Below are 42,337 nucleotides of genomic sequence, written 5' to 3'. Positions count from 1 at the left end.
GCATTTTTCCAAAATATTGCCCAGAGCCAGAAAAAAGTTGTTACCCTTGGGGTTAACTAGTTTTTAAAAAGCTCTGGTACAATGGATCTTGTATTTGAAGACAAGCAATTTGAAAAAGAGTGCAATAACCAGAGGCTTCTAGAAAGAAACCACGGGCAAAAAAGAGCTAAATACATTCGGCGACGGCTTGACGCTCTCCGTGCTGCCGAAGTGCTTGAGGATATAAGAGGTGTTTCCGGGCGATGTCATGAATTGCTTTATGACCGTTGGGGACAGTTTTCCCTGGATTTGGATCAACCATATAGGTTGATATTCGAGCCAGCAAATCAACCAATTCCTACTAAACCAGATGGTGGCATCGACTGGAATAAAGTAACCGCCGTTAGGATTCTCGGCGTGGAGGATACCCATGAGTGATGAAATTCAAAATCAATACACGCCAGACTATGTTTCTCCTCCTGGTGAGACGCTTGAGGAGATCCTGGAGGAGCGTGAGATGTCCCAGGCAGAACTGGCTCTGCGGATGGGGCGACCCAGGAAGACAATTAGCGAAATCATCAATGGTCATGCTGCAATTACCCCAGAAACAGCATTGCAGCTAGAGCGGGTCTTAGGTATCCCCGCCAGATTTTGGAACAATCTCGAACGAAACTACCGGGAAGCTTTAGCGCATCAAGAAGAGCAAGAACGCTTGTACAAACAAGTAGCGTGGCTTGACCAAATACCTGTGAAGGACATGATCCGCAAAAAATGGATTCGGTTCTGTCAGGACAAGGTTGAGCAACTGCGGGAAGTGCTAAATTTTTTTGGCGTAGCCTCTCCTGAGCGATGGCAAACAGTTTGGGGTAGCGCCCAAGTGTACTTTCGGAAGTCGCTGGCATTCCAAAGCGATCCTGGTGCTGTTGCTGCTTGGCTGTGTCGGGGGGAAATTGAAGCAGCCCAGATTAATTGTGCTGCTTATAATCCAAGCAAGTTTAGGGAGGTACTGCAACAAGTTCGCGCCTTGACCATCGAACCACAAGAGGTTTTTCAGTTTGAAATGGTGCGGTTGTGCGCCTCCGCTGGTGTAGCTGTAGTCTTTGTGCCTGAACTACCTAAGACACGGACTAGTGGAGCCACTCGCTGGTTGAAACCTGATAAGGCGCTGATTCAACTTAGCCTACGCTACAAGACTGACGACCACTTTTGGTTTTGCTTCTTTCACGAGGCAGGTCATATTCTGCGGCATGGTAAGCGAAGCGTATTCCTAGAGTTTCAGGAGAATCAGGAAGACGAGGAAGAAAAAGAGGCAAACAAATTCGCAGCTGACCTACTTATCCCACCAGCTGAATGGGAGCGATTTCTGGCATCGAGTCAAAAACGGACTAAAGCGGGTATTCAGCAGTTTGCTTCCGAAATCGGCATTGCACCTGGAATTGTAGTCGGTAGACTTCAGTATGAGAAGGAATTACCACGCAGTCACTGCAATGACCTGAAACGCCGACTTGAATGGGCATCTGATGAGTAAATCTGACTGAAAATCAATTTGTGAAATTTACTCATATAGTTGGGCATCCTCAATGTAGTAGCTACGTACACTGCGTAAACCTAAAAAACTCTGAACAGGGATTTTCTACTAAGAGAGTTGGAGATGAATCTTCCAGACATTTGGTCTTTAGTTACTGGAGCAGCAAGTATTGTGTCACTCCTGCTTAGTCTTCCAGAAAAGTACTCCAACTGGAGAAAGTATACCCTTCCTACTGCCTATTTTCTAGCAGGTTGGACTATTCATAGTTTATCTTCTGAATTTTCTCAATCAGTCCATGAAGCTTTTCAAGACCCATATCTAGCTATAATTTTCCTTGTTGTTTTTGCCTTCCTCGGTCTATCAGTTTACGTTTTTTCAGTTTTGGTTAGGACAGGATACGTATTTCATGGTTACCTAATAATTTCAATTATTGTTTCATCAGGAATTACACCTATTTTTAATATTTACTCTCAAATCAATCCAGCTATTCCAACACAGGATTATTTAGAGTTTGCCATGCTTAAAGAGCAAAAAGATGACTTGACTAGTGCGATCCAATATTATCAAAAATATATACAGAGAGTAGATGATAAAGATTCCAAAAAACTAGCGCAACAAAAGATTTCTACATTGAGAGCCAGACAGTTCAATCAGGTAAACCAAAGGTAGAGTTCCTTCTGCTCATTTGAGCATTATTCCGATTTTGTTGCAAAAACATCAATGGATGGTAAGTTAAGAGAGCTTCATCTCTCAGGTGATTTTTGGCGCTTACTAACTTTCCAAGCCACCTCTCCCCGCTTTCTGATTCCAGCCCTGGTGAAGACAAACCCTGCATCTGAAAACTGCTCGCTATAAGGGGTAATGGTAGCCAAGCTGCGCCAAAGTGCCAAGCAACGGCTGTAACTTCTACATAACAAGACTGTCAAAAATAAAATTAGCTCGCTTCAAGATGCATTTTAGACATCTGAAAATTTTTCTGGAATCCTAACGCTATAAGCTTCTCAAGGATTAGATAGCACTTCGTTGAAGTCTCGCTATCTTTAGCCCTACTAGTGGTTTCGCTTGATTTCGCTTCAGTACCAGGCTTGCTATCTTGTATTATTAACTACAATTCTAGACGGAGATGCGAGCTTCTCCAAGCAGATGCATGGCAAGACAGTATAAAGAGACTATTTATATTAATAGAGATCCAAACAATCCATACAAAGGATGGGGTTGGATAGATGTAGAGACAGAAGTAGTCAGACGTTACGGATTTTCGACTAGAATGCCACAACCTATAACCCTGTCTGGGGAAGAGTTGGAAGAAATTAGTTATTGGTTGCGCCGACATCTGCATCGGGACGTGGAAAGACGTAATTTTGACGAGCCAGCTGCGGCATTACTTGCCAAATTTTTAGATCGAATTGCTAAAACCGAGTCCTTACTCTTGCCTCAGAAAAAACAACGGGCGCTTCAGGAAATGAGACTGGTTTTACCAGAATATGAAAAATTGGCAATTCGCAACCACGACAGAGAACGAGAGGCGTTAGTTCGCGAGTTGCGCCAACTTGTAGAATTTTCTGCTTCTTCACAAGTTTCTGACTTAAAAGAAACTGTTGCTGTAGATTTAAATGCTGTAGCTGAACGGTGGCTCGATGTCATTCGTCCGGTGTGGTACAAACATTTGACTCACCGCCGACGCAACAGACCTTTACGACTGAGAGATATTCGCACTGACTTGATTCAAAATCCAATTGCGACTGAAAAGCTGGATGAAGCATTCAATGCTAATTTTGGCATACCACCAGTAGATGAGCGCATTGTCGCTGCTATTATTGGCGTACCTTGAAGTGATTCACGCATCTAGTGAGTGGGTGAATGGCATTATTAGGAATGCCCTCATCCCTTAAAGACTTAACCTAAGTCTGCTATTTTCTCGAAATTGTTTTAGTGGACTTCATATGGCAGGTTAGATAAGTAGTCTAATAATTCTTTCTCTGCTTTGAACCACTCCCCAGTTATTCTTAAGTGGGTAAATCTTCGGTGAAGTTTAGACTCCATTTCTGCCGCTTCTTTTTCGCCTGTTACTTGTATTGCCTTCAACAACTGTAATGTTGCTGGACTAGATGTTTGAAGAGATTTGAGACGCTTATCTAAGTCTCTTGCCTTTCCAATCTTGATAGCATTGCTGTCAGTATTCAGCACAAAGTAGACAAAGGCACAACTGTTAGATGTAGCGAACTGCAAACATAAATCGTCAAAACTGCAAACAAGCCTATTTTCAAACCACATTCTTTGCAAATAAGAGGGGTCTCAAAACCACAATAACTGCAAATGAAACCACATTCACTGCAAATAAACTGCAAACATCATGCGCGAAACCACATTCACTGCAAATAGGCTGTAATCCTTAGCTAGCGATACTTTTAGCTTAGTGGAGACTTAGGGATGAAATTGTCCAAATTAAAGAATATTACTTTCACCCCAGCTAGAAATTTAATCTTCTTTACCAGGAGGGAGAAACAAGTTGGTGAGACTTACTTCCAAAAACTAGATTCATAATTAAATTGGACGGATGTAGTTCAGATTAAACCACAATATTCGGGCATAAGTGTTTGACTAATTAGTTCCTATTTTTTGGACGACTCGGAGCGATTTTTCTCGCATCTGCCGACTTGTAGGGCTTATAGCTTATTTGCAGCTAATGTGGTTTGTATGAGCGCGATTGTGGTTTCATTTGCAGAGAATGTGGTTTTGAGACACCCCTTATTTGCAGAGAATGTGGTTTCAAAATCGCCTTGTTTGCAGTTTCGTCTCCCGATGTTTGCAGTTCGCTACAGTTAGACAGCGGCTCCCCTGCCAGGGAAATAGTCCTCTTTCCAGGCGTAATGATTTTGGCATCGGAATTAGCCCAGGTCTTAACCCAGGCGCACACTGCTTCTATAGTCAGAGATTTCTGGACTGAAAGATTAATAAATTCGTTGTTGGTATTAACAACAAACTTTTTTCCTCCCGTTCTTCCTCTGCCTGGGGGATTAATGGAATACCAACCACTTCCGCCTTTTACTCCTAATTTTTCTTCCAAGTCAGTTATTGGCGTAGATTTTGGCGTATCAAAATAAACCCATCGAGGTGCGCCCCACTTACCGCCAGCTAGACAAAAGAAGCTCCAAGCGTATTTGGCTTCAACCACGCTCACGGATGAAACTACTCTGGCTTTGCTCCCTAAAATTTCTTCATATACTGCTTGTGAGATTAAAGCTTGTGCTCCAGAAACCAAGTTTCTCACTGGAGTAAACGCATCTTGAAGTCCATCCCACTGCTCGTTGGCAGCGGCAGCTGACTCTATTTCTTGAATAATTTCCTCTGGCGTGACAATCGCTTCTTGCCGCATAGATGCGGGAATTATGTCTTCGGGCAAGAGCATATTAGCTCCAATTAACTCCGAGACAAAAAAGTGGCGCTCAAAAAACCGCTCGTCTGTAGAGGGCGCAAATTCTGGACTGTCTTTAGACCAAAAAATTTCGACGGTTGGGTGTGGGCTGTCCATCCGGTCTACTCGACCAATGCGTTGCTCTGCTACCCGCACGACAGTCGGCATATCCAAATGAACTACGGCGGAAGCCTGCTGTAGGTTCAACCCTTCCGACATGGCATCCGAGCAGAGAATAATCGCTCTGGAGGCATTAGAACCCAGTTGGCAAAGTTTATTGGCACGATTTCGCTCTGTTTCATTACTCCCAGTCGCAACAACTACTTCACAGTCTCCGTGTTGAGTAAGACGACGATGAAAATCGCTCAGCGTAATCAAGTGGCTGTCGAAGGCAATAACTATATTGTGGCTTGACAACAAGTCGAACAAAAGTTGAGTTTTAGCTTGCGATCGCGCATCTGAAATTTCCCTAGCTAATTGGGCAATCCGCTCGTAAGCCTGAATTTCTTCCGCACAGGCTTGAGCGTGTTGTTCTGGGTCGCGTAACCAATCCGGTAGTTCGATATTTAAATGATTTTTTGGCGGTTTGCCAGCTGCTTGCCGTAAAGATTGGAGAATATTCCCTGTTGACTTAGCTTTGATTTCGTTTTTGATGTTGAAATGCTCGCAGACAAATTCCGTACCGTATATATGTTCGAGTAATGCGGCGATCGAGGAACGGAGATTGGACATGACATGATAAAAAGCCAAGCCTGCGGCACTTCTAAGGCGAGATTTCAAGTATTGTTCGTCGGTAATCCCGTCGAGCTTTCGGGCTTCTAAAACTTGTAGTGTCGAACGCAGATTAATTAATCCCCGCAAATGCAGTGCTTGGGAGCGAATTGCTCGTGCTAGATCGCGATCGCCCTGTGTCTCATTGCAATGATAAATTCGAGGTTGGTGTTCGGGGTAGCGACAGGGTTTCCCATTTCGATCCCGATACCGCGACGGGTCTTTATCTACCATGTTGTTAAGCATGGTCTTCGTGCGTCGGACGATAAATCGCTGTAGTTCTCTTTGTAATACTCGCTGTTCGGCACTAGATATTTTTTCGTTCCAAGAGCCGCGCCGCCTGCGAAAAATCTGGTCGAGGATACCTAAAACTTTGTCGTCGAAGTTATCGGCTCCCAACAAATCGATAATAGCAAGTAAGTCGCGGCAGCCTCGATTGATTGGGGTGGCTGTAAACAGGATGACATGATCTGCCATGTTGTTAAATAAAGCTTTTGTGCGGAGAGTACCCCGATTGAGAAAGTTGTGGGCTTCATCAACCGCTAAAACTTGAGTACGGCGGATAGCAAGTGTTATGTCATTTTGAGAGTCGGTATCCTGATAGCGCAAACGCCCGTGGGAGTAGATTTTCGGATTCTGCCCGCCGCAAAGCGTAAATTCTCGTTCCCATGAGTCTATGACATTAGGAGGGCATATGAGTACGGGAATATTCTGCCGCATTCGTCCGATGCCCCAAATTCGATTCATCACCCCCTGCAACAGGTGAGCGCCCATACGAGTTTTGCCCGACCCTGTGGCATCGGCAACCAATACGCTACCGACATTTGCAATTACCCAGAGGGCTTGAGCAATTCCTTGTTCTTGGGACAGCCAGAGTGGAAGATCGTCATCGAAGTGACTGAATTTGACATACCGTTTCGCCCACTCTCCCTCCAGTAATTCGGCACAAGCTCTTGCTAACGCTTCTTGCCAGGAAACTTCGCGTAACAGCTGCTTGAGTAAATCGATCAATTCACTCTTGTAGTCTTTGCCCAAGTTCCAGATATTCTCTGCCAGAAGGCTTGCTTCCTGAAATCGCGTAGCTTCCTGTTGCGTGAATCGCGTATTGCCTTCGATTTGGTGTCGGAGTCCCGAATAACTAAAATTACTGGAGCCAAGGGTAATACCGCGATCGCCTTTGTAGATTTTGGCATGGATTAACCGCCTGCTATGACCGGAAATTCTCACTGATGCTGTTTCCGTTTTCAGTAATTCAATCGCGGCAATGATTTTGCCACACAAGCGGATAGAAATTCCTCGTTCCAGCCAGTAGTCCTTAATTTGTTGAGAAAAACTGTGATGTTTAAGGCGAAACTCTTGCTGTTGCGTAAAGGTAGGTTCGTTACCCAGCAGAATGCGAATGCGCTCGAATGTATCGAGATGCTCGTAGCAGTCAGCTAGAAAATCGACTAGCTTTGCTACAGACGTGTAGCCAGTGATTATCAGCGGGTTGCATGAAGAAGACAGATCGGGAACAACCACTGATTCCACATTGGATTCGCCGTAGTTGTAGGGGAAGCGATCGGCATCAGACCATTGTGTATCTACTTCCCACGGATCTGCTCCATCGCCAAAACTCCAAAGATTTAACTGCTCGTGCATTGATGTAACGTGCTGGGTATGTACCAGAAAACCATCACATTCTTGACTGCAAGACCTTGTTCTTACTCAAGCAGCTTGCTCTGTGTAGTTTTCTAGTTTTTTTGCTGGCTTGATTAAATAACTATTATTTCTTACTGATTTACATATATCTATAGTTCCCCGACTTTTTCGTTCATTTCGTATGTTCCGCTCATTTCGTATAATTAGGAGTAGAGGTAGCTCGCCCTTTTCACGCTCCGACCTCTAGTTCACGATGGGTCGGACACAAGGAGAGCGTTCTTTCAATTCCAACACCATTGGAAACATGACACTATCGGCTCCCCGTTCCTTCGACATCATTGCACCGACAGCAGAAGATTCTGCAATCGCCCAAGCCAGCAGCCAAATTTTGGCATCAATTGTGGACTCGGACGCATCTCACTGCACAATTAGGGTGATGCTAGATGACACACAAGGTGAAGCGGTTACTATCCCAACATCTGCGTTGCGTCTTTTCGTTGACATTTTGACCCAGATGGCTAAAGGCAATGCTGTCAGCATCGTTCCCATCAAAAAGGAACTCACTACGTCTGAGGCAGCTGACATTCTAAATGTCTCCCGTCCCTATTTAGTAGACTTACTGGAGTCGGGAAAAATTCCTTTCCGCAAAGTTGGAACCCGTCGCCGGATTCTCTATCAAGATTTGATGACATACAAACACCAGATTGACGAAAGGCGGCGGCAAGCCCTGGCTGAGTTGGCAGCCCAAGCCCAAGAACTAAACATGGGTTACGAATAGCTAAGTGGCTTTTTTCACTGCGGTCTACGATGCCTCTGTTTTATATCCAGCACCGCTGCGGGATTTTTTGATGTGGCTGGCGCTCACTGACCTATTTAAGGCTCGTTGGACGGATGAGATTCATGACGAATGGATAAGAAACGTTCTTTTGAACCGTCCTGACCTAACACTAGCTCAGCTGACCCGCACGAAAAATCTGATGAATGCCAATGTCCGAGATTGTCTAGTCACAGATTATGAATCGCTCATCCCAGCTCTTGAACTACCAGATCCAGACGATCTCCACGTTCTAGCTGCGGCAATTCGTTCTGGTGCTAGTTTTATCGTCACCTTTAACCTCAAGGATTTTCCGATGGTAGCTCTTGCACCCTATGGCGTTGAAGCAATTCACCCAGATGAGTTTATCCTGCAACTGATTGACCTGAATGCGGTAGAGGTCTTGAATGCCGCTAATCGGCAACTAAGCACGCTCAAAAATCCACCACGAACGCAGGATGAATACCTAGACACGCTTATAAAGCAAGGACTGCCGCAGTCAGCGGCATCGCTGCGCGAGTTGTTTGATGAAATGCCTGAAATTTTAGGCAACTAATTCTGAAACTGATAAAGTTTTTGCAACCACTGTACGATCTCTTCCCACTATTGGCAGCTTAGGTTATCCTAATGTTTGTATTTCTGTAAATCTGTAAACACGATTTATTACAATTACGGAAATAATTATTTCAGTACAAAATCAAATAGGGTGTTCTTATTCTGTATTTCTGTAAATGTGTATTTCTGTAAATGTGTAAATACAGTTTTCTGCAATTCCAGAAGAGATGATTGCGGGTTTTGGTGTTGTAGGTTAGAGTTTAGGCGCAACAATTTATCTGTATTTCTGTAAATCTGTAAAACCGCTTTGCTGTAATTACGGAAATGATGATTTCAGTGCAAAATCAAAAAGGCGGCGTTGGCAAAACGACGCTGGCTATCCATATCAGTCATGCGTTGGTACTCAAGGGCTTCAAGGTTCTACTGGTAGATGCCGATCCGCAAGGTTCTGCCCGCGATTGGGCGGCGGCGAGGGATGCCTTGCCACCGTTTCCCGTAGTGGGGTTAGACCGCCCGACGATTCACCGCGACCTACCAGCATTAATGAAAGACTTCGACCATGCGGTGATTGACGGTCCGCCGCGAGTTTCCGATCTAGCCCGCAGCGCGATTATCGCCGCAGATTTGGTTGTAGTCCCCATTCAGCCCTCGCCCTACGATGTTTGGGCAGCGGATGAAATTATCAAGTTGATTCAAGAAGCTTCTGTATTTAAAGAAAAACTGAAATCTGTATTTGTAATTAATCGTAAAATTGTAAAAACAGCTATTGGCAGGGATGTAGTGGAAGCGCTCGAACAATACCCCATACCCGTGCTGAATACCACTATCAGCCAGCGGGTAGCATTTGCTGAGTCTGCTGCTACTGGTAGCACGGTTTTAGAAACTGACAGTAAAGGATCTGCTGCTAAAGAAGTGATGGCACTGGTCAACGAACTAATGAGTCTAGGAGTGTAGGGATGCCAGCGAAGAAAGTCAGTTTTGGGAAAAAGCCAGCGCCAGAAGAACCGCAAGGCGATCGCCTTAACGAATGGGTGGCTCACCGAGAACGCCAGGAGTCGGCAGAACAGCCACATCTAGACCAACCGGAAAAAATGAAGCGGCTGACGTTGGATATTCCAGAACCACTGCATCGGGCGATCAAGCGCAAGGCAGTGGATGAAGGGGTAACGATGGTTGAGTTGCTGCGATCGCTGCTAGAACAGCATTTTGATGCTAGTAGTTAAAGCGTAATTACGTATTTACAGAAATACAGAATTACAGAAATAGTTTGGAGCTAACCTAAGTGTGGGGTGTTTTCTAGGCTTAGGTTAACCCTATAAGCAACCCGACGAGGTTCGGTTGGCATTGAGTTCAGGACACAACCTGATTTTCACCATCCCTGCCTGTAGGCATTCAGCGCACCAGTGTAGAACCCGTAGGCACGCTGAAAAGGAGCGTTTTTAGCTAGTTCCACTCCAAGCCTGTCAAAATTAGCAAGCAGTTGTTCTGTGTTGGGAAAAAGTTCAGCTAGACAATCCCGCGAACCAGCCACATAGGTTTGCAGTACTGTTCTAGCACTAGGGATGTAAGGGTATAGTGCTGGTAGTAAATAGGATTGATTCTTCTGCAAAAAAGCAAGCCCTAGAAGAAACTCTCCTTTCCAGAAAGCTTCCTCTTCACTAGTCAAATATTCCCTCAACCAGGGAAGTACAGCTTCCTTAACCATTTCAGCAAATGGAGCAAAAGAATTCTCCTTAACCAATTGGAAAAATTGAATCTGGTTGTATTCATAGACCATCAGTTTCAACGCTTCGATGAGAGTTAGTTTTTCCAAATGAGGAGCGCGCTGCGAACGAAAGGGCTGGTGTGCAACTTGATGCAGAAGCCGCAATGCTCTGCGCTCCGCACCCAAGATAAAGAGAGTATATGTGGCAAGCGCAAGTGGGTACAGTCGTATTTCGGGTATCCCTGGCGTGTAACTCGTTGCTAGCCGTGCTGTGTCTTGGGCAAGAATGCCCACTGCCCTAGCTACAGACTCCACAAATATTTCATCACGGTCACGCCGAACAATCTCTGCCACCAAGCGCGTGAAGCGTTCACTACAGTTCTTCAGATACTCTAGGTATCCAATACAGAAACTCTGATTGAGTCCATTTACAACAATGGGGTACTCTGGGGTAGGATTAGCCATGACAATAGACAGGCTTCGGGCTTCCTCAAACAGCAAGTCCTCGATGTCGCTGTAGTACTTTGCTGGCTCCCGCAGTGCTGCTCGCAACTGCCGCAGCAATCCTTCAGTCGTTGTTTCTGTGAAGACAGCCTCGGTCACAAGTTGCCCGCAGATGTTCTTCACAACTTCGGGGGAGTGGATATGGCGGGAGACGATCTGCATATGCCCCGCAAGCCGCTGGCGCAGAATGTGTCCAGACCAAGCCTCGAAGTGGATGCCGTGGGCTTGGAACTTCCGTTGCTGCCGCAGAATTTCTTCCTGCTGTTGGGTTGTACTCAAATCGCTTGCTACAAACAGCACAAAACGGCAGATCCCATGACTCTTCCAATAGTCGAGGTGGGCGAAGAACTCGTCTGAAGCCTTAACAATTTGCGCTGAGGGGAAGGTTGCATAGCACTTACACTGACCGACTACATAGGGAGCGCCATCAAAACCTTTAGCAAGTAAATCAATTCCCCGCTGGCTCTGACCTGAAACGCCGTAGATTTCGCAGGTAGCAATCCCTGGTTCTTCAGCCAGCAACTCGCTACACATCGGTTGAAAAGCTTTGAGCGGGTCCATCTCCCAGAAAGCGGGCGGCAGACTTGGATTCAGTCTAGGTTGCATTCCTTTCCACCCACCTGCTTCTTGCTTTGACAACTATTGACCAAATGCATTCTGTAGAAACTGGTTCTCCTGGTAAAGTCAATACATTTGTAACACACACCGCTACAGTGGCTTGGGCTATTGCTACTCTTACCGCAGGTACAGGCTTGCCCCTGATGTAACATTGGATAGCCGCCGAGATACCTGCAAAATGGGACACGCTGTAAAGTTATATTAAGCAAAATTACAGAACTCTTTCTCTGAGTCGGTTTCAGCCACAAGCTGAGTGTGTTGCCGCCAAATGAAACATTCCCTAAAACGCTCATTAATGGGCAAGTGTAAGGGACGAAAAGTGATGAAAGCTTGGTTTTCCCGTGCAAAATTTTGATTTGTCCAATGTCATTTTTGGGTAAGTTAGTAAATCAATAAAGCGGACTCTGCAATATTTATTTATAACGTGTCCCATTTTGCACATATCTCGGCGGACACCCACATTCGTTAGCTCTACTCCCAGTTGAAGCGTATTTACTTTTTTACAGAAATACAGAATTACTGAATTACAGAAAACTTGTGATAGCAGTGAGATATTGTTGACTGGAGGCTATGCAAGCGCGGCTAACGCCGGAGAGGAGTAATGATGGTGAGGGTGAGTTGAGGTGCTGTCATTCCTGGGGAACTTCGCGGATAATCTCACGGGTTCCGTCTTCTAGGTGTCGATATTCAAAGCAGCAACCATCGGCAAGTTCCATGATGGGTACACCTTGTTTTGAATAAAAAATGGGACGACCAGCAGCTTTATGTTGGGCAATTTCTTGTTTCACGCCTGCTTGTGCTAGCTGTTCTAGTTGTTTAGTCCATCGAGAGAATTCACTGTTAGTATCAGTAGGGGGTTTGGTATTCGCTTCTGTTATCTTGTTCCGCTCCATTACTTCTCATCCTGCTCGTCAAAAAGGGCATCTAAATCGCGGTAGTCACTAACCAAGCGTACAACTTCAATTCCCTATTCAGTTTAGCGATGCCTTTAGATGCTGCGCTGATACCAATTGCTCAGAATTCATGATTTTGCTCCAAAGTAGTTGGGATTTATCTGTGTTTTTGCTATTTTTACCCCATCTTGCTTCATCCGAGCATTTGCTCAAGCTTGAGTTTGCGTTCTTCCCAGTCGGGCATGATTGAGCTGAGAAGATCGTAAAAAGCGCGGTTGTGATTTGGGTGCTTCAGGTGACAGAGTTCGTGGGTGATGACGTAATCGATGCCCCTGGAGTCAGCACGAATCAAATCACGGTTGAGGACAATAGTGCCGCTAGCAGTTAGGCTACCCCACCGCTTGGCAAGACGGCGAATTTGGAGGTGAGGGCAATCGCACCCAAGACGCTGAAAAGGGACAAAACAGAAGGCTAGTCGCTCGCTGAATTTAGTCTTGGCGCGGTCTAGATACCAGTTCTCGACAATTTTTTGAGTAATTTCAGTACGATCGGGCTGAGGAGTCTGGATGTGAATGTAGCGTCCTACAAGCTTGACTGACGGTTGTGAATGCTGCTCTACTTTCAAACGGTATTGCCGCCCCAGATAGAGATAGGTTTCCCCGCTAATGTATTGGCGGGATGGCGTGCGCGGGTCAAACTGGCTGAAATACTGCTGTTGTTTGAGAATCCAGCGGGCGCGCTTCTTCACTCGTCGATCTATCTCTTCGAGCAGGGCATCTATGGGGGCTTTGACAGTGACGTGGCGATTGGGGTGAACGGAGATATCTAGAGTTTTGCGCTCCGAAAACGTGACCTCGAAGGCAATAGTTTCGTCACCGTAATCGATCGTTCGGGTAGTTGCACTCATGCTGCCATTCTACGTCTTGCAAGTCGCAGCGACTCTTGAATAATGTCATCCATTTCATCCTGGTCTAGGTGGATGTCGTATTCGTCGCGTACCACATCATACAAGTAATCATCGATGTCGTTCATCATATTTTTTTGGACATCTTCGTTCTCGATCCAATCTCTAATTGCATGGTTAGCAATAACAGTGTAGATGGCGATCGCTGCCTCTTTACTGATAGTTTCAATTTCCGCCCGTTCTTGGGTGTGTTTTTCTATAAAGGGTTTGAGCAAGCCATAGAGAGCTAGAGCGTCAGGGTTGTGCCGCAGTTCCTCCGGTTGGCGATCTGCTTTGCGGTAAACTACGGCATCTCGAATTTCCTCGGCTCTTTGCAGGTATTCGGCTTCGGAGATCCGTTGGGCGCGGAAGTCATTAATGGTTTGTTGAATTAGTTCTGAAAACGGTTGATAAAAAGCGGGGTCTGACTCCATGCGCTCGCTAATTTGGCGTTTGGTATTGCTAGCAATGGTGTCAGCCAGGGATGCAGGAGTTCTTTGCTGCTGTTTGATAGCTTGATACTCTGCTTCATTAAAGATGTTGAAGGAGGTGATGATTTGGACTACTTCGGTAGCAGAGATGTGGGTATCCAGCAGTTTTTGGATTTTAGGTTCTAGAGCGCGGTAATCGACAGCTTCCCCGTGACGGAGTTTCACTGCTTTTTTTAAATGTTGGAAGCGGTTCAAGTCTTTTTTATAGCGGTCGATCTTATCTTCTGGCGTTAAGAGTAAAAACTTTTCAGAAGATAGGGCGATCGCCAAGGTTTTAGCAAACTGCGTCAGTCGCTCGTAGAATTCATCCCGCAACTTTTCATCCGCCAGCAGCTGCTCGTAAGCTTCTTCGTCGTGGCTGTTCTGGATTCCTTTGAAAATATCCAGCAAGTTGGCGTAGCGTTGGGGCAGCTTGTCAATTTCTTCGCGGATGTTGGCAAGCGTACCCTTCAGGTCGTCCTCGTCAAATCCTTCCAGCGCACTGTAGGCAGTTAGGGCTTTGTCCAGTTCGCCCAACACCCCAGCATAGTCAATGATATAGCCAAACTCTTTCTCGGCATTGGTGGCTGCGTCGGAGTAGAGGCGGTTGACGCGGGCGATCGCCTGCAATAAGGTATGCTCTCGCAGGGGGCGAGTCAAGTACAGCACCGTATTGCGGGGAGCATCGAAGCCAGTTAGCAGCTTATCGACGACAATCAAAATTTCTGGAGTGTCGCCATACTGAAAGCTGTTGACGATCTGCTGGTTGTAATCGCGTTCGGAACCATAGCGTTTCATCATCTGCTGCCAGAATTTCTGGACTGCATCGGTAGGTTCCGCTTCTACATCTTCGTAGCCTTCGCGGGTGTCGGGGGGTGAGATAATTACCTCAGAGGTGACATAGCCAATTTCATCTAGAAATTGTTTGTATTTCAGGGCGCTAGCTTTGCCAGGGGCAACGAGTTGGGCTTTGAATCCAGTACCTTGCCAATTTTGGCGGTAGTGTTCGCTGATGTCGAAGGCAAGGCAGTAGATGGTCTGCTCGGTTTTGTTGAGCATGGACGCTTGGCTGTATTTGCGCTTCAGGTCTGCCTTTTGCTCGTCGGTGAGTCCCTGGCATAAGCGCTCGAACCAAGTATCAATTGCCTTTTGGTTGACTTGCTGCTCGCTGTGGCGACCTTCGTAGAGCAGCGGCACTACTGCCCCATCTTCTACAGCGCGGCGGATGGTGTAGGACGGTTCGATGATGCCACCGAATTTGGCGAAAGTGCTTTTTTGCTTCTTCATCAGGGGAGTGCCAGTGAAGCCCAAGTAACACCCGTGGGGAAATACCTGCCGCATTCGCGGGTGGAAGCTACCGTACTGGCTGCGGTGGCTCTCGTCCACCAGGATGAAGATGTTAGGGTCGGGTTCTGAGAATTTTCGCACTCGCAGGGCTGCTGCAAATTTGTGGATTACGGTGGTGATGATGTTGGCTTTTTTCTCTTCAATCAGCGCCACTAAGTGGCGACCGGAATCAGCTTGCTCCGGCTGCATTCCGCAACTGGCGAAGGTTTTTTTGATTTGCTCGTCCAGGTCAACGCGATCGGTTACTATTACGATGCGCGGGTTGGAGATGTCTGGGTCGAGTGCCAATGCCCGCGCCATCATCACCATTGTCAGCGATTTGCCCGATCCTTGGGTGTGCCAGATCACGCCGCCCTTGCGCCGTCCTTCGGCATCCACCTGTTTGACGCGCTGGAGAATGTTTTTCACGGCAAAGAATTGCTGATAGCGGGCGACTTTCCGCAATCCGGCATCAAACACGGTGAACTGGTACGTCAGGTCGAGCAAGCGTTCTGGACGGCAAAGGCTATAGAGGGCGCGGTCTTGGGCGGTGAGTTGTCGCGCTCCTTCGGCGGCTAGGGCATCGAAGAAGGAGCGTGCTGGTGCAATCTCGCCGGAGAAGAGGCGATTTTTTTGCTCGTCCTGTAAGGGAGTGTTGACCAGGGTAGCAATGTCTTCATCTCGGTCTATCTGTTCGCGCCAACCGCCCCAGAATTTAGCGGGTGTGCCGATGGTAGCGTATTTTACCTCATTTTTATTGGTTGCTAGCAGCAATTGGGCGTAGATAAACAGCTTGGGAATATACTCGTCTCGCTGGTTGCGGATGCACTGGGAAACAGCTTGCTCGACTTCTATTTTTGGAGATTTGCACTCGATAACGGCGAAGGGGATGCCGTTGACGAACAGGACAATATCTGGGCGGGCGGTTTCGGTGCTGCGGGTGCGTTCGACGCTAAATTCTGCCGCGACGTGGAAGACGTTGTTTTGCCAGTTGCGCCAGTCGATGTAGCGCAGGCTGTAGCTTTTGGAATTGCCGTCGATGGTCTGCTCCAGGCTGGTGCCGAGGGTGAGGTAGTCGTAAATTTCTTCGTTGGTTTTGAGCAAGCCGTCGTAGCGAATATTTTTCAGTCGTTGGATGGCTTCCTGAATATTTGCCTCGCTAAATAGGTATTCCTGCCCTTTGAAGGTAATGCGGTTGAGTTTTTGCAGTTGGTTGCAAAGGATATCCTCTAGTAGCACGTTGCTGAGCTTGCCGCGCCGTTGGATCTGGACGGCTTCGGGTGGCAGGTACTCGTAGCCCAGAGCGACGAGCAGTTGCAGGGCAGGGATTTGAGACAAATATTTTTCGTTGAATTGGAAGCCTTGAGTCATTTTGCTCAGTTTGAGGTGAGTTGGGTTTTCAATTCCCGCAACATCTGGCTAGTTCCATCGGTAATGGCTTTTTGCACCAGTTGAGGAATGAGAGTAGGAATGGGGAGCGCGGGAAAGGCGAGACTGGTAGGGGATTCAATATAGTTACCGTCTTGCAGAATGTAAATCTTTAGCTGGCGATCGCGGTAGATCCAAACTTCGGGGACGCGCAACCCCAGGTAGGCATCGAGAGTAGTTTTTGAGGTGACATCGGACTCAATTGCTAGATCTGGGGGTGGGTAAGTATCTAAATCCATATCGGTGCAGCCTTTAACCTGGCTGGCATTCTGGATATAGAAGCAGGTGTCGGGTTCGACTCCGGCAATCTCTGGGCGTTTGAAGGTGGTGGAGCCGAAATCTTCCCAATCCCGCCCTTGAGAATCGAGAATTGCTTTGACAATGTCAGCAATGATGCGGTGGGGGCGTTCGTGAATTGCTAGGGGAGACATTATTTCTAGAGTTCCTCGGTAGTAAGCGACGCGGGTGCTGCGTTTTTCTCCTAAATCTTCAAGCAGCCGTTCAAAGTCCTGCCACGACAAATTATGAATAGCGATATGGCTGCCAGGAGCGAGTTCAATGGCTCGGATGGGAATAGTTACGGTCATGCTTTTGTCTCCGTTAACTGCGCTGCTGTTTCTTCAATTTTGACGCGCCACTCCCCAGTGAGGAGTTTTTGCATTAGTCCGCGTTTTTGTAACTCCAAATTATCTTTCAGAAGCTGAAGCAGTTTAATTTCATACGATAAAGTATCTAAGAATGCAGCAACTTTTCTCTGCTCATCAAGAGGAGGAAGAGGAAAAGGTTGTTCTGAAACAAGTCCCCAATCTGCACGAGGCATCTTTGAGCCAGATGTTTTATTGGAAGCCGCTATAAATTGATGAGTTTGGACTAGATAAAAAAGATACCTGTTATTGCACAGTGAAGGTTTTGCCCTTAACACCCAAATTTCAGTTGAGCAGACACCACTAAAATCAGGGTTGACATACTTCCGCAGATAAGGGCGTAACTTGCCAAATAAAACATCTCCAGGAGAAAAAATGTTTTTTATACTACTTTGTTCGTTTGACTTAGTGCTTCCGATAATTTGACCTATTTCTTGAGAAATATGCTCTAGTTCAATGCAAGTCCGCTCCTCTTTATTTTGAGAGGGATTAAATTTTTCTCCTCTTAAATCAGCAAATTCGCCAAATTCAATAATTGGAAATTCTTTAGATTGAAATATTTTCTGAATAAAGCCTTGTTTCTGCTTTTGCTTGGCGGCTATTAGCTGTTCTGTGGTGGCGATCGCCTCATCCCAAGCAGCCAAAATTTCAGCTATTTTGTATTGTTCCTCCTTGAGTGGGGTAGGAATTGGAAGCGGACGAAGAACCTGAAGATTAATATTTTTTTGAGCGTTTTGAGTAGCTGCTGCCTCCATTACTGGCTTTCTTGCTACCAGCGCATATTTCAACCATTCCCTACAAACACCGGATTTTGCTTGAACGACTACGATGCTATCTGGACAAGCAACATCTATGGAAGTCATAGCGACTTCCCCAATATTGGCAGCAATAGTGATCAAAATTGACCCTTTGGGAAATAGCTTACTAACACTTAGTCCTTCCTCGTTTAGTGTTTGCGTATAACCCTGAATCAGTCCGTTGGCAGCAGCTACATCTCCTGTTTGTACAAATGGAATTGAACCGCCGTAATAACGAGGATCGTTTCTTGGGCGTGCAGTGAACTTACCCCTTTCTACAGAAGCTAGCTGCTCAAGCGGTATGAAATCCCAATCCTTCGGAATCATACGCCAAGCTCCTTTAGATACTTGCTCATCTTGCTCCGCACATCCGCCAATTCAGCCTCAAGCTGCTCAATCTCTTGCTGAACTGCCACGATGTCAATTTCTTCCTCCTCTTCAAACGTGTCCACATAGCGAGGAATGTTTAGATTAAAATCGTTTTCCTTAATTTCCTCCAGTGGCGCTACACGGGCATACTTTGGTACGTCCTTACGCTCTCGGTAAACCTGCACAATTTTCTCCACCTGCTCATCAAGCAGTGCATTCTGATTCTTGCCCGCCTGATACTCATTGCTAGCATCAATAAATATCACATCGCGGCGGTTTTCATTTGCGCCTCCTTCTTCTCGCGAGCGGTCAAACACTAACATTGCTACCGGAATGGATGTACTGGGAAATAGGTTAGGCGGCAACCCAATCACCGCATCCAGCAGATTCTCCTCAATTAGCTTCTGCCGTATGCGCCCCTCACTCGATCCCCGAAACAGTACCCCATGCGGCGCAATCACCACTACTCGCCCCTCCTTTGGCAGGGCAATCTCAACCATATGAGAAATAAAGGCATAGTCCCCCTTGGTTCTGGGTGGCACTCCCCGCCGAAAGCGGTTGTAGGTATCCTTCTCTGCATCCTCTGCTCCCCACTTCTCTAGAGAAAACGGCGGATTTGCTACCACTACATTAAATTTCATCAGCTTGTCCAGTTCCACCAGTGCCGGACTGTTAAGCGTGTCGCACCACTCAATTCGGGCAGCGTCCTTCCCGTGCAAAAACATATTCATCCGCGCCAGCGCCCAAGTACCGCCATTTACCTCCTGCCCAAACAGGGAGTAGTTATTGCTGCCTACCTCTTCAGCTACCTCGACCAGCAACGACCCAGATCCACACGCAGGATCGCAAATCCGATCGCCTGGTTGCGGCTGCGCTAGCTTCGCCACCAGCTTAGAAATCTGCCCTGGTGTAAAAAACTCCCCTGCCTTCTTGCCTGCCCCAGACGCAAACCGCTCTATTAAATAGATGTAGGCATTACCGATAATATCTTCGCCCACCCGCGAAGGACGCAGATCCAGCTTAGGATTGGCAAAATCCTCAATCAGGTTCTTTAGCCGTCGGTTGCGGTCTTTTGTCTTGCCTAAGTTCGCTTCCGAGTTGAAGTCAATGTTGCGAAACACCCCATCCAGTTTGGCTTTATTCGTCGGGTGTTCTTCAATTTTCTCTAGCGCAATGTTAATCAGTTCCCCGATATTGTCTGCATTGCGCTGTTCGTATAGGTCAAAAAAGCTGGCTCCTTCAGGAATGACAAACCGCTCCCGTTCCAGCCGCCGCAGAATCCGATCCTTATCATCCCCATATTGCTTCTGGTACTGCTCGTAGTGTTCCTTCCAAATCTCGCTAATGTACTTCAGAAATAGCATCACTAGGATGTAGTTTTTGTATTCCGATGGGTCAATCACTCCTCGGAACGTGTCGCACGCCGCCCAAAGAATACTGTTAATTTCGTCTTGTTTAATTTTGCTAGTTTCAGCCATTGGTTTCGCTTCGTTACAAAATCCCTACAACATACAAAATGCTTTGCACCCGTCAACGCATTCGCTCCAAATCTTTTAGCTTTGGTGAACTGCCATTATCTCAGCTGTCATTTCAAATGCTTTATCCTCCTACAGCCTTCCGCATCAAGACTGCATTAATGTACGCCTTGCGCTTTTGCGCTAGTTCATTCATAATCTGCTGCTCTCGCTGACTCAATGCAGCAATCTCTGCGATCGCTTTCTGTGTCTCAAGCGGCGGCAGATCAATCTCCAACGTTTCTAATGCTGACTTGCTCACCATTAGCAAGCTGCTACCCTCTGACAATCGACTAATCTGATATTGCCCACAGGGTTGATTCAGATACCAAGTTAAATACCCTGGAACGACCTTCCGAGAGCGCACCCGAATCACTATCAGCGGTGTTGCTGCCACAAATGATTCAATTTTCTCGGCTACAAGCGCCGCCGTATTGGAAACCCCTCTAGAGCGAAATAAAATATCATATTGCCGCAGCAGATGCTCCTCACTGAAATCCTCAAGCTGCACCTTGTAAACGTCACTCAGTTCCAGGTGGTTGTATTCATCAATATCCTTCATTTGGATAACTCCTACTGTTCCGTCTGGATTGCGCTCGATCTTGGAACGGAAAGGGTAGCCTGTGCGAATCGATGCAATTTCCCTGAGTTTGGCTTTTGTCATGGGTCATAAGAAAAGTCGCGAGTAGACTCAACAGATAAGCGAGGCAGTCTGTTGCAAACCACACTACACCGCCCAGGATCGAGCGCCTAACCGAGACTTTATCGTGCAGGAACCTGCGTTCGCACCAAAATTCCTGCACGGCGCTCCAGCCTACAGCCAGTCAGCCTCACCCTTAACCACAGTCTCTACTTTGGAATGGCAGAGATGGCGCAGGGGACACCAATGACATTCCTGTGCGCTAGGTGTAACAGGTGGCGTATCTGCAACTGTTAGCGCATTAACTAATTCAGCAACCTGGTGCTTAAACTCAGTCGAGATTTGATCTGGTGAAATATCATAAACCTCACCTTTGTGGACTAGCTGTCCTCTAGGAATTTTACGGATTCCATGCAGACCAACGGCGGGAACTAATGCCATATACAGCTTGACCTGAGCAATGTCACACACCCGCAGTTCTTTGCCAGTCTTGATGTCTGGTACGAGCGCCTCATCTCCGCGCACTGCCACAATGTCGGGTTGAGCCGAGATCGTTGCGCCAGCTTTTGTTTCATACCAAAAGCTATTAGAACCTTCCGTGTAGACGGTATAGCCTTCTGCTTTCAGTTCTTTCGCATACTGGCTTAGAGCAGCTTGGTGCTTGAGCTTGTAGCTTTCGGCATCAAAGTCACTCTCACCTTTGGGAGTAAAGCAGTTTGCCTGGGTGTGGAGCGAAAACATACACTGGCGATCGCCAGACAGCCCTTTCGCTAACCAACTGGGGTGAATGTACGTCTGCTTGCGGGGATTCAATTTCAAGGTGGCAGCAGTCAACTGCGGCGGGGCGATCGCCGCAGAGATTGCAACCTTAGCAGTAGGGTCTGAGTAGCCTGCCTTTTGCTCAGGCTCATCTACTCGGACACCAGCTTTCATCAGTCCGTTTGCATTATTTGACATAATTGAATTAGAAACAAAAAAAGTAATGGGGTCCTAGAGTAGGACCTTTTTTTGAACGCAAAACAATTTGTAACTCGATTACTACTTTTTTAGTAGCGTTCGAGTCATTCATAGCATGGCACAAACCGTTAGTTGTGTCAATTCTGTTTGTTGTTATCGAATTACAATTATAAAAAATTTAAAGCGAGTACGATCGCACTCACCCCATCGCGAGTTGCATTCGTCGGAATTTAACTCAGTTTGCGGATAGCGTTAAGATTCTGGAGCCAAAACAGAATGTACTTGGGCTATACGAGTAGCCTTTCTCTGCTCCCTTTGGTTCAACTCGATTAGTTGCTGTTGCAAGTATTCTTTCTGTTCAACAGTAGAGGCAGCGGCTATTTGTTGCTCTAGCTTTGATGCTTTCTGCTCCCATACGATCTTGTGTCGTTCTGGGGTGATGCAAGCAAATACCCCACCACAAGAGCGCTCTAATTCTTCCAACTCTTGCAAATACTTCTCCTGCTTAGAGGGTGTTTTTGGCATCATTGCTCTCCTGTCACATCAAGAGCGAAAATCTGCCGCTCTAAGGAGCGATGCCATTTCTAGCGTAATAGCCGACCCTGCCTCGGTTTTAATTTGGGCGCGCCGATTCAGTCAGTTGGTCGCGTGAGCCTATAGTTTTTTAGAGCTGGGATTAGGGGCAAAACCACTTGGGTCAACTCCATGACGTTCAAACAAATGATTTCGCTGATACAGTATTCGTTCGGCAGTCAAACTGGCACGAATATCCCACGAACCTTTTGTACCAGCGAAGCCAGTGGTTAGGCATTGTTTTCTAATTTCCGCTCGTCTTCGATCTTGCATTTTTTCCCACTCAGAAAGCTCGAAATCCCAATTTTTGATTTGAGCGTTTACCTCAAAGGAAATTACGTTGGTTAGTGCCTGAATACACTCATCCAATGTTCCGTCTCCAGCTAGTACCCAATCATCTACATTGTCACCGTCACCGTAACATTCCCAAGCTTCCCACCAATCGCATTCAGCATAGACAGGAATGGCTCCAGATTTATCTAAAGCATGAACAGTTCGCAGCAAGTTCCTCTTGGGCATAACCAGCAGTTTGTTTGGTAAGGTTAGCGCGTTGGCACTTAAGACGCATCTCTCCTAATCTAGCGGCGATAGTCCAGTTATGAATGTAAAGGCGATCGCTTCTATCTACTACATAGGCGAAAATAGAAGGTTTGTGTCATCAGGTGCAGCCTGTAGCTAGAACATCTGATATATAAGGATTCTAGCTTCCGAATCACTTTTCTCTCTTAGCCCCCTTTTTGTCCCTGATTCATAAATTTTCTAAATATATCTTTTTTTAAAACTTTGACAAATAGCCTGAAATCTGCACAGTTGATTAATTTCTCATAGTGCAACAATCTTTTCTCATACACTCGCTTGAGAAATACTCAGGCTTTCAAACGATGGGAAGAAGATGAATGGTCAAGCCAATTTGGGATACAGAAGAACTAATTGAAAACTGGACACTTCTGCCAACGGAATTAGAATTAGTCAGAAACAAAGTCGGCGGTAATCAGATTGGATTTGCTCTGTTATTAAAACATTTTCAGATTTTTACCTGTTTTCCTGACGAAAAATCGTCTATTCCCCAAATTATTATCTCTTACATAGCAAATCAACTTAAAATTCCTGAAAGCTCATACTCAGATTATGATTGGCAAGGACGAACAGCAAAAGTTTATCGTGTTGAAATTCGTCGTTTATTTAATTTTAGAGTAGCGACCGTTCAAGATTCAGTAGAAATGAGCGACTGGCTCATTAAAGAAGTATTACCTCATGAACAAAAGTTTGAATCACTCGTTGAAAGTGTCTATCAAAGATGGAGAGAATTGCAAATCGAACCGCCCACATCAGGAAGAATTGAGCGTTTGATTCGTAGTGCTATCAGTCAGTATGAAAGTGAATTTTGCTATCACACACTTTCTGGGCTATCAAAAGAAACTCTGGCTGAAATTGATATTCTCTTAACCACAGAAAATTCAGAGAATACAGAGGAAAAACAGGATTCTCTGAAGCTAAAAACTTCCGAGTTTGCCTTTCTCAAAACAGATCCAGGACCTGTTGGCGAAGATGCGTTTCTTAACTGAAATTGAAAAATTAAAACGGATTCGCGTTCTTGGTTTACCCCTTGACTTATTTGAAGGAATATCACCCAAACTAATTAAAACCTACCGTCAGCGGGCGGCTACAGAAACTCCTTACCTTTTACGACAACATCCCCCAGCGATTCGCTATACTTTGATGGCAGCGTTTTGTGTTCAACGCTCTCAAGAGATTACTGACAATCTCATCGAATTACTAATGTCAATTATTCAACGGATTGGGACAAGAGCGGAAAGGCGTATCAATAAAGAATTAGTCTCGGAGTTTAAAGAAGTAACCGGAAAAACTAATATTTTATTTCGCATGGCTGAAGTAGCTGTAGCTGAACCTTCGGGAGTTATTGAAAAAGTTATATATCCTGTAGTTTCTCAAAAAACTCTCAAAGATTTAGTGGCTGAATATAAAGCAACTGGTACAGCTTATCGTCAAAGAGTACATACGGTAATGCGTTCCTCTTTCGCTAGTCACTATCGACGGCTGATTCCTCAACTATTAGAGGTCTTAGAATTTTGTTCTAATAATGATATTCATCGCCCTGTAATTCAGGCATTAGAGCTACTAAAAAAATCGGCTCAAAGTAAATCTCGATATTATGACAACGGCGAAACTATACCGATTGATGGAGTTCTTAAAAGTGGTTGGAAAGAAATTATCTTAGAAAAAGATTCTGATGGCAAAGATAGAATCAACCGGATTAACTACGAAATTATTGTTTTACAAGCTTTGAGAGAAAGACTCAGTTGTAAAGAAATTTGGGTAGTAGGAGCATCTCGTTATGGTAATCCAGATCGTGATTTACCTACTGATTTTGAACAACACCGTCAAGTCTACTATCAGGCTTTAAGCCTTCCATTAGATGTAGAAGCCTTGATCTCAAACTTACAGGCACAAATGGCACAGGGGCTAGAAAAATTAGATAAAGGAATGCCCAAGAACCAAGATGTTACTATTCTTGGAAAGAAAGGTCAAAGTTTTATTAGACTTAGCCCTATAGACCCTGCACCTGAACCCATTAATCTTAAACAACTCAAGGGAGAAATTAACCGAACTTGGGAGCATACCAGTCTTTTAGATATTCTTAAGGAAACGGATTTAAGAGTAGATTTTACCCATAATTTCACAAGTATGGGTACAAGAGAGATTATAGACAGAGAAACACTACAAAAGCGATTATTACTTTGTCTTTATGGCATGGGAACTAATACTGGATTAAAAAGAATTAATACAGGTATTAATGGCGAAAACTATCAAGATTTACTCTATGTACGTCGTCGGTATATCCACAAAGACCAGTTACGCAGTGCAATTGGTGATGTTATTAATGCTATCTTCTCTATTCGCTTACCTCATATTTGGGGAGAAGGAACTACTACTTGCGCCAGTGATAGCAAACATTTTGGTGCATGGGATCAAAATCTTCTAACCCAGTATCATCTCCGTTATGGGGGTCGAGGAGTGATGATTTATTGGCACGTCGAGAAGAAATCTACCTGTATCTATTCCCAACTCAAAACTTGTTCCAGTAGTGAAGTTGCAGCCATGATTGAAGGGGTATTACGTCACTGTACTAATATGGACGTGCAGAAAAACTATGTGGATAGTCATGGTCAAAGTGAAGTGGCATTTGCCTTTACTCACTTATTGGGATTTCAGTTAATGCCCAGATTGAAACGGATTAAGGTACAAAAGTTATATCGTCCTCACGTTGGACAAAGTGATGCTTACCCTAATCTACAACCGATTCTGACTCGTCCGATTAACTGGGATTTAATTCGTCAACAGTATGACCAGATGGTGAAGTTTACTACTGCTTTAAGGTTGGGAACGGCTGAAACAGAAGCAATTCTCAAACGTTTTAGCAAAAATCCCTTTAAACATCCGACTTATCTAGCATTATTGGAATTAGGTCGGGTGATAAAAACGATTTTCTTGTGTCAGTACCTTGACTCAGGAGAAGTCCGGCGAGAAGTTAATGAAGGATTAAATGTAGTGGAAAGATGGAATGGCGTTAATGATTTTATCTTCTACGGTAAAGGTGGAGAGTTTGCTTCTAATCGCTTGGAAAGTCAGGAATTATCGGTTTTATCTTTGCACAAGAGTGCAGATATGTTTGGTCTATGTGAATACTTTGATGATTCAGAGTGTTCTGGAGCAGAAACATTGGCAGCAAAAGTTAACTGAAGTCGATAAAAGAGCAATTACTCCTTTAATTTTCACTCATGTAAATCCTTATGGTACATTTAAGCTGGATCTCAACGAGAGAATTGCTGGTTTGACACAACAACTGGTTGCTTAATCTCTCCAGAACTTTTCAAATCTTTGAGGTGACATTTGAGTATAACGAACTGTGTGGTGTATATTCTTATGTCCTAAATAGTCTTGAATTGCCCTAGTATCATGACCTTGGGCAGCTAAATAGTAGCCACAAGCATGACGTAGTTGATGAGGATGAACTGTCCAAGCGATTTTAGCAATTTCTCCAGCTCTGGCTATGATATGACGGATTGAACGGGTTGATAGAGGTGCTTTGCGTTCGGATACGAAAACATAACTCGTATCGGGGTAATCTCTTTGAATTTGACGCAAAGCTCTCAATTCGGGAGAACGTAGAGGATGAATACTGTCATGACCATGTTTGACACGATGTATCTCTATATAACCTCCTACTAAATCTATCTGCGACCATTTCAGAGCAACCAATTCGGCAGTTCTTAGTCCGTGACGAAACATCAATAAAATAATTGCTCCATCTCTGATACCATGACGACCTACTTTTTGAGCAGCACCAATCATGGCATTGACTTCCGATGGTCGCAGATATTCTCTTTCCCTTTGAGATGATTTTTTGGATGGCGGAGTATTTTGAGAAAATATCTTTGCCGAAAATGGAAGTTGGCTAGTGATAGATAGCATGGGTTAAGTCCTCATGCTGAGGTCTATATTCTCATTGTACTTTGCCTAGAAGGAGACAAACTCGGCAAAGTTATCATTTGTATTTCTTATCAATTAACCCTGAAAAATCAGTCATTTTTACAAAACTTTACAAGGCTGCACCTAGTGACACGAACCTTCTATTTTCGCCTACATAATACGTCTAGTCAAAAGGCGGTTCCAAATCTGCTGTATTGGATGCTTGTAGATAGTCTAGATAGTCGGTTGCTCGTTCTAGTTCTTCTGCGGTTGATTTTGACTCCATGCCTGCATTGATGTCTGCGTTGTTGGTAGATGCAATGCCTACGTTGATGTCTGTGAGATCGCCATCGTCGGCTGCTCCGACTGACAGGGCAGACTCATCCGGTGGCAGTTCCGGCAGGGCATCTGGATTGGCTCTAGCCCACGACCGCACCTCAGCCATCAAAATCGGTTCGCCCGACCCCCAAAGAAATCGCATTTTGGCAGTGGTTTCGAGTCGCTCTCGTTCCTCGCCGCTGATGAGTCGGTTCTCAGCCAGCCCTTGCATCCGCACTGCTTTGTTAGCCTTCTGAATTGCTTCAAGCCGAATTTTGATTAGGCGGCGAATTGTTTCCGGTGGCACTGAAGAGGCAGCAGGAGTATCGGGCGCAGTCTCCCCCTCAAACTCCCCCTGTTGTTTTGAATTTTGGGCGGGGGCTGGCTTTTTGGGAGCCGCCCCCGCCATTGGAAACCCATACCCTTCATATATAGGAAGAGGGTGTAACAAGGCTCCAGGAGCGGATTGTGGCAATTTTGCTGTCGGCTGGGGGGATGGCTCTGGAGTCGCCGAAACTGGTTCGCTGAGGACTGTTACACCCTGTTGTGTTGCCGATGCCTCTTTTTGGCACTTTTCTTGTTTGTCTTCTTGGGGTGAATTTGAGTCGTCACTTGCAGGCAGTGGCGGTGCGGCTAATTCCTGGTGGCACTCTTCTAGGGAAGTTTGGTAGTGGTCGGGATGCCACAGCGGTAGGTTTTGGGGTTTGTAGAGCGTGGTGGCGCTGATGCTCCTGCCGCTTGTTTTGGCGGTGGCAATTATGGCGGACATCCTGGCTCTGGTAGTATCGGGCAAGTTGCTTGATGCATTAAGTGTTGCTACTGCCTGTTTGATCCGCTCGCTGGCTTGGAAACTGGTTTTGAAGTTGGCGATGTTGTTGGCAGGCTGTTGGGGCGGAGAAATTCCCAACTCTCGCCCAAAGTGGTAGGCATAGGTTCCCTCACGGCTTGGTTCGTCTCCAAACCTCCAGTAGTATTGCTCGGCGCTGTGGGCAACATCGACGGCACGTTGGTGGATGTCGCGCTTGTGGTTGCAGTATTGCTCGTATCCTGGAGCAGATTTTGCCATGCTTTTCACTGCGTCAATTAGTTGCTCTCCCGACAATTGGAGAAATACCCTGGCATAGGCTGCTAGATGCAGCAGGATGATATTGGTCTGCCCGCGTCCCGTCCAGCCTTGTGCTTTGACACTTTCTAGGTAACTCCGCCATTGAGAGAGCGAATCTGTACTTCGGTTGAATCGATGTTTTTTGAATGTGTCGTAGTCATCCTGGAATTTGGATGACAGCAGTTCCATGTCCTGAAGCTCGGCGGCTGTTTGGAATGCTATGAGAAGATCTGCGACTGATTCTGATTCGGGTAAGAGTGCATCATCTAGTAAGCACGAACCAGAACCAGGCTGCAATGGTAGGCGGTGGGGATTGAATAAAGCAAATCCCACTCCTGTTTGAGCGTAGGGCTTGGTGTTGGGGAAAATTTCTAGTTGCCCAGAGGCAATCTTGAATCCTTCCCGCTCTAGGGCGAGTCTGGCTCGGCAAGCGAGTTTGAAGCTATTTACAGCTCGTGGGAGGGGAAAGTATAGGTGTATGCCGCCGCTCCAGGTAGACCTCAACGCTACGTAGCCGACTAGTCCAATCGAGCGCAGCGTGTAAATTACCATCAGGTAATCGGCAGGATTGTTCGCTGGATGGATGGAGCTGGCTTTATCTATGTCTAGTAACAAATATTTACAATCAGTTTTGAATCTTACGCCAATCGCTTCGTTTGGATCTAGAAATCTCTGCCAAAGTTCTATTGGCTGGATGGGGAAGTTCTTCTGTGTCCGCCACTGGGTCTTGGCTGTTGGTGTAGGTGGCGTTCCACAGATCCAGTCCCAACCATCCCAGCTTTCGCTTGTAGACCAAAACCACTTGCAAAACTCCGCCCCGATTGGGTCGCTAGGGAAGATTGGGGGCAGGATTTTTTTGTCTCTAGTTATGTCGGTCATAATCTCTTCATCGCTTATGTAGTGAGCGATGAAGAGATTACGAGAAGGTAGTGTGCTAGAATTGTCGGTTTGTACTATCGCGCTGGCGCGTTAGTCTGTTACAATCGAAGCGACTGCCGGATCTCACTTACCTGTGCTGATTTGCTTGTCATCGCGTTACAGCAAAGGTAGGTTCTCCATCGCATATGTTGAAGTGCGGTAGTCAATTTCTCTTCCCCCTGGCGTGCGGCGTAAGCTGCATCGATTATTTGCAATACTTTTGGCTGCAACCAAAAGTTACAGTTTCCAGGGGGCGAAATTCCGCTTACTACAGAATACAACAGTAATTTGCTCTGTTCACGGCACTTGAGCTGTTAATAGAGTTTTTTTGGTTTTTGTTATTGTTTTTTGCCATAAATCAAAAATTCTTGACGCGATCGCCCGTTGCTACTCACGCCCCTTGTTCGCCTTAATTTACATAACTCCTATTATTAGTTCATAACTGCTACGAGCCATTATCTTATCATCTTCTCTTACCAACAGTGAATAGTTATGATAGGTTAAGCATTTTATTGTGACACCTATGCCCAAAGCGGCTAACAAAGTAACTATCAGTGTCATAGTCACTCTGGAGGAGAAGGAAAGGCTCAAGAAACTAGCTGATAGCCAGGAGCGTTCCATTAGCCAGATGGCGGCAATCCTGCTGAGAGAAGGGTTAAATCGGCAAGAAGCAAAGGACGCTTGATGAACGCGGCTCGTGCGCGACAGCATTGACCAGCGCTTAGCTGGGCTGGTGGAAGTAGAGATTTTGGGGTAAAGATAGCAAACCGCAACGAAATGCCATGAGGGAGGGACGAGCAGCGCCTTTTTCTGGCTGGGGGGAGGCGATCCTTCTTGCTCGCTGTCAACTCCTCTTCCCCCAGCCAGAAGAGTGCATGATGCTCGTCCCTCCCGTCCACTGGGTTTTGTAGACTGGAGAGATCGCCTCTGTTACCCGCTTTTCAGCGTTCGGGCAAGCTTGAGCGTATATAGGCTTCATAAACTCAACCCTCCCCGATGACGTTCCACCTGTTGCTGATAAGCAGCTAAGTCCTTTTGCCTTGCTGCAACGATCTTCTCTGATAGTGGTAAACCACGCTGGTAATCAGCCGTGACTTCTCGAATTCGCTCCACATAGGATGCAGGTTTACCTAAAGAGATCGCAGCCTCCTGCCACTGCAAGAGCTGCTTCAAGTTATCTTGTCGCTCTCGCTGCTGAATCAGCTGGCGCTCTTTGGCAATACGCCGTTGCTCCTGGCGCTGGCGCTCTGCCTCACTTTCGAGGCGGTATTGGTCAAGAACGGTCTGCCAGGTTGCTTGATTTGCATTAGCCTGAGACTGACAAAATTCAGAATAGTTTTGGACGTAAGTGAGATCGCGTTTGAGTAACTCCTGCACGGCGGGACTTTGTGACAAAACTTGAGTGATTTGGTTGGGGGTCTGCCGCCGCGACTGCATCAGGAATGTAATTCGCCCGTCAACATCATGTGGTGATTCAACTCGATATACTGCCCTAGCTAGGAGTGCCCATTGTTGGTAAGCAGCCTGGACTTCTTCTCGTTGTCTATTAGCGTTGTCGGCGCTTTCAGTTTGAGACTCAAATGGATGCTCTGGGATAGCTTTGATTAAATCCTCGATCGCGGGAATTCCATATTGCGGCGACCAAATCGGCTGGGTTTGACGCTCTGGTACTCTTCTATCTTCTAATGGTTGTAAAGAGCGCTCTTGTGAGTGTAATTCCACATCCTCTCGCGCTGGTTCTCTTACTGGTTGTAATTCCTGGTGTTGTTGTCGTGCGCTCTGAACAATTTCAGCTAGTTGCTGGTTATCCCTAACTGGGTCATAGCTCACTTTCAGGTATTTCTGCAATCCAGGGAAGCTGTAGGCTTTGCCCAAGGCATTTCCAGCAAATTTCTCTCCAGATGCCGCCATGTATGTGATGCCCTTGGGCTTGCCGTTCCGAGTGAATTCTACCGATGCTCTAATTTGATGCGATGCTAAGCGGTGAAAAAATTCCGGCATTGTCGGCAGATCTTGAGCTGCTTGTTCTATTTCCCTCGTCAACTTTTGGCGACTAGCTCGTTCTGGAGTCTGTTCTATTTCGCGCTCTTTATTCCTAATTTTCTGCCAACTAGGAGCAACTTGTTCTAAGCCATAATTCTGCTCTAAGTCCCGAATAATTTCCTGGCTGCGGTAACGCTCGAAGCTATCGACTACAACTTTGCCACTGACCATATCTATCCGATTAATGGCAATATGCGCGTGTTCGTGTTCGGTGTCTTTGTGGCGCACGATTAGATATTGATTCTGAGCCAGGTCAAAGCCCATTTTCTCCATCCATGTTTCACACGCTGACCTAAACTGTTCGTCGCTCAGGGACTCTCCAGGTAACAAGGATAGAGAGGCGTGTAAAACAGGTTGTTTGATGCTGGAATTTAGGTCATTAATCGCCATGAATTCCGCTGTTAATTCTCGGCTGTCCTGACCGTACATATTTGTTCCCAGGATAACTGAGTTTTCTTTTTTCAGGTACTCGACTAGTTTTTTAAAGCTACCGCTCTTAGAGATTTTCCCAATCATCCTCGCTCCTGATTCCAGCATTTAACAGGACAAGATCGCGACCTAGTTCTTTTAGTTCCAGAGCTAATTCATCTAGTTTTTCGAGGCACTGCTGAAGATATGACGCTGATATTCCCGAAAAGCTATTTTGGATTTTTGCAGTGTTTAAAGCCCTTGCCTGTTGATTGAGTAATGCGCTAATCCGGTTTAACTGCACTAAGGTTTCGCGGTTAATGGCAGGAACAGTGGCATGAGGAATGGGGAGTCGCTGTTTGAAGAGAACGGCTCGGAGGTACTCGCTCAACTTGATTCCGCCTCTTGCAGTATTAAGGATTTCTAACTCTTCATCGCTGACAACAAAGCTGAGTTTATTCGGACGTTCTACTTTTCCAGGTAGCTCTAGATGAGTATCTTCAAATACTCCTTGCAATATCTCTTCTAGAGGTTGGCGGTTAGTCACGGCAGTTGATTCGCTGTAGTTTGGTAGAGTGTCTGGGGGCTGGGGGTCCAGGGGAACACCCCTGGCAAGCTTGAACGGTCGCGAAGCGATGAGGAAAACTGGCGAAGCAAGTTTTCCGAAAGTTCACAGCTTGCCCTGCGGGGCAAAATTAAAGTTAGATTTTACGCGGGGTATATCGTTGCCCAAAGGCGTATTTTACCGAGGATGTCACTTGGCATCATAGATTAACTGGCTGCACTCTTGGTAATGTTATTAACTGTAAGAGCTGATTTCTATATATTACTTCTATAATTAGATAGCTTTAAAGGTGGATGCAATATTTTACTTAAGGCTGTCTCGCCATGCCGACCGAATCTAAGTCTAAAAAATCCTCGACTCCTGTTGGTGAAACTACTCCGCTAGATGCTCAACCTAATCCCGATGGATTTCTGGCGGAACTCGATGACTGGGGTTCTAAGCCTAATCCGGCTTCTTTCGAGAAGTTGCTGGAGGCAAATCAAGAGAAGTTTGCTCGCGCTCTGTCGCAGGGCTATAATGCCGAGGATATTTGTCGGCTGGCAGCTTCTTACGGGATTCAAGTCAAGCCGAGTACGTTTCGTAAGTATTGGCAGAAGTTGAATGCGAAGTCTTCATCGGAGGCAACGCCTGCTACTGCTTCTAAACAACCAGCGACTAAACCATCAGTCAAACCAGATTCTACCGCCAGCACTACTGCTAAGTCTGCTGTCAATTTCTAGCGAGTGGAGATATTCGTCGTGAGCCATGCAATTAATTACTGGGCTGGGGAGAAGGGGGGAACTGGTAAGTCCTGGGGAGCGCGGTTGGATTGTCAGCGGCATTTGGATCTCCATCAGGATTTCTTTGTGATTGACACTGACAAGAGTAATGCGACGACGAGCAATTATTACGGCAGCTATAAGTTTGACAAGCAGGCGTTTTTTAGTGAGGCGACTGAAAGAGCGAGTACGGCAAATCCTTTGCTGGATGCGGCTTTACTCCGTCCCGTGGTAGCAAATTGTCGCGCTGGGACTAATGAAAGTCTCATCACCTGGCTGGTGTCGAAAAAAGTGCCACAAACGGCTAAACGTTTGGGCATCAAGATGCGTTATCTGTTTGTGAGCGATTTGGAGAACGATTCTCTGAATTTGTTTGAGCCGACAGCCAAAGCAATCGGTCAATATATGCCGATTATCTTTGTGGCTAATTTAGGGCGCAATACGACAGATCTGGAGTTTTTTGAGTCTCAGGGTTTTCAGGCGTTGCTGTCACGTTTTCGAGCGCCAGTGGTGCGGCTGGGGTTGTTCGACCTGGAAATGAAAAAGGTGATTGATGGGCGCAACTCCCAACGGAAGCTGTTGACTTGGGGGGAGGCGCGGGACTATCCCGATTTTGGGATTTTGGGACAGCAGGAAATTCAAACCTATTTGGAAGATTTCTATGCTCAACTCGAACGAGCCGAACGACTCGCCGATAATGCGTTTTCTGAACGAGAGACATCCAAAGATGCCAGCGGACAAGAAACAGAAACTCTTCCAAATTCTACAATCAAGCGGAATTCCAGCAACGGATAAAATTTTTCCTTGGGTGGTGGAAACGGCGATAAATAGAGTGGAAATGGCTGATCTTGGAGCGCAATTAGCGCAAACGGATAGCAACCTGGCGGAGCATCCCTCACAGCTGAAGGATACTCTTGTGTTGGTGTTGAAGCCATACTTAGAAGAAGTGGGTCGCGTTCGTTCTGCTTCCAATGAGTTGACGAAGGAACTGCGGGCGGCAGCAGTAATTGATGCTAGTATTGCCGAGTCGGGCTGGCGGGGAATTGGAGCCGCTTTGAGCGCTATCTTTAAGCATCAAAATCTTCGAGTGGTGGTTGGAATACTCATGGGAATGAGTGGGGTGCTGGGCTTTGGTATTGCCTGGAATTTGGGGGGGCAGAATCGACAACTCGTAGAACGAAATCAACAGGTGATTCAGGAATGCAATACCAATCGGGCTTCTGACCCAGATAAGAATGGCTGGTACACCTGTCCGTTGTGGCAGTTACCCATACCAGAGAAATAGCGAGCCGTGCCCTTGAGTAGCAATTGTTGGCAATTTATCCTTTCCCTAATTGAAGTTATTTTCCTCAAACAACTTCCGTTATTTTTTTCCGCCCAATCGCCCAAAGCTTGTAAATGGGTAGTAAAGCTCAAGCTGTGAGAGTCACGCCAGCGATGCGTGACTTCCGTTATTTAACGCGCCTGACTGCCGTTATTGTTCCGTTGCTTGTCGCAGCCCTTCTTTTAGCTCCGAGTATGCTGCGATAGCATACTTAAGACTTGATTTGGCATACAAGCGCGAAAAGGAGTAGGCTGGGAAGTAGCATATTAAAGCACAAAATAGCATACCTAATGGCGACCAACAATATTAGAGTCGTGGGCTACCTGCCACCCTCTTACCACGAGAAGTTGCGAGAGTATATGCAATCCCAATCCCTAACTGAAAGCGCGGCGATTGTTGCGATAGTCAAGCAGTTCTTCGACGGCAAGAGCGGGAGCGAACGAGTCGCGATCGAAGAATTAAATGAGGCGACTGCCCCATTGAAAGCCCAGATCGCCCTATTGGAGCGGCGCTTGGCGGTCTTGGAAGAAGCTTTCGTGTCAAGAAAGCAATTCAAGAGTACAAAAAGAGCGCCCTATCAGTACGGTTCGCCGCCCGTACTACCTCCCCAAGACATTACCCAGTTGGCGCGAAGGCTTGGGGTGAGTGCCGCTACGCTTGAGTCAGCAGCCCAAAAAGATGAAACTGAATTTAGGGAGTGGAGTAGGCGAAGGGACCCAGCTCAAAGAAGTTGGGAGCGGCGCGGGGAACTATTTCATCCAAATTCTGAGTAATCCCCGTTCGCTCGTGAGTGGATGCTTAAGTGGGTGATGAAAGCGGAGATCGCAAACTAAGCGCGATCTCGACGCTTTGGTGACAGCGGTAAAAATTAGAAATGCGACTCCAAGACCAATCGCTATTTCCTCTGACCAAGGGATGAAGTAGAACTTTGTCCAAGTGGCAAAGCTCTGGGCAACATTAGCAAAAGCGAATAGCGCCCAACTAAGCCGCTCGAAGGATTAAATAGGCAACTGCTGCCACTCCGACTGCACGGATAAATGGATTATTAAGCATAGCAATTTTTACTGGTGACTGAGTGATTTATGCTTAGTATTCCCTGGAGATCGCACTCCAGAAGCAAACAGTAGCCTCAATTCCCTTGGGTTAGTTATATTCCACCAAAGTCCAGTAATTATCATCTCCAAGAAACTTGGCGGAAACTTGAATTTTATTTGAACTTACAAGTACGTTTCCTGTAAATACATCGCCAGAACGAGTTAGCTTAATCCACTTATTTGAGGAGACATCAATAACCTGTACGTCAAGCGCGTTGGGAACCTCAATTTGGAAATAAGCTAATTGATTGACGGGCAAGGATTTATTCAATGGGCTGGATAAATAACTATTCTTCTCTAAGAAAGTCGAATAAGTCTTAGGAAATTCTTCCCCCGCATTCTGAGAAATCACTTTATAAGTTATTGCCTGCTGATATGCTCCTGAAGCGTCTTTATTCCGAGAAAATATCTCTAGCTGGGAGTTCCCAACTGGAGGAGCGACATTCACGATAATCTTGTTATCTCTTTTCTGAACCAAGGTGTAAGCATCGTTGAAAGAAGCCCAATTAGATTTTAATTTGGCAAGAGCAATTGTATCTTCAGGAGCTGACAAGACCACTTGAAAACGTCCGCCAGTCTCAATTGTATGATGATGATGGCTGACAAGTTGAAGACCATCCTTAAAAAACTCAGGAGAAATTTCAGGTGTTGTCTCAAATTGCTGTTTTGTATACTCTGTTTCTAACAGTTGCCATTCTCTTTTAGTAGGGAAATGGTCGAGGATAAACTGTTGAGGAGGAGTGGCAAAATAATAGGGATTGAATTGCTGGTTAAATTGTCCGCTATTTACGTTACCTGCCCCCCAAGTTGAATCAAGTAAATACCACTTGTGATTAATTTGTACGGCATTCCAAGCATGATTTATTTCAGTAGTGTTACCAACAACATAACCGTATCCCTTAGCATAACCATCAACAACAGCCACATCCAATCCCATAGCTTTAGCAAGAGCTTCGTAAAGGTTTGCAAACCCCGAACATACACCCTTTCGTGTTTTCAGAATCTCTGGTGGACTCAAATCTCCATAATTACCGCTTAGGTAAGCTGATACATCGTAGGCAATGTTATAGGTAATCCAAGAATATATAATGCGGGCTTTTTCTGCTTCCGTCTTAGTATAAGGGGATAAGAGAGAAGCTAATTCAAAAACTGAAGTGCCGTCATAACGAACAGAAGAAGCGTAATTGTCTATTCTATTAAAATCCGTATTTTTCAATTCATCAATCGAACCTACTTTTAAAATTTGTTTATGATTATTATCTACTTCCATTTTTTTTGAAATAGAATTACGATCTAAGTTATCGAAAGAGAAAAGCTCGTCTATTTTTGATTTGTTGTATGTGAATTGCGAGTTATTTTTTAAAGTTACTATAGTAGAAACAAAAATTAATCCAATTAATAAAAAAAAGGCAGAACTACTTTGAGAAGTTCGATAATATTTTTTCTGGGCAATCTTAAGCTGTTTGGATTTGCTTCTTTTTAACATTTGTTTTTCTTAATATTCAATGCTGCTGACAGCAGTTTTATCTTTCTAGCCTACGTAAGATTACAGTAAAAATAGACTCTTCAAAGTTGAGTACTATTCTGACTCATAAGTTAAATTTTCCAGGGGCTTTTTGACAGGGAGATATTATGCCGCCCCTGGAAATTGCTTTTTGAAATCTTGAGTTGTATGCATTGGTATGTTTGGTGTTACTCAAAGGGTCTTATTCATATCAATCCCCTGGAGAAAACAACGCTAACAAACTAATTATGAAGAGATGGTGAAATTGGATGAAGATTTTCAGCTCAAAACCCGATCGCCGCTACAGCATTGCGCTTCTGCTCTGAAGTCACTTCCAGGTAACGCTGCAACGTCCCCAGATCGCTGTGTCCGCTAATTTCTTGAATCACCCTTAAGGGGATTCCGGCGCTGGACATCATCGTGAGAGCAGTGCGCCTAAACGAGTGGGTGCTGACCCCCTCCAACTTAACCCGCTTGCAGGCATCCTTTAAAATCTTGTCAGCTGCGAACCGAGTCAGTGTAACAGATCGCCCCCGCATCCCTGGAAACAAAGCCCCTTCTAGTGGTGGCTGGTACTCTGCCAACAGTTGGGCTAAACCAGGTTGGATATCAACAACGCGAGTTTTCAACTTGCCTTTAGTGGTAGACTTTCTAAAAGTCAACGTTTCACCCTTGATGTCAGTGGTTTGGAGTGCCAGCGCCTCGGACACCCGACAGCCCGTGAATAAGCAGATGCCAAACAACGCTCTATCCCGTGGCGATCGCAATCCTTCGGTAAAAAGCCGCCTCAATTCTTCTGAGTTGAGTATTTTTCCCTGCCCGTTTCCCGCAACTTTCATTGGCTAAATCTTGTCCGTATCAGTAGATTACACGAAAGCATGGTTTTGTGGAAGACAAGACTCAAAGTACTGAATTATCGTTGACTGGACGAACGATTTTTACCCACTTAATCAAAACTTATCAATTGAGCGCGACCCGTTCTACGCAATCATCGGGGTTGCAGCCCGTTCTAATGATTTCTGCTTATGAATTCAGTGAATTCACCGATTTCAGCTATAATCGGCTGCCTTTAATTTGTAATTGCTAGCAGGGAATTTGGCAATGGCAGAGTCACCGATGGTCGGCAGCGGGTTCCCGTGGAGTGGCAGCAACAAGGAACCGAAAAGAAATGAAAACTGGGCTAGACTTTCTGAGCCATTGCTTAAATGCTTTAAACCGGATTGGTGAAGCTAATGCTGGTGCGATTAATCTCATGTTATTTCTCATCACGCTGCGGATGTTTGTGTTACAAGAAAAAGAAGCTTTGAGAGAACAACAGAGGGAATCCCAAACCACTGCAACTAGAAAGCAAATTGAGCAGATGCTTACCACCGCCGTCGCTAGAATCGTTGCGGTATGGGAGTCAACTGCAACTAGAACCAGTCAGGCAGAAGAAAGCTTGACTGTAATTGAAGCTCTACCATCGATGCCCAAAACTCATCTCCCGTCACCATTACCCCAGTTTTTACCACTAAGAGCTACCCCAGGCGGTGTTCCACTAGAGCGTTGTTTGCCATCGCCTGCTACCCCAAAGCGTTGTTTGCCATTGCCTGCTCCCCCAAGCGGTGTTCTAGTAGAGCGTTGTTTGCCATTACCTGCTACATGGGGCGGTGTTTAACCAGCTCGTCTTTCAAGCTTGGTGTAATTGCCTCTGGTCAGGACAGGTTAGAAACCCAGGAGCGGAAGCGCTTCGGGTCTGGGTCGTCTAGTTGGTGGTTAAAAGTATTTAGGGTTCACTCAATCAGAATTGTCAGCATACTCGTAATACCAAATCAGCAAGTCGTCATCAATAGCACTCCTCCAATCAAGCTCTTCAACATTCTCGTCGAAGTCATCCTTTGATTCATTGTCAAAAAGGTCATCTACAGCCTCTTTAATGAAGTGTTCGATAAGCCAGGAACCTGTATTTGAGAAATTCCGCTCAAATTCTAGGTAAATAGCACCCAGCAAGGCTTCAAACATTTCGCCAAAATGATCCTTATACTCATCTTGCTCTTTTCCCTTCTCGCTTCCCCCTAATAAACAAATTTGTCTCAAATTCAATTCCTGTGCAAACTCAGCAAGCTGTTTCCTATTTACAAGTTTCTGTTTTAATTTTGTAAGATGGTCTTTGTTTAAGTCCGAACGGTATTTCAATAGATAATCAGTAACAATAGCGTTGATAATAGCATCGCCTAAGTGTGCTAGCCGTCTGTAATCCCTCTCCTGTTCCTCTTGTTGCTGCCGAGTTAATTCAGTTATCTCATAGACATATGAAGGATGAGTCAAGGCAATTTTCAGTAGCTCTACTTGTTTGAAGTTGATAATATCAATTCTTTTTTTGACAGCTTCGATATCAATATTCATACTTAAATATTCTGGTTTAGGGCAAACAGCTTGGTCGGCGTTGGAGTTTTAAAGAGCGATAACTCAACCAAGTAATTCATCAAGCTTAGCTAAATCCAAAAAATTGTCTGGCTCTGGAATACTATAGTGGGAGCGCCAATCTACGGCTCTCATGAGTACCCCTGCTACTAAGAATTTTATGGAGCTTTTAGTACACTCATCCCAAAATAGTCCAGATGTTGAACAAGGAGATATATATAAGTTGATTTGTTGAGGAGCATGCGAATTGTTATAGCTCCCAGTCCATACAGGTGAAGTGTGGATATGCTCCTTGTTCCAGGTAAAACCATTTTGACACTGTTTGAGTATCTGTCCTATTTTCCTACTAGCATTCCGGTTACGCCAAGCATATGCTAATTTAAGTTCATACCCGTAAGAGCGTTTAAATAGCCCCATAATTATAGTATTTGTTGCCAGTTTACTCAGGACAACAGAGAAGTCTCCTTTAGGAATAGTGGGAACTATACTGTTGTTTAGTAAAGGCTTATATACTTTGATAAAGTGGTTTTCAGCTTGAGTCAGCACTTGCGGGTCAGGGGTACATTCCCACCACGCTAATCTTATTGAGTTGGTACGATTAATCTGACTCAATTGTTCAAAGCGATGGTGGTCTTTCCATCTAAAAAGCAGATTAATAGCCTTGCCTACGTACAAAACATTGTGATTTGAGTCGAGTGCAAAGTAGATAGCGGAGCATCTATCTAAATCAGCCTTCCGTGATAGAGGTACAGACGGTAGCTTAGATAAATCTAATTTGGGGAACATAGTTTTAACTGTTCAACTGAGCGATTCACCAGTTTCAGCACAAGTGAAGCTTCGGTTTCAAATCGATAATTGGGACATAAATATAAGCCCCCCTAGTTGTACTCAAACAGGAAAAGCCCGCCACGAGCAAGTTATTCTGATAACCATTTCCAGAGGCTGTATGCGCTGTACCCAATCGCCGCCGCCGCGACAGCTGGCGCAGCTACCGTAATTACTACCCCCGCAGCCATGCCGCCGCCGACTGTTGCGCCAACGGCTGCTAACCCCGAAGTAATTCCAGCAGCGGAAAGACCCGCAACGCTTCCGGCAGCTGCTACTGTACCAACAGCTCCCGCCGTGCCAGCAACCGCGCCAGCAGTTGTCATAGCTCTACCAACTGCACGAGCTTCCTTTTCCTCTTCAGTTAGGCTCTCATCTTCCTGAAAAACTTGGTTCATTGCCATAGTTGTTACAACAACTGGAGCCGCACCAAGCACACCAATACCTGCAACAGCACCCCCGCCTACGATTCCACCGACTGTAGCCAGTCCTGACATAATCCCAGCTCCACTTAGACCAGCCGCAGCACCAGCGGCACTAACAACACCCATACCTGCTGCCACTGCTACCCCACTTCCAGAGACACCACCTGCGGCGGCTCCAACATTTCTGACTTGCTCGCTCTCGTAGATACCTGTCTTGCACCATGTAGCGAAGTGTTCGCAGTTGTTGTTAAACAAGTTGTATCCTGGCGCTCCCAACTTGCTTTCTGCTCGTTCAATGACAAGAGCTGGCAAGTCACACTTACCGTACTCCCTCACAAATACCACCCTTCCGGCGGCGAAGGCAGACAATGAAGTGCGGGAAATCACCGCCTGAAGTTTTTGGTCTAGCCCCCCTGGATGGTGGATGACAGTGCCATCACCGCAGTCGATTCCATGATGGGTGTAAGCCCCGCAGTTGATGTAGATGCGATCGCCTCGTTTCATGAGCAAGATTCTAATGTTCTTTGCCCAAATATCACCCGTATTAAAAAGAATTTGGCAAAGCCGCGATGAAGAGGCGGATAAAGTTGATTAAAAAAGTGAACGATTTGCAGAGAAATCCGTCAGTGTTTTTACAGAGATAAAGTTAATATGGAAGGGCGCTTGATGGACTGATGCAGCTTCAGGAGAAACGGGTTATGCTTTCAGGTTTACACAAGTTGGGGCGCAAGAGTTCAGCTCCAGAGTCGAGCAAAAATACGGCTGTCCAGTCCAACCGAGCTAATAGCTCCTGGAAAGAAACTGAGTTAGATGTGGTTACTGCTGGCTCGACGAGGTGGATGAGCCACCAAGAAAGATATGAGTTGGTCAAAAATCGCACTTACTCTCCTGTTAAACCTTCTCAGACTCAGGACGAAGAATAACTCAATCTTCCTTTGGTGGAACAGATAGCTCCAAGTTTTCAGTTGTCGCGAGCTGAGCCAGCCAGCTTGACCCACTTAAGTTCTGCTTATCAATGCTTGTCACCCCCTGACCCACGACAGAATCAAGGTTGCAGCTATTATCGATGATTTTTGCTTACAGATGCTGCCACTGAAGCGATTTGGGCTACGTTCGGCTTTCCTAAATTCAAGGGTGAGAGCGGAGTGAACTGTGATGCAGGCGTTGCTGCTAGTCTGGGGTTATCTAGCCCCAGACTAGCAGCAACGCCTGAAAAACGTTACGCTCTTGTTAAATTAGCCCGTTCGCAACGCTTCGCCGAAAAGTGCGCTCTCCGATGTCAGAAATTATTACTGCTGTCTACTCTAACGGGGTGCTGCACCCCCAAAGTCATTTGTCCCTAGAAGATGGGCAAACTGTACGGATTCAAGTTTTGACTGAAGAAACAGCGTCTGAAGCCGAACAGGTAATTCAATCCCTAGTGGCAGCGCTCCTGGTCACGCCTCCGCCCCATCGCGGCGACGTTGAGCCAGTCTCAGAAGAAGCGTGGCGCGAACTGACCCAAAGACTGGAGGCATCAGGAGGCAAGCCGCTCTCAGAAATCATTATTGAAGAACGGGGTCCAATGTGACCGCCTAATTCCAAGGGTAGCAGCGCCCTCGTCAAACGGTACGTACCGGAAACTGGTAGTACCTGGATATAGATGCAAACAGCTCCTTACCCGACAGGATACCGTTGCCCCTAATTGAAGTTATTTTCCTCAAACAACTTCCGTTATTTTTTGGCGTTCATTCGCCCAAGGCATTGAGATTGCGTAGCTTAACTCAAGAATTGAGAGTCAAAATCGCTTTTTCACTTCCGTTATTTGACTGACTGACTGCCGTTATTTTGGAAAAATGCCTTTACCCATTTCTCCGCTTTTGTGGAATAGGTATTCAGCGGGAGACGACAGTTGTTAGGGTATCTTAACGCCAAAGGTTAACAAAATTTCTGTAAGCACAACACTATATATAGTACATTTGTTTTAGTTTAAGAAAATTAACCTCTATATGTAGTGCATTTTTCCAAAATATTGCCCAGAGCCAGAAAAAAGTTGTTACCCTTGGGGTTAACTAGTTTTTAAAAAGCTCTGG

The 42,337-nt window shown here is 45.8% G+C and carries 40 protein-coding genes and 1 pseudogene; 18 read left to right on the top strand and 23 right to left on the bottom strand.

Annotated features, from left to right (window positions below):
- The first annotated feature begins 81 nt into the window (after positions 1-81).
- The 4 genes from C7Y66_RS33415 (at position 82) to C7Y66_RS14410 (ending at position 3,338) form a co-directional block, all read left to right on the top strand.
- Positions 82-417: a type II toxin-antitoxin system RelE/ParE family toxin gene (locus C7Y66_RS33415; RefSeq protein ID WP_106546114.1), complete on the top strand. Its 336-nt coding sequence runs from the start codon at positions 82-84 to the stop codon at positions 415-417.
- Positions 410-1,507: a HigA family addiction module antitoxin gene (locus C7Y66_RS14420; RefSeq protein ID WP_106546113.1), complete on the top strand. Its 1,098-nt coding sequence runs from the start codon at positions 410-412 to the stop codon at positions 1,505-1,507. The genes C7Y66_RS33415 and C7Y66_RS14420 overlap by 8 nt, the downstream gene beginning before the upstream one ends.
- A 123-nt stretch (positions 1,508-1,630) precedes the next feature.
- Complete coding sequence (locus C7Y66_RS14415) at positions 1,631-2,176, top strand: hypothetical protein (RefSeq protein WP_106546112.1); 546 nt, start codon at positions 1,631-1,633, stop codon at positions 2,174-2,176.
- Between the two features lie 478 nt (positions 2,177-2,654).
- On the top strand, positions 2,655-3,338 hold the full coding sequence (locus tag C7Y66_RS14410; RefSeq protein ID WP_106546111.1) for a hypothetical protein: 684 nt from the start codon (positions 2,655-2,657) through the stop codon (positions 3,336-3,338).
- A gap of 98 nt (positions 3,339-3,436) precedes the next feature.
- On the opposite strand, the gene C7Y66_RS14405 is transcribed toward C7Y66_RS14410, so the two are convergent.
- Both C7Y66_RS14405 and C7Y66_RS14400 read right to left on the bottom strand, forming a co-directional pair.
- Positions 3,437-3,694: a GIY-YIG nuclease family protein gene (locus C7Y66_RS14405; protein ID WP_199197432.1), complete on the bottom strand. Its 258-nt coding sequence runs from the start codon at positions 3,692-3,694 to the stop codon at positions 3,437-3,439.
- Between the two features lie 496 nt (positions 3,695-4,190).
- Entirely contained in the window at positions 4,191-7,334 is a 3,144-nt protein-coding gene (locus C7Y66_RS14400) for an SNF2-related protein (protein ID WP_106546109.1), read from the bottom strand.
- A 304-nt stretch (positions 7,335-7,638) separates the two neighbouring features.
- Between C7Y66_RS14400 and C7Y66_RS14395 the strand changes: the two genes are divergently transcribed.
- The 4 genes from C7Y66_RS14395 (at position 7,639) to C7Y66_RS14380 (ending at position 9,926) form a co-directional block, all read left to right on the top strand.
- On the top strand, positions 7,639-8,112 hold the full coding sequence (locus tag C7Y66_RS14395; RefSeq protein WP_106546116.1) for a helix-turn-helix domain-containing protein: 474 nt from the start codon (positions 7,639-7,641) through the stop codon (positions 8,110-8,112).
- A gap of 4 nt (positions 8,113-8,116) precedes the next feature.
- The gene (locus C7Y66_RS14390; protein ID WP_106546108.1) at positions 8,117-8,704 is read left to right on the top strand and encodes a PIN domain-containing protein; all 588 of its coding nucleotides are present in this window, start codon (positions 8,117-8,119) and stop codon (positions 8,702-8,704) included.
- Between the two features lie 323 nt (positions 8,705-9,027).
- Positions 9,028-9,657: a ParA family partition ATPase gene (gene parA / locus C7Y66_RS14385; RefSeq protein WP_106546107.1), complete on the top strand. Its 630-nt coding sequence runs from the start codon at positions 9,028-9,030 to the stop codon at positions 9,655-9,657.
- 2 nt (positions 9,658-9,659) lie between these two features.
- Positions 9,660-9,926: a hypothetical protein gene (locus tag C7Y66_RS14380; protein WP_106546106.1), complete on the top strand. Its 267-nt coding sequence runs from the start codon at positions 9,660-9,662 to the stop codon at positions 9,924-9,926.
- Between the two features lie 146 nt (positions 9,927-10,072).
- On the opposite strand, the gene C7Y66_RS14375 is transcribed toward C7Y66_RS14380, so the two are convergent.
- Positions 10,073-11,518, bottom strand: coding sequence for a hypothetical protein (locus C7Y66_RS14375; protein ID WP_146149793.1), 1,446 nt, complete (start codon positions 11,516-11,518; stop codon positions 10,073-10,075).
- 26 nt (positions 11,519-11,544) lie between these two features.
- Between C7Y66_RS14375 and C7Y66_RS32950 the strand changes: the two genes are divergently transcribed.
- Positions 11,545-11,679: a hypothetical protein gene (locus C7Y66_RS32950; protein ID WP_255409986.1), complete on the top strand. Its 135-nt coding sequence runs from the start codon at positions 11,545-11,547 to the stop codon at positions 11,677-11,679.
- Positions 11,680-12,159: 480 nt separating this feature from the next.
- Here C7Y66_RS32950 and C7Y66_RS14370 read toward each other — a convergent pair whose 3' ends face one another.
- From C7Y66_RS14370 to C7Y66_RS14325, 10 genes are all read right to left on the bottom strand, one after another.
- Entirely contained in the window at positions 12,160-12,423 is a 264-nt protein-coding gene (locus tag C7Y66_RS14370) for an MmgE/PrpD family protein (protein ID WP_106546104.1), read from the bottom strand.
- A gap of 193 nt (positions 12,424-12,616) precedes the next feature.
- Positions 12,617-13,330, bottom strand: coding sequence for a M48 family metallopeptidase (locus tag C7Y66_RS14365; protein WP_106546103.1), 714 nt, complete (start codon positions 13,328-13,330; stop codon positions 12,617-12,619).
- Entirely contained in the window at positions 13,327-16,533 is a 3,207-nt protein-coding gene (locus C7Y66_RS14360; RefSeq protein ID WP_106546102.1) for a type I restriction endonuclease subunit R, read from the bottom strand. The genes C7Y66_RS14365 and C7Y66_RS14360 overlap by 4 nt, the downstream gene beginning before the upstream one ends.
- Positions 16,534-16,538: 5 nt before the next feature.
- Positions 16,539-17,177: a Uma2 family endonuclease gene (locus C7Y66_RS14355; protein ID WP_106546101.1), complete on the bottom strand. Its 639-nt coding sequence runs from the start codon at positions 17,175-17,177 to the stop codon at positions 16,539-16,541.
- Entirely contained in the window at positions 17,174-18,358 is a 1,185-nt protein-coding gene (locus C7Y66_RS14350; protein ID WP_106546100.1) for a restriction endonuclease subunit S, read from the bottom strand. Before C7Y66_RS14350 ends, C7Y66_RS14355 begins: the two co-directional genes overlap by 4 nt.
- Positions 18,355-19,878, bottom strand: a complete 1,524-nt coding sequence (locus tag C7Y66_RS14345; RefSeq protein WP_106546099.1) for a type I restriction-modification system subunit M — start codon at positions 19,876-19,878, stop codon at positions 18,355-18,357. The genes C7Y66_RS14350 and C7Y66_RS14345 overlap by 4 nt, the downstream gene beginning before the upstream one ends.
- 121 nt (positions 19,879-19,999) lie before the next feature.
- The gene (locus C7Y66_RS14340) at positions 20,000-20,578 is read right to left on the bottom strand and encodes a restriction endonuclease subunit S (RefSeq protein WP_106546098.1); all 579 of its coding nucleotides are present in this window, start codon (positions 20,576-20,578) and stop codon (positions 20,000-20,002) included.
- 150 nt (positions 20,579-20,728) lie between these two features.
- The gene (locus tag C7Y66_RS14335) at positions 20,729-21,511 is read right to left on the bottom strand and encodes a PD-(D/E)XK nuclease family protein (protein WP_106546097.1); all 783 of its coding nucleotides are present in this window, start codon (positions 21,509-21,511) and stop codon (positions 20,729-20,731) included.
- 252 nt (positions 21,512-21,763) lie between these two features.
- On the bottom strand, positions 21,764-22,039 hold the full coding sequence (locus C7Y66_RS14330; protein WP_146149792.1) for a hypothetical protein: 276 nt from the start codon (positions 22,037-22,039) through the stop codon (positions 21,764-21,766).
- Positions 22,040-22,165: 126 nt separating this feature from the next.
- Positions 22,166-22,603, bottom strand: a complete 438-nt coding sequence (locus C7Y66_RS14325; protein WP_106546095.1) for a hypothetical protein — start codon at positions 22,601-22,603, stop codon at positions 22,166-22,168.
- A gap of 377 nt (positions 22,604-22,980) precedes the next feature.
- On the opposite strand from C7Y66_RS14325, the pseudogene C7Y66_RS14320 reads away from it, so the two are divergent.
- Positions 22,981-25,961, top strand: a pseudogene (locus C7Y66_RS14320) (Tn3 family transposase).
- Here the strand turns inward: C7Y66_RS14320 and C7Y66_RS14315 are convergent.
- Together C7Y66_RS14315 and C7Y66_RS14310 are read right to left on the bottom strand one after the other, a co-directional pair.
- Positions 25,958-26,578 (bottom strand): tyrosine-type recombinase/integrase, encoded by a 621-nt coding sequence (locus tag C7Y66_RS14315; RefSeq protein WP_106546094.1) that lies wholly within the window; start codon positions 26,576-26,578, stop codon positions 25,958-25,960. The pseudogene C7Y66_RS14320 and the gene C7Y66_RS14315 sit on opposite strands and share 4 nt — an antisense overlap.
- Before the next feature lie 181 nt (positions 26,579-26,759).
- Positions 26,760-28,877, bottom strand: coding sequence for a hypothetical protein (locus tag C7Y66_RS14310; protein ID WP_106546093.1), 2,118 nt, complete (start codon positions 28,875-28,877; stop codon positions 26,760-26,762).
- Positions 28,878-29,439: 562 nt separating this feature from the next.
- Here C7Y66_RS14310 and C7Y66_RS14305 point away from each other — a divergent pair.
- Entirely contained in the window at positions 29,440-29,601 is a 162-nt protein-coding gene (locus tag C7Y66_RS14305) for a hypothetical protein (protein WP_106546092.1), read from the top strand.
- Positions 29,602-29,760: 159 nt separating this feature from the next.
- On the opposite strand, the gene C7Y66_RS32945 is transcribed toward C7Y66_RS14305, so the two are convergent.
- Genes C7Y66_RS32945 through C7Y66_RS14295 form a run of 3 tightly spaced genes read right to left on the bottom strand, consistent with a single transcriptional unit; the run spans position 29,761 to position 31,914 of the window.
- Positions 29,761-29,895 (bottom strand): hypothetical protein, encoded by a 135-nt coding sequence (locus C7Y66_RS32945; RefSeq protein WP_255409985.1) that lies wholly within the window; start codon positions 29,893-29,895, stop codon positions 29,761-29,763.
- A complete protein-coding gene (locus tag C7Y66_RS14300) occupies positions 29,892-31,475 on the bottom strand; it encodes a relaxase/mobilization nuclease domain-containing protein (RefSeq protein ID WP_158265928.1) in 1,584 nt (527 codons plus the stop codon). Before C7Y66_RS14300 ends, C7Y66_RS32945 begins: the two co-directional genes overlap by 4 nt.
- On the bottom strand, positions 31,456-31,914 hold the full coding sequence (locus C7Y66_RS14295) for a hypothetical protein (RefSeq protein WP_106546090.1): 459 nt from the start codon (positions 31,912-31,914) through the stop codon (positions 31,456-31,458). The genes C7Y66_RS14300 and C7Y66_RS14295 overlap by 20 nt, the downstream gene beginning before the upstream one ends.
- Positions 31,915-32,255: 341 nt before the next feature.
- On the opposite strand from C7Y66_RS14295, the gene C7Y66_RS14290 reads away from it, so the two are divergent.
- The 4 genes from C7Y66_RS14290 to C7Y66_RS14275 all read left to right on the top strand — a co-directional run bounded on the left by C7Y66_RS14290 (position 32,256) and on the right by C7Y66_RS14275 (position 34,787).
- Positions 32,256-32,651, top strand: a complete 396-nt coding sequence (locus tag C7Y66_RS14290; protein WP_106546089.1) for a hypothetical protein — start codon at positions 32,256-32,258, stop codon at positions 32,649-32,651.
- A gap of 18 nt (positions 32,652-32,669) precedes the next feature.
- Complete coding sequence (locus tag C7Y66_RS14285) at positions 32,670-33,485, top strand: hypothetical protein (RefSeq protein ID WP_106546088.1); 816 nt, start codon at positions 32,670-32,672, stop codon at positions 33,483-33,485.
- A gap of 43 nt (positions 33,486-33,528) precedes the next feature.
- A complete protein-coding gene (locus C7Y66_RS14280; RefSeq protein ID WP_106546087.1) occupies positions 33,529-33,975 on the top strand; it encodes a hypothetical protein in 447 nt (148 codons plus the stop codon).
- A gap of 329 nt (positions 33,976-34,304) precedes the next feature.
- Positions 34,305-34,787, top strand: coding sequence for a hypothetical protein (locus tag C7Y66_RS14275; protein ID WP_106546086.1), 483 nt, complete (start codon positions 34,305-34,307; stop codon positions 34,785-34,787).
- 370 nt (positions 34,788-35,157) lie between these two features.
- Here C7Y66_RS14275 and C7Y66_RS14265 read toward each other — a convergent pair whose 3' ends face one another.
- On the bottom strand, positions 35,158-36,594 hold the full coding sequence (locus C7Y66_RS14265; RefSeq protein ID WP_106546085.1) for a transglutaminase domain-containing protein: 1,437 nt from the start codon (positions 36,592-36,594) through the stop codon (positions 35,158-35,160).
- 302 nt (positions 36,595-36,896) lie between these two features.
- Positions 36,897-37,451, bottom strand: a complete 555-nt coding sequence (locus C7Y66_RS14260) for a site-specific integrase (protein WP_106546084.1) — start codon at positions 37,449-37,451, stop codon at positions 36,897-36,899.
- A gap of 329 nt (positions 37,452-37,780) precedes the next feature.
- On the opposite strand from C7Y66_RS14260, the gene C7Y66_RS14250 reads away from it, so the two are divergent.
- A complete protein-coding gene (locus C7Y66_RS14250) occupies positions 37,781-38,269 on the top strand; it encodes a hypothetical protein (RefSeq protein ID WP_106546082.1) in 489 nt (162 codons plus the stop codon).
- A 119-nt stretch (positions 38,270-38,388) separates the two neighbouring features.
- On the opposite strand, the gene C7Y66_RS14245 is transcribed toward C7Y66_RS14250, so the two are convergent.
- The 3 genes from C7Y66_RS14245 to C7Y66_RS31845 form a co-directional block, all read right to left on the bottom strand.
- A complete protein-coding gene (locus C7Y66_RS14245; RefSeq protein ID WP_106546081.1) occupies positions 38,389-38,997 on the bottom strand; it encodes a ribonuclease III domain-containing protein in 609 nt (202 codons plus the stop codon).
- Between the two features lie 63 nt (positions 38,998-39,060).
- The gene (locus C7Y66_RS14240; RefSeq protein ID WP_106546080.1) at positions 39,061-39,801 is read right to left on the bottom strand and encodes a GIY-YIG nuclease family protein; all 741 of its coding nucleotides are present in this window, start codon (positions 39,799-39,801) and stop codon (positions 39,061-39,063) included.
- Between the two features lie 131 nt (positions 39,802-39,932).
- Complete coding sequence (locus tag C7Y66_RS31845; protein ID WP_199197433.1) at positions 39,933-40,769, bottom strand: lecithin retinol acyltransferase family protein; 837 nt, start codon at positions 40,767-40,769, stop codon at positions 39,933-39,935.
- A 194-nt stretch (positions 40,770-40,963) separates the two neighbouring features.
- Between C7Y66_RS31845 and C7Y66_RS14225 the strand changes: the two genes are divergently transcribed.
- Positions 40,964-41,188 (top strand): hypothetical protein, encoded by a 225-nt coding sequence (locus C7Y66_RS14225; protein ID WP_106546079.1) that lies wholly within the window; start codon positions 40,964-40,966, stop codon positions 41,186-41,188.
- Positions 41,189-41,541: 353 nt separating this feature from the next.
- A complete protein-coding gene (locus tag C7Y66_RS14220) occupies positions 41,542-41,835 on the top strand; it encodes an antitoxin AF2212-like protein (protein ID WP_106546078.1) in 294 nt (97 codons plus the stop codon).
- The last annotated feature ends 502 nt before the right edge of the window (positions 41,836-42,337 follow it).

The sequence above is a fragment of the Chroococcidiopsis sp. CCALA 051 genome (assembly GCF_003015105.1).
Classification (GTDB): Bacteria; Cyanobacteriota; Cyanobacteriia; order Cyanobacteriales; family Chroococcidiopsidaceae; genus Chroococcidiopsis; species Chroococcidiopsis thermalis.
Note: the sequence above shows the minus strand (reverse complement) of the source record. Positions and strands in the feature narration are given on the sequence as shown.

Bases quoted from the DNA above. Each gene is read 5' to 3' on its own strand.
- C7Y66_RS33415 (WP_106546114.1), top strand. From the start codon at position 82: ATGGATCTTGTATTTGAAGACAAGCAATTTGAAAAAGAGTGCAATAAC.
- C7Y66_RS14420 (WP_106546113.1), top strand. From the start codon at position 410: ATGAGTGATGAAATTCAAAATCAATACACGCCAGACTATGTTTCTCCT.
- C7Y66_RS14415 (WP_106546112.1), top strand. From the start codon at position 1,631: ATGAATCTTCCAGACATTTGGTCTTTAGTTACTGGAGCAGCAAGTATT.
- C7Y66_RS14410 (WP_106546111.1), top strand. From the start codon at position 2,655: ATGGCAAGACAGTATAAAGAGACTATTTATATTAATAGAGATCCAAAC.
- C7Y66_RS14400 (WP_106546109.1), bottom strand. From the start codon at position 7,334: ATGCACGAGCAGTTAAATCTTTGGAGTTTTGGCGATGGAGCAGATCCG.
- C7Y66_RS14395 (WP_106546116.1), top strand. From the start codon at position 7,639: ATGACACTATCGGCTCCCCGTTCCTTCGACATCATTGCACCGACAGCA.
- parA (WP_106546107.1), top strand. From the start codon at position 9,028: ATGATGATTTCAGTGCAAAATCAAAAAGGCGGCGTTGGCAAAACGACG.
- C7Y66_RS14380 (WP_106546106.1), top strand. From the start codon at position 9,660: ATGCCAGCGAAGAAAGTCAGTTTTGGGAAAAAGCCAGCGCCAGAAGAA.
- C7Y66_RS14375 (WP_146149793.1), bottom strand. From the start codon at position 11,518: ATGCAACCTAGACTGAATCCAAGTCTGCCGCCCGCTTTCTGGGAGATG.
- C7Y66_RS14370 (WP_106546104.1), bottom strand. From the start codon at position 12,423: ATGGAGCGGAACAAGATAACAGAAGCGAATACCAAACCCCCTACTGAT.
- C7Y66_RS14365 (WP_106546103.1), bottom strand. From the start codon at position 13,330: ATGAGTGCAACTACCCGAACGATCGATTACGGTGACGAAACTATTGCC.
- C7Y66_RS14360 (WP_106546102.1), bottom strand. From the start codon at position 16,533: ATGACTCAAGGCTTCCAATTCAACGAAAAATATTTGTCTCAAATCCCT.
- C7Y66_RS14355 (WP_106546101.1), bottom strand. From the start codon at position 17,177: ATGACCGTAACTATTCCCATCCGAGCCATTGAACTCGCTCCTGGCAGC.
- C7Y66_RS14350 (WP_106546100.1), bottom strand. From the start codon at position 18,358: ATGATTCCGAAGGATTGGGATTTCATACCGCTTGAGCAGCTAGCTTCT.
- C7Y66_RS14345 (WP_106546099.1), bottom strand. From the start codon at position 19,878: ATGGCTGAAACTAGCAAAATTAAACAAGACGAAATTAACAGTATTCTT.
- C7Y66_RS14340 (WP_106546098.1), bottom strand. From the start codon at position 20,578: ATGACAAAAGCCAAACTCAGGGAAATTGCATCGATTCGCACAGGCTAC.
- C7Y66_RS14335 (WP_106546097.1), bottom strand. From the start codon at position 21,511: ATGTCAAATAATGCAAACGGACTGATGAAAGCTGGTGTCCGAGTAGAT.
- C7Y66_RS14330 (WP_146149792.1), bottom strand. From the start codon at position 22,039: ATGATGCCAAAAACACCCTCTAAGCAGGAGAAGTATTTGCAAGAGTTG.
- C7Y66_RS14325 (WP_106546095.1), bottom strand. From the start codon at position 22,603: ATGCCCAAGAGGAACTTGCTGCGAACTGTTCATGCTTTAGATAAATCT.
- C7Y66_RS14315 (WP_106546094.1), bottom strand. From the start codon at position 26,578: ATGCTATCTATCACTAGCCAACTTCCATTTTCGGCAAAGATATTTTCT.
- C7Y66_RS14310 (WP_106546093.1), bottom strand. From the start codon at position 28,877: ATGACCGACATAACTAGAGACAAAAAAATCCTGCCCCCAATCTTCCCT.
- C7Y66_RS14305 (WP_106546092.1), top strand. From the start codon at position 29,440: ATGCCCAAAGCGGCTAACAAAGTAACTATCAGTGTCATAGTCACTCTG.
- C7Y66_RS32945 (WP_255409985.1), bottom strand. From the start codon at position 29,895: ATGAAGCCTATATACGCTCAAGCTTGCCCGAACGCTGAAAAGCGGGTA.
- C7Y66_RS14300 (WP_158265928.1), bottom strand. From the start codon at position 31,475: ATGATTGGGAAAATCTCTAAGAGCGGTAGCTTTAAAAAACTAGTCGAG.
- C7Y66_RS14290 (WP_106546089.1), top strand. From the start codon at position 32,256: ATGCCGACCGAATCTAAGTCTAAAAAATCCTCGACTCCTGTTGGTGAA.
- C7Y66_RS14280 (WP_106546087.1), top strand. From the start codon at position 33,529: ATGGCTGATCTTGGAGCGCAATTAGCGCAAACGGATAGCAACCTGGCG.
- C7Y66_RS14275 (WP_106546086.1), top strand. From the start codon at position 34,305: ATGGCGACCAACAATATTAGAGTCGTGGGCTACCTGCCACCCTCTTAC.
- C7Y66_RS14265 (WP_106546085.1), bottom strand. From the start codon at position 36,594: ATGTTAAAAAGAAGCAAATCCAAACAGCTTAAGATTGCCCAGAAAAAA.
- C7Y66_RS14260 (WP_106546084.1), bottom strand. From the start codon at position 37,451: ATGAAAGTTGCGGGAAACGGGCAGGGAAAAATACTCAACTCAGAAGAA.
- C7Y66_RS14250 (WP_106546082.1), top strand. From the start codon at position 37,781: ATGAAAACTGGGCTAGACTTTCTGAGCCATTGCTTAAATGCTTTAAAC.
- C7Y66_RS14245 (WP_106546081.1), bottom strand. From the start codon at position 38,997: ATGAATATTGATATCGAAGCTGTCAAAAAAAGAATTGATATTATCAAC.
- C7Y66_RS14240 (WP_106546080.1), bottom strand. From the start codon at position 39,801: ATGTTCCCCAAATTAGATTTATCTAAGCTACCGTCTGTACCTCTATCA.
- C7Y66_RS31845 (WP_199197433.1), bottom strand. From the start codon at position 40,769: ATGAAACGAGGCGATCGCATCTACATCAACTGCGGGGCTTACACCCAT.
- C7Y66_RS14225 (WP_106546079.1), top strand. From the start codon at position 40,964: ATGCTTTCAGGTTTACACAAGTTGGGGCGCAAGAGTTCAGCTCCAGAG.
- C7Y66_RS14220 (WP_106546078.1), top strand. From the start codon at position 41,542: ATGTCAGAAATTATTACTGCTGTCTACTCTAACGGGGTGCTGCACCCC.